This window comes from Segatella copri (genome assembly GCF_009494395.1).
Taxonomy (GTDB): Bacteria; Bacteroidota; Bacteroidia; order Bacteroidales; family Bacteroidaceae; genus Prevotella.
This window is the reverse complement of the sequence record NZ_VZCB01000079.1, coordinates 1-54563: the sequence shown is the minus strand read 5'-3', so window position 1 is coordinate 54563 and position 54563 is coordinate 1. Positions and strand designations below refer to the sequence as shown.

Sequence of the window (54563 nt, the reverse complement as noted above, 5' to 3'; positions counted from 1 at the left end):
GAAGCCCTGGCTGTCCGCATGCCAGATGTAGAAGGCTGCGCCTGGCTTCATGCTGTCGTTGGCATTCTGCAGGGTGTCCGTGAGAAATGCCACGAAGTTCTCGTCTGCCATGTGGTCATTGGCGATTTTCATCTTTCCCTTCGCCTGGTAGTCCACGTTGTATGGTGGGTCAGTTACAAGCAGGTCTGCCTGTTCTCCGTCCATGAGGGCATCGAGGAACTCCTGCTTTGTGCTGTCTCCGCAAATGAGGCGGTGCATGCCGAGCTGGTAGATGTCGCCTGTCCTGCTGGTCGCCTTCTTTGGCGTGTTGCCAGCCACATCGTAGCCATCGTCCTTCGCTTCCTCTTCCTCCTCTGGGTCGGGAATGTCTGGTACGTCGATGGCAGCTGCATCTATCTCCTCTGGCTTCCAATCGTTGATGAGGTCGTCGAAGTTCGTCTCTCCAAAGCTGGAGTTATCCTTCAAGACGATGCGTCGCATCTTATCCATCGGGAAGTCGTGGGGGAGAATCTTGCAGACGGCTGTCTTGTATTTCAGCTTGCGCAGGGCTTCGTATCTCATGTTACCGCCAATGATGACGAATCCTCGCTCATCCTGGGTGTCATAAACGATAAGCTCTCGAAGCTCCAGCATCTCGGGGTCGTCCTGGATGCTCTTCACCAGCTTCTTGAATTTCGGGTCTCGTATGAATCGTGGGTTCTTAGGCAGCCCTTCCACCTGTCCTTGGTTCGGGTGGAGCTGGGTGATGTCCATGTCCCTTCTCTGAATATCTGCTGTTGTCGTGTCCATGCTTTTTGTCTTTCGTTGGTTTAAGCAGTGAAGGCGAGCCCTTCTTCAAGGCTCGCCTCTTCTGTCTGGAATTGTTGTTAAAATGGTGCGGCACCACCGCTGAATGCGGAGAATGGCAGGACGCTCTTTGCTCGCCCCGATGCCTTGGTGCTGCCGTGGAGGACGCTGCCTCCGCTCTTGTGTTCTGAACCGCTACTACTCATGGCTCGTTCTCCTTTGTTTTTGAAATTTAACTTTTATCGAATGTCATTCGTGTAAACAGATCCCACGCCTTGCTGTTGCGTATCGGCTTGCGGATGGTGGCGTACTTGTCGAGGATCCTGCTGAAGTGGTCATCGTAGAAATCGTACAGCTCTGGGTTCTCCTCCATGGTGAACTGCTCGATGTTACCCGGGCTTCGGAGGTTCGCAGATCCGTGCATGATAATCTTGCGCCCTCCCAGGGTCTCGAAGTGTACGGTCTTGGTGTGAACGCCTGCCACCGCTAATTGGAATCGGTCGCCAATGTCCAGCTGCTTGTAAATGTACGGAACCAGGCTCCTTCGCTCGTTGCCCCAAAAATAAACGCTAATGATGAGGTTCAATTCCTCGATGTAGCCCTTATCCATGAGGGTGTGCAGGCTGTCCACGTTGTTCTGGCTAAGCGATAGCGTGCTTATCGTCATTTTCTTGGCGCAGGCTCGCTGGGTCGTTAGGTATGCCTCGATGAAGTCCCCGAATATGAAGGAACCGCTCACGAATGCATCGAAGCGTTCCCCGAATCCCAGGCGCAGCTCCTTCGCCATCTTCTGGGCATTGTCGTACATCACGAAGTCCTCCTTCATCGGTACCACCTTTGGCAGGGTGTACCTTGTCTCCTCCGTCTCGTCCGATGGCAGGAAGTCCACAAGGTTGAGGTCGAGGTCTGGGAGGTCAAAGTTGCCGATATCACCCATGAAATCCGAGAGGTGCTCCTCTCGGACGTCCTTTGTATTGTCTTGCTTCTGTCTCATGCCGCAAATTTAAGAAAAAGTGGTTATAATATAATCACTTCCGGGAGAAAATTAACACAATTTGTGCCTATTTCCGTGAAAAAATGGGGTTTTTCGGTGAAGGCTGCCCTCGGAGGGTTGCGCTCGTGATGCGCATGGGCAGCCCAGCGTAGTCCCAGGCGAGCAGGGCGGCATCTCGCCCCTCCTGGTTGAGCCTGCCCAGCTTCTGTAAAGTTATTTCCTCCAGCTCCTCTTTGGTGATCTTGCGGTCTTTGCCGTGCCAGCACTTGGGTAGCGGTCTCTTGAACTCGTAGGGGATGCCCCAATGCTCCATCATTTGCCCGATGGTTCTGCTGACCTGTTCGTTGCGTCCTTGGTCGACGCCCAGGCTGGCGATGCCCTGCTTTCCCTGCCATCTTTGGATGTGGTAGTTGCCTCGGTTCATCCATCCAGCCTCGATGATGACCTTGAAGTCCCATTTGTCAATTTCTGCGAATTGGCGGTATTTCTCCTTGATGAAGTCGAGGAGGTTCGGGAAGGTGAGCATCTGAACCTGTAGGCTGTGGGTGCTCATGTCGAGCATTGCGATGCCGTTTCTATCGACGTCTGGGTCAATTCCGATGATAATTTGTTCCTTGTGGCTCATTTTCGTGCCTCCTGCTGCGTTTTTGTTTCGTTGCTTGGTATTTCCTCGTCCGAGGTCATTTCGTGCGCTTGTGCGCCCTTATTTTGGCTCTCTTCGCTATCGTATGGGTTTGGTGTTGCTTTCTTCCCCTCGTCCCATAACCATGCTGCGTACATCGCCAGAAATGCGACGATGCCTAAAATCAGCAATGCGTCCATGTTCGTCATTTGTCTTTTTCTCCTTTGTTTCTGTCTGTCTGTTTGTGTTCCGTTCGTTGTGTGTGCTGCCTGCGTCTCCCTATGCGTGTGCGCTTGGGTATGTGTGCGTGCATGTGGGTGTGCGCCTGCTTGCGTGTATGTGGGTACACGCACCCCCTCCCAAACCCTCCCCCTCATTTCGGAGGAGGTGGTGGAGGTATCGGCTAATGGTAGCCGTGCTTGGTGTTCGGGCGGCTCCTTATTCGGTTCCAGCTCCATGGCTTTGCCTTTGGAGCCGTTCTTGGCAGATGCTTCCTGCCGGCATGGAAGCGACGGAGCTTATTCTGTAGCTTCTCCTCCAGGATCTCCTGCTCGATGTCGGTTGTGCAGTAGTAGTATCCTTTATCCTCCAGCTTCTCTGGGCAGTAGTAATCTCGGATATCTTCTTGAATGCGTCCTCTGGTATCCACGTAAATACTGCGCTCTTCCGTTAGGATTCGGCAGCTCTCCAGCTTGGCTATGCAATTTTCGATTCGTTCGGTTTCGATGCCTGTTGCTATTGCAATACGGAGGATAGCTTGTTGTTGCTGTTCCTTGTCAGCTGTCACCTCGATTATGTACTCTTTGTCTCTTCTTTTTTCCATTTCAGCTCCTGTCTTTTGTCCGTGAGGTCATCGCATGGGGTGTTGCCGTTGAATATCGGCTTCCCTGTCTTGCCGCAGACCCAAGTGTTTATACTCTCGTAAGCGTGACCGCAATGTGCGCATGGTGTGCTCTGCAGTCTATGTCCTGTTCCACTCATTGGCGTTGTTATGTGTCTGATGTCTGTTTGCATGCGCTCGTAGCTGTATTCGCTCTCTGGGTACATGCCTTGGAATTTCCATTTTCTTTCTCTCATTGGAGGAACGTCGTGTGACACGGCAATATCGCAGACCTTGCCTGTCTTCCTGTTCGTGACGGCTTGAAGGTGTACTACCTTCGGTCTCCATTCTTGCTTGTGCGGCTGTTCCAGCCATTTTATGAATTCGTCTATGTTGCTCATGTTACTCCTTCGGCTTCTTGCCTTTTTTCATTGGTTCAATCTTTACGTTCACCACCTCGTCTTGGTCGGCTGGCTTCTGTACTGCCTTGAATGGTGTCATGTGGCATGTCTCTTGAACCTGCATGCGCTGCTCGAAAAGGATGTACATCTTGTCGGGGTTCTTCTTGGCGAGGTTCCTGGCTTTGATGGCAGCCATTCCCTTGTTGGCGATATCCTGCTCGATGATGGTGCTTGTCTCATCCTCGTTCATCTCTGCGATGGCGTAGAAGATTCTCGCTTCCTCCTTTGGCTCTGGCTCCATGTCTTGCTCCTTCAGCTTCAAGACTCCCTGCTTCAAGCTGCCGATGATGTCGTCCATTCTCGCTCTGCCCTCCAGCTTCTGTTCGTCACCAGGCTTCCAGACCTTTGGGATTCCTTCCCATCGGGTGATTCTGTCGAACAATGCGTCCACGTCCTGGGTGTAGGTCTCCTTGATGCCTGTGCTCTGGCTCTTCACAAGGTCGTGCATGACGTTGAAGAATTTGTCCTCGCTGTTCAGCAGGGAATTGATGACGGGCTGCACTCCCTTGATGAGCAATCCCCAATCCTCGACGATGTTCTGCATCTCTCCGAACAGGAGGCTCTGTACGCTGTGAATGTGAAGGAATGCGGCTGTAAGATATCCGAGTCGCTGCATGACTCCTGCCTGCTGTGCCACCGCTATCGGGGTGTTGAATATCTGCTGTTCGTCTGGCGTGAGGTTGTTCGCCCAATAATCACGCACCGCTTTTCGTGCTACCATTTTCTGCTGCTGTGCCAGCGGATTCTCCTGTTTGCGTGGCTGGCTGTTCCATCTGTTGCGCTTTTTGTTCTTTCCCATAATTTCTTGTTTTGTTAAGTGTTTTAAATTTATTTTCTTCCTGATACCTCGGACAGGGATGCTGCTCCGTATTGGTTCCAGGCGTTGATCCAGGTGCTGCCCTGGGTGTCCTGCATTCCGCTTGCGGCTTGCTGGAGCTTGTATTTTGTTTCCTCCATGGCTCTGCTATTTGATAAGTTCGAACTCGTAAACAAAAACGAGTGGGTTTCTGTCCCATGTGCCTTTTCCCGCGATTTTGTCAATGAGCAGGGAGTATGGCTTTTTGGCTGTCTCGTAGGTGGCAGATTCATCTGTAATGCTGTAAAAATGCGCCTTGTTTATTCTGCTCTCAAAATCCACGATACCTTCTGCCAGGCAGTCTTCTTCGCAGATGTTCTGCAAAAGTTCAACACGAATGTACGTGATGCGGATGCGGTGCGGCATGAGGTCTGCCTTAACAAACATTTTGTTGTCGCAGCCTTTCTCGTATTTGATGAGCTCCAGCGGCATTCCGTGAATTCCACAAAGGCGGTAGAACTCATCGTCCTCTGCCAGGTCTATGTATCTCTGGGCAATCGCCACCTCTTCTCCTAGCTTGAACTTGGATTTGGCTACCACCTCGTTGCCGTCATTGATGAAGAGCTTGTTTTTGTCCGCTCCTTCCAAGCAGAATCCGCAGTTGCAGTAACGCTTAAACGTTCCATGGTAGCCGATTCTTCTTGTCTGCGTCTTGCGCCCTTCTAATACTGCCTTTGTCAGACCGTATTTGTCGTTGAACATGATTTTTTTCATATTTTAATCGTTTTGTCTCATTATGACATTCGCTCCTCGTGTAACTCTGTAAATTACGGAGGCGTAGATGTGTCGGTGGATGCTTGTCTTTCCACTTGGGCATCCGAATTTGTTGCAAATCTTGCCGTAGAAGGCGAGGTTTTCGCCTTCGCCTTCTATTCTCTCTACGATGATGCTCTGGTGCTTGGTTGCCACAACATCGCCCTTGCGTATCTTCTTTGGCTCAATCATGGCACCTTCCTTCCGTTGATGTATTCAACCTCCAGGGCATCAATGCAGCAGTATTCCTTCGGCTCATCGATGGTGTTTCCATCGAAAACATTCGTACCATGATTGAAATGGCGAATATTTTCTACGGTTATCATCTTCGTTTTGCTTTCGATGACATCGCCTATCTCGATAGCTTCTGTTGCTTTGATTCGGGGATCATGCAGGATTCTCTCTTTGACCGCATTCGCTGTTCGGACAATCATGTCTGCCAATGGCTGGTAGGCTGTGCATGCAAACTCTGGGTTCTGGCAGTAGCCCTGGGCGATTGCAGCAAGAAGTCCCCATTGGCGGTCAATCATTTTTTCTCTGTGCTCTTCTTCGTTCATGCGTTACCTCCTTCCTGATGCTGGTTGGTGTCGAGCTCTTGGTCGAGCTGAACGATGTCTGCTGTCAAGTTGACCCAGTCCTGGTGCGTGCCCTTGCAGTAGTCGATGTGGTCTTTTGCGGCTCTGCAGATGAGTGCTGCCATCTGCTTGTCGTTGCGGCAGGCTGTGAAGAGGAGGTTGAGCAAGTCTTGCTTCGTTCCCTTCCATGAAAGCCCTACCTTTTCGTCCTTTGTCTTCGTCACGCATACGAAAGCCTCCCCGTCCTTGGTTGTAACGTTGGCTGCCTTGTTGCGGAGTTTCTTGGTGCTGATAATCTCTTGCGGATTCTTCATTTTTGTTTTTGCCATGTTGTTCTTGTTTTATGGGTTATGCGTACCATTTCGGTACCTTTTCGTATTCTTCAATCACTTGCTTATACTCTTCTCCGAGCTCGTTTCGGATGATGTCCAGGAGGATTCTGTCTGCATCGCAGTGAGCTTCTTCCTCATCTATGCCATTTCCTTCTAAGTCCTGGCATTCCTTCAGCTTCTGGACGTATTGCTCTGCCTTGCTCATGCTGCACCTCCTTTCGCCTGCATAGTGGTTGGCATGCTGCTTCCTGGCTTTAGCGTCATCGCCTCCCAATCCTTGCCGTTGTATGTTACGGTTCTCTTGGTGATGTTGGCGACAATGTAGCCCTGTCGGTATTGGGTCTCCATGTCGAAGCCTTCTACCAGGCTGCTTGCGATGCTTCCGTCCACGTCCTTGTACTGAACCAGGAAGATGTCTTTCTTGGCAAGGATTGCCTGCACTCTCGCTATCTCCTGGTCTATTTCGGTCTCCAACCGCTTGCTAGCTATGAGAGCGTCCCTGCTTTCCTGCGAGCTTGGTCTTGCTTCCTGGTAGGTCTTCTGTTGCTTGCGCATCTGGGCGACCTTCTCGAAAAATTGTTGATTATTCACGCTCGCCTCCTTTCTATCCTGCGATTGCTCGCTTGTTGAAGTACTCCTTGCGGACGCTGTCCAGCAGCAGCTCGCTCTCGACGATGTTGTCTGCTGTAATGCGTTGGATTGGGATTCCGTCAATCATCAATGCCGTGTATGTTACACCCTTGCTGTCGGTGTAGTCACCGATGCAAATCTTGACCTTCGCCTCGTTGCGGATCTGTTCGTTCTTGTTGTGCTGGCTCGCCTTGCGATATGCCTCCACTGGGTTCCAAATTTTCATCATAGTCCTTTCAGCTCCTCCTTCTGCTTGTTAATTTCCAAATTGAGAACATTCAAAATGTTCATTTTCACTTCCTTTGGCAGGATGATGCTCGTTCCCTGTACGGTGCGCCCTGGCTCCTCCTTCTTCGGCTTGTGGACGATGACTTCCACCTCGCTGCCAAAATCTGCTAATAACTTTCTTGCGTCCTCCATCTTTGGGAGGCTCTCTGCGATCTCGTGGATGCGCTCTAAGTTCTTGTAACTTGCCATTTCTGTTTCTTGTTAAACTTGTTTGTATTTTTGTTCTGTGAGCATGTCCTGCTCTTTTGTGTTCATTGCGTATTCGGCTTGCATCTGGTTTATGATGATTGCCTCCTCGTGAGTCATGTTGTTGGGATTCCATCTGTCGTCCCAATCCTTAACCTCCTGCAGCCAGCGGTCTCTCTTGGCGTATGCCTCGTTGCGCTCCCTGCAGAACACGTTCAACCCTTGCATGATTGCGATGGGGTCAACGCTTCCGTAGAATTTGTCGTAGCTGCCTTTCTTGAATCTGCGGCAGAAAAGCATTATCTCTGCCATGTTCAGAAATCCGTAATCGTCGGTTATGAGCTGGATGATCTGGTCGAGCTGCCTGTCCGTGATTTTGTCCTTTGCTCCGCTGAATTCCGAAAGGTCGGTTATCTGGTATGCCAGCCATTCCTGCGCTGTTCCGAATCCGTATGCTAGGTTGACCGTCCAGAGCGTCGGTGCGTTCTGAAAAAAGCACCTCTCGGGTATGTTCGTCAGCTCTATCTGCTTGTCGATGCAGAAAGTCTGCAGGAGGTCATCCCTCGTTTCCCATCGTTGCAGCGTCGCTGTCAGCAATTTGCCTCCATTTGCTTGCGACACCTGCGTAGCCCTGGATGCGCTCACGCTGTTCTGTCGCCCTCTGTTCGTTGCGATTAATTGTCCGACCGCTTGCGGCTGGTGTTTCTGTCCCATTGTTGTAACCTCCTATTGTTGCTGTTGCCGTTGGTACCTGTGGCTGCGGATTGTCGTAGTAGCCATCGAGCACCTTCGGAAAATTGTTTGGTCTGAATATCCATTCAAAATTGGCGAGCCATCCGTTTCTTCCTCCTCCGTTGAGGAATCCGCTCTCTGCTGCCTTAATCATCACTCGGTATGCAGACGTAATGCCGTATTCTCGAACTCGTGCTTCAAAGAATGCCTTGCGCTGTCCTGCGATTTTTCCTTTGAGCTTCGGGATTGCCTTGTCTTGCATGAGTCTGTTGAACTGCTGGCGCACCTTCTCGAAGTCTATCTTGTCTTGTTTCTTGGCTTGACTTTCTTCGTTCTTCGCCTGTGCCTGCGGCTCTGCTGCAGCGTCAGAACTTGTTTCTGACGTAGAGGCTTTAGCCTCTTTAATATTATTAAACTCTTTATTGTTTATCTCATTCTCTATCCCTATCTCATTCCCTATCTCTATCCCTATAGGTGACGTTCGTTCACGCTCGTTCACGTTCGTGCACGTTCGTGTACGTTCGTGCTCTTCTTTTTTATCCTTTTCTCGTGCCTCCTTTCTCTTCTTTTCTCGCTCCATGGCAATCTGTCGGTTGCGCTCGCATTTCTCTTCGTACTTCTCGTTGTTCCTGTCGATGTTGGCTTGTAGCGTTCTGAACAGGGTACGCATCGACCTGTCGTCGGTTTTGAACTCTTCGCCTCTGTTGGCGTAGGCGAGCAAAGCCATGAAAATCTCCCCAGCCTCTTCCTTCGTGAAGTCCTGCAGCATGTTCTCTGCGTCTTTCGTGTTGATGACGATAGAACTCTTGTCTGTATTCCTGCTCATGTTTCTGATTTTATTGTAATCACTTTCGGGAGTCGCTCTGTGGCGGCTCCCTCGGTGGTTGTTGTTATTGCTCGATAATCACTATGTTCGGTGCAGCCTCTGCAATTCGTACAAGTACTCCGTCCATCTGGCTGTCTCGCTCCTGCACTACGATGTCGTGTGCGTCTGGGCTGACCAAAGTGCAGGAGAGGTCGTTCGGGTTAATCTCCACCTCGACCTCGAATGTGCGCTTCTCGGTTCCCTTGAAGATTGGCATGTTGACCTTGAAGCTCTTTGGCAGGTTGCTTTCTACCGTCTGTGCTCGCATGATCGTCTGGTTGCCTCGCTTGTCGTCGCTCAGCTCCAGCTCCTTATCAATCTTAGCCTTGAAGCTGCGGAGCTCTGTTACCAGCTTCATGGCTTCCTGCTGTGTCTCGAAGTAGGTGCGGAGCTGCTTGATGCGGTCTGCCATGTCGAAGCAGCTCATGTACTCTCCTGTGTTGATGCCGAACTCCTGCATCTCTGTGGAGAGGGTCAGCGTGCCGACAATCTGATCCATGTATGCGCTGTTCTCGTCGGTGTTCAGCGTGATGGTCATTCGGTCTCTGTCCACCAGGACGTGTGCGTCTGCCGACACGATGTCGTCCTTGCGCTTCTCTACCCAGCGTGCTGGTGCGTCGATGGTACCGTGGATGGATACGTACTTTGGCTCCTTAAGTGGGAGGGCTTCTCCGAATCGGATGCAGTATCCTCCATTACTTTCGTTCAATTCTTGGATTCTCTCGATTGCAGCCTTGGTTGCTGCGTTTTGCTCTTCTTTTGTCATTTTTAAATTCTTTTTATGTGAAACTTATGTTACTTGTCGTCGGTTCCTGTCTTGGCAGGATTGAACTTGAAAATGTTAGGCTGCAGCTCATCGTGGCGTGCTGCTCGCTGGTAGACCAGCGTACCCTCCTTGGTGTAGTAGCCGACCTGTCTTGTCTGCTGGTCGATGATCTTGTAGCAAGGCTCCTTTACGTATGTCGATTTGCTCTTGAGCTTGTCGGCTGCGTCCTTGATGGTGAGCTTGTAGCCCTTGATTTCCTCGTTGTACATCTGGACGGCTGCCTTCTTCGCCTCTTCCTGCTCCAGCTTCTTGATGCTGGCATCTGCCAGGGTTTCCTTCAATTTCTCTATCTGATCGCTTGGAATAGGCTTTGTGTAGCCCATGTTCTCGATGCTGTCTGCGTTGTCCTTGATGAATTGCTCACGCTCTGCAAGGTCTTCGTATTCAAGTCCTAGATATTTCTCCATGATGTTGCCTCCTTTCCTGTTGCGTAATTTGTCCATAACTCCGTGAATTGCTTTCCGCTGTAAATTGCCAGCTTCTCTGTCTTGTGTGCAAGCCGAGCCGAGAAGTACGCAGTCGCAGCCGACCAGGCGAAGTTCGAGTTCGCAGCAGCGAGACCGCAAAGCGCACCGATGCTCGAGGTGCCGCCACCAAGCCACAGCTGGAGGTTATGGTCGTCCTTCCATGCTTCGTCCTTGTCCTCCAGCTCTTCTTTCGTCCAGAGGCAAAGGTAAGGGTAGTATCTGTATTCGTCATCGTTGGTGAAGTCTGGCTCCCATCCCTCGTTGAGTGCTGCAGTAATGATGCCCAGCTTGAAGTATGCCGTGGCTTCCTTGTCTTCTGCTATGGCTTCCTGGATTGCCTTGAACTGCTGTACCAGCTTGTGGTCTTCGCCCAGCTCCTTGCAGGCATCCTCGAATGTCTTCACTCTCTCCGTGATAGGACGTTCGTCCTTCTTCTGTTCCTCTTCTGCATCTACGAGCTTGAGGAAACCATCCACCCATGCGGCTTTCTTGCCTGCTGGGATCTCTACTTGAATTACTTCTTTTTCCATGTTGTTACTTCTTTATCAAGTTTAAAACTTTTTTGAATGCTTCGTGATATCCTGTGAGCTCCTTGAACTCTTTGGCTATCATCTTTTCGTCTCCGATGATGAAGGATGCGCCTCCTGTCTTGTCTGCCATGAGAACTAAGCAGTGCAGCTCGTTCTTATCGTGGTATTCGTTGACTGTCTTGTAGACGCCTTCTGCCATTTTCGTGAGCTTGTCGTTCTCTCGTCCTGGCTCTACGATTTTGATTTCTTCTTCTTTTTTTCTGCCATGTTGTAAAATTTAAATGTCAATAAATCCTTTATCGAAGTCCAGCTCCATTCCTGGGCTGGCAGCTCTCGTTGTCTTACCTGTCGCTCTCCGCACCTTGGTGATGAACTCCTTCTCGTTGCTGTTTCCATCTGAAAGGTGGATTAGGAGGATGTCCTTCGTTTTGGTGAGGTCGTGTCGCTTCAAGATTCCTATGGTGTTGTCGATGCTCATGTGGCTGGTGATAACTCTTCTTCGGAGTGCTGCTGGTATGTAGCCTTCGAGGACGTTGTGGTCGAGAATCTCGTCGCTGTAGTTAGCTTCTGCCATGAAGTGGGTGATGTTCGGGAAATCGTAAGGCATTGCGTAGGTGTCCGTGAAGAACAGGATGCGTCCTGTCTCCTGGTGCTCGATGAGGTATCCTACGCATGGTACGTCGTGCTTCACCTTGAATGGCAAAATTCTAAAGCCTCCGTAAATGTAACCGCACCCATCCTTGATGGCGGTGGTTGTGGTTGCTTCCAGGTTCTTGGCTTCAATAACGGAGGGGAGAGCCAGCAGCGGTATTCCTGCCTTCTCGTATTCGGCTGCGTGTCCTGCGTGGTCGTTGTGCTGGTGTGAGATTATGCAAACTTTCACCTTTGCGATGTCCCATCCGAGTGCCTTCTTGACCTCTGCGAGGCTCATGCCTGCCTCGATGATCAGGGCTTCGCTGTCGTTCTGCAAGACGTAGCAGTTTCCCTTGCTGCTGCTTCCGAGGATTGTCATCTTCATCGCTCTTCCCTCCTATGTTTATGGCAATGGGCAGGCTCTGCTGGCTCCTGTCCCTGCGTTTGCGTTGGCAGCAGGAGCAGGTTCTGCTGCTGGCTGCTGTGTATTGCTCATGTCGATGTAGCTTGCGTTAGCTTCGAGTCCCTTCGGAGCTGGTGCGGCTACCTGTTCGTCCTTGACCTCCACCGCTTCTGCATCGATAGCCTGTCTGCCTTGTGCAGCCTCTCGCTCTGCTGTCGCTTCGTCGTAGTGGTTTTGGTCGTCGTCATCGCCTGGGTCAGCGGTGCTGTCGAGGGCAATCTTGCAGGCTCGCTGGATGACGGTCTTCATGCACATCTGGTCGGTGAAGTTGGTATGTGCTCCGCTCTTGCCCTTCATGGCTCCCTGTTCCCATGCCTTCTGAATCTGCGTTCTTGTCATCACCTCGATGTGGCGTGTGCCGTCCTTGTTGATGACCACTGCGTAGGCTGCGAGAATCTTGGTGTTGTCGATGTTGGCAAGGTTCGGCACATGCTTGACCAGCTGCTTCTCTCCGTTCTCGTCGATGGTGTAGACGAACTCGTCTCCTTCGTAGATGACCTGGGCGTTGACCTTCCCGATTTCTGTGTCTCGCTTTGCTCGCATGAGCTTACCCAGGTATCGCTCCTGCCATTCGAGGCGGTTGCCGTACATGATGAAGTAGCAATGCTTCTGTGGGTATTCTCCGTTGATGACCATGTTCAAGAGGGCGTTGCAAATGCTGTCCTTTGTGCAGTAGTCGATTGCCTTCTGGTGTTGCAGGTTCTCTACCGTCTGAAGGTAAAGCCAGGCTAGTTTGATGGCGTTGCCTACGTGGTAGCCCTTTGGCAGGACGACCTCGCCTGTCTCTTGCCAGCCTGTTACTCTTTCCATAATCTGTTGCGTTGTCTCTTCCTGCATGCGCTTTAAAGCGGTTGCGTTCTGTGAGGTGAGCTGCGTCTGCGGCTGCTGTCCTCCCTGTTGAGGTGTTTGTGTCATAATCACTTTTTTTAAAATTGTTACTGAATTATCGTTAGCTCCTTGTCTCGTGAAACGATGAGGATAATCTTCTGGCTTCTTGTCGGCAAGATGTCCGTGATGCTCTCTGCGTTGTCAATGAGCAAAGGTGCGTAGATGTCGTTGAATCGGCAGGCTGCGTTGATGATGTCGATTCCTGCATTTATCTTCTCGCTGGTCGAGAGGTCTCTGTAAGGCGTGCCGTGCATGGTGCATTCGCATGTCGTCTTGATTCCCTCCGTTGTAATGAATGGCTCGAACATCTGGAATTGAACGTTCGTGAAGAGCTTGTTGACCTTTGTCTGCAGGTCTGTAATCTTGGCGATGGTGAACTGCTCGGCTGTGTAGTCCTGCTTCTCCAGGTCTGTTAGCTGCTGGTTCAAGTTCTTCTGTCTGTCCTCCAGCTCCTTGATGCGGTTCTGCTTGTCGGTGATGCGCTGTTCCTTCGCCAGCTCATCTCGGAGCTCGTCTCGGAGTCGGTTCTGCTCAGCCTTGCGTTGTTTGAGGTTGGCTTCCTGCTGCACTCTGGTATCGCTTGTCTCTTCAGCGGTTCTTGCTTCAAGGGCTGCTGTTCTTGTGTTCACGTCCATCTGCAGCTGCTGGTATTCCTCATCGTCCGTGTGATAGACGAGGTTCGGCTGAGCTTCCTGCGCCTTCTTCAGGGCTTCTTCCTGCTCCGTGCGCTGCTGATTCAGCTTTACCTGGTTGTCCTTGGCGGTCTTGATGGTTGCCTCTGCGTCAGCTTTGCGCTTTTTAATTCGGGCTGCCTCTTCGTACATTGCATCGAACTGCTTGCTCTTGTTGTCGTTGAAGTTACCCTCCATCTCTGCCTTCATGCGGTCGATGTCTTCCTGTTGGAGGCGTTGGTGGCAGGTAGGGCAGACCTCCTGGTTGTCGTCCCATGCAAATGTGGTTTGGTCGAGCTTATTCCAGCGGCTCTTGAAGTCTTCGCTTGCGATGGCTATCTTGTTGAGCTGCGCTTCCGCATCCTCGACCGCAGCCTTGGCGTTGCGGATGGATCTGTCTGTCACCTCGAGCTCGTATTTTGCATCGTCGATGGCTTTCTTGTGCTTGCGCTCTTCTGCCGTGTTCTTATCCTGGTAGCTCTGTATGATATCCTGCATGCGCTGCTTGAGCTTGTTTATCTCGGTGCGCTCCTTTGTGCGCTCGTTGAAGTCGGAATCTACGGTGCGGCTTAAGTCAGTGAGCTCCTTGTCGATGTTCTCGATGCCTTTCTCGATTTCCTTGACTCTCTTTCTTGTCAGCTCGAAGTTCGGCTTGTCTTTCTCCAGCTTCTTCAGCTCCTCTGTGTTCTCGTTGATGCGGCTTGGTATTTGCTCGATTTCCTTCTTCAGCTCGGAAATCTTGTATCGGAGCTGCTCTCGATACTTCTGAATGTCCGTTCCTGCCAGGGTCGTAAGTAATGCCTTGAAGTCCTCGTTGTCGCCTGCGATATCTTCGTCGCTGGTGTTGCCGACCATCTTAATCAGCAGCTTGCGCTGGCTCTCTGCTGGAAGGTTCGGGAAGTATGAAGGCATTGTCAGCATCTTGAAAAGCTCCTCCTTGCAGAGGCTGTCAATGAATGCCGCATAGTCCTTTGCGGTGTACTTGTCTTCGTTGACAAAGAACTTGGTGGTGTGTCCCTTCATCACTGCCTCCTCCTGCTTGCGTGGCTTCGTCCAGGTCTCTGTTCTTACCTTTTCGAGCTTGTAGTCTTTTCCGTCTGCTGTCAATTCCAGCACTACGGTATTGTCGAGGTGGTGGATAACCTGTCCGTTCTCGTCTTTCGGGTCAATGCCGAAGACCTGCATTCCTTCGCTGTTCTTGTCGAACAATACCCAGCGTACTGCATCCACGATGGTTGTCTTGCCTGCGTGGTTCGCTCCCATGATCTGGGTGAGCGTTGGGTTGAAGTTGATTGTTCTCTCGCCAAGAACTCCCTTGAAGTTCTTAATGGTGATGGTTTTGAATTCTATTCTCATGTTGCTGTATTAAATGATTTCTATCAAGTGTTTCATTAATTCTTTCGAGCCTGCTGTCATCTCATTGTCATGCTCCAATTTCTCCATGAAACCGAGCTTTGCTGCTGCCAGCTTGAGGAACTTGGCGAATGTCTCGTCCTTCTGTCCTATCTTATAGAGTGCTCTGGTTAAAAGTCTCGGGTCGTTCGTCTTGATAGCCATCGCTACGCTGTCTGTCTTGCCGTCGTCTTCGATGGCTATGAAGAGGCGAGCCTGCTTTGACTTGTCCTGCCCAGCCATCTTGTCGTCCTCCTCGTTGAAGGCTTTTGCTGTCTTAGCCTGTTCGTTTATCCACTCTGAAGCTCCGATGAATCCGAACTCGTTCTTCTCTTCTGTCTCGTTGTTACTAAATAATCCCATAATTTCTTCAATCTAAACGTTAAACTTATGTTATATGGCAATCTGCCAAAATTTCAAAATGTCCAGCCCCTTGTAGAATGGTCGGTTCGTACTCTTGCGGTAGTAAACCTTGATGTGACCCTTCTTGGTGTGGCGGTGCAGGGTGGTGCGGTTGATTTGCAGAATCTCGCAGGTCTTGGCGATGGTGTACCGTCCTGCTGGGTTGATGTTAGGCTGCGTCTCCGTCATCGGATACCTCCTTTCTCTTCTTAGCGTCCAGGGCTTCCATCATCCCTTTGCTTATTGCGATGAACACCGCAAAAACAAAAGCCATGAACCATTCGCCTCGGATGATGGCGGTCGCTGTCTGCGTGATTCCTAGAACCAGGGCTGATATCGCTGCTGCCCACATGATTCCTCTTTCAATCTTTTTCATGTCTTGCCTCCTGTCTTTTTTTGTTAATGTGATTTACTTACTTTCTCGGCAGTCTCGTAAACGCCTGCCTCGACCAGAATGAAACGGACACCGCTGGTGGTGATTCCGTGCTTCTCAGCCAATGCTCGCAGTATGCGGTATGGCTTCATTCCCTGCGCTGTGAGCTTTGGTGCGAGCTCCTTGAACTCTGCGATGATTGCCTCGTTGCGCTCCTTTCTCTTCCTCTCCATTGGAGTCATCAAATCAATCTCTGTCATTTTTTCTCCTTTTTATTTTGTTATTTCAACTTTTTTGTTTACTTTTGTGCGTTGTAACGTTATTGCTAACGTTTTTCGGGTGCAAAGATAAACAATTCTATTGGTATTACCAAGAAAAATGTTGGTTTTCTTTGTTAATAAAACTTAATGCAAACAAAAGTGTTGGTTATGGACGGAAAGTCAGTAAAAGAAAAACTTCGCAGCTTGGGGGTTAATCTTGCCGAGCTTGCTACAAAATTAGGGTATGACAATGATCAGCGTCTTCATTCTCAATTGAAGGCTGCTGACGTTAAGAGTGGATTGCTTGAAGACGTCGCTCGTGCCATAGGCTGCGATGTGTCTCTCTTCTATGGTGGCTCATCCATTCCTGGCTCTAATGACGCCAATGCAGGAGGTGGAACTGCTGTTGCTGGTGTCGGGAACAATGTGAATAATTCAGATGCTCTTCTTCGTGCCTTCGACGAACTTGCGGCTCAGCGTCGTTTAACGGAAAAGGCACAGGCGCAAGTGGACGAGCTTCTATCTCTTGTGAAGGTGTTGTCTAATAAATGAGTTGCTTATGCTGTTTGATGCAGAAATGGCTCTTTATGACCAAATGATAAAGGAAGCGCAGGAAGGTTTGGCTCGCCTTCGTGAGGAAAATCGCAAATTTGATGAGGCGTTCTCGGTTGCGATGGGTTTTCAAAACAAAGGTATTTCGTTTGAAAAAATGAAGGACTTTCCTGCTGCTGTGTCTGCTTATGAACAATGCGTTGCCTATGGGGAGGCTTCTCCTTTGCTCCGTATAAATTCCTACCTCTATTCTATAGAGCGTCTTGCAGTCCTTTATCGGAAATTGAAACGCTATGATGATGAGGTTCGTGTTGTAAAGTTGGGGCTTTCTCATCGGTTTGATGGGTGTTGCTATGACTCTCCTTTCGTTCGCCTGGAGAACAGGCTGGCAAAGGCTGAGCTGCTAAATAAAAAAGGTAAATTATGAAAAAGGTCTTATTTGTGCTGTTTGTCTTTTCCTCGCTTTGGTCTTGCACCTCCAGGAACTCCGAGGAGGCTATTCGCCAGAAGTGGATTGAAAAGCAGATGGCTCGTGAATATAAGGATGCGGAGCTTGATAGCCTTGCGCTTATTGCGACAGGGCAGGATGGTGATCCGTCGTTGGTAAGCCCTCGCTATAATGCGTTGTCTGTCCTTCGTTCTGAACTTCCCGAAAAGAAGGAGGTTTGGGATAAAGTAGAAAAGGCTATCTATGCTGGTGATGTCTATGGCGACGATGAAGATGAGGGTGATGTTTTTGAATGATTAAATGTTTGGGTTATGCAAAGTGTTGAATCTGTCAAGGTCGCCTGTCGGTTCTTCCTGGCTCTTCGTCTGCTGAAGGAGCAGCGTGTGATTCGTGGAAAGAAAACCTTCACCGACCGCTATGGTATTAATCGGTGGAACATGAACAGCTGCGAGAAGGATCCGTCTCGTGATTTGTTCCAGCTGTCCTGGCTCACCTATCTGGTTCGTGATTATGGCGTTTCCGCTCGCTGGCTCCTCCTTGGTGAGGGTGCTTTCCTGGAGCGTGATTGCGTATCTGCGAGTGTTAAAAACGGGGCTTGCGTGCAAAATGCGTGCAGTTCTGGAAGGGCTGTTTTGTAAAGTGTTGAAAAATAAACGATTACGGATTGAGGGTTCACGCCTGGAAAGCGTGTATTCCCCTAAAGGGAATCGGGGGTTCGAATCCCCCTCTTTCCGCTTTTATATATATAATAAGGTATATATGATTATGAAGAAAAATACATCTATTGCGCGTTTCGCAATATTAGTTTTCACAGCAATGTGTTCTCTGCCTATGATGGCACAGGAGGAGAACATGGGATTTCATCAAGCTCTTAAAACGAAATTCATTGAGGGTAACGCTGGCTTTATGTCGCTCGTTGCCATCGCACTCATCGTGGGATTGGCTTTCTGTATCGAGCGAATCATCTATCTCAGTCTTTCTGAAATCAATGCCAAGAAGTTGATGCAGGACATTGACCAGAAGGTGACTGCGGGAGATGTGGAAGGGGCTAAGGACCTCTGTCGCAATACCCGTGGACCTGTGGCTTCTATCTGCTTTCAGGGATTGATGCATATTGATGAGAAGCTGGATGATATTGAGCGCTCCGTGAGCGGTTATGGCACGGTGCAGGCGGCTAATCTCGAGAAGGGATGCTCCTGGATCAAGCTCTTCATTGCCATGGCTCCATCTCTTGGATTCCTGGGAACGGTGATTGGTATGGTGATGGCGTTCGATCAGATTCAGCAGGCGGGAGACATCAGCCCTACCATCGTGGCATCGGGTATGAAGGTAGCGCTGATTACTACTATCTTCGGTATCATCGTAGCCTTGATTCTCATGGTCTTCTATAACTACATCCTTTCGAAGGTGGAGCATCTTACTAGCCAGATGGAGGAATCGGCTGTAACTTTAATGGATATTATTGCCAAGAATAAATAAACGAATAGAGAAATGTTCAAAGTTCAAAGTAACAAGTCATCGGAGAATATCTCTCAGCGCATTTTCTATCTTTTGATAGGCTTGGCGGTGCTAGTATTCGGATTGTTCTTTCTGGTGGGCTATGATATGCCTTTCGTAGAGAACCCAGACTTCAATGCGCCTCTGTTTACGGATGTGCTCATCGTCCTGATGTGGCTATTTCTGCTTGGAGGAGTGGGCTTGGCAGTCTATTCGATGATTAAGGGTTATCGCACAACGAAATCGGAGGCAGTGGTGAATGGAGTGCCCGTGCGCCGCATCTTCCGCATCACATGGCTTTCCCTGCTGGCAATCCTGGTTGTTACCTTCCTGTTGGGAGGTTCCGACCCGATGCTCATCAATGGTGAAAACTATGCCGACTGGATTTGGCTCAAACTCTCTGACATGTTTGTCGTCACATCGCTTCTGATGCTGCTGGCAGGCATCGGTGCCGTCTGCTTTGGCGGAACCCGATATATCAGAAAGAAGAAGTAATTGACTGATAATTGATAAAGATTTTAGGTTCTATAAGACAAAAGCAAAATGCTGATAAGAAGGAAAAGTCATGAAACCCCGGGGTTGAATACCACTTCCACAGCCGACATTTCGTTTATGCTGCTGATATTCTTCCTTGTCACCACATCGATGGATGTGGATAAGGGATTATTGCGCCAACTTCCTTCACCGGAACCTCAGAAAAAGGAACGGCAGGAGTCGGTGGTTGACAAGAATAACCTGATGGCCATTCATCTGACTGCGGGCGATACCTTGCTGGTAAACGACAAGCCGATGAAGGTGGCTCTGCTCAAGGAAGAAACCGTCCGCTTTGTGCATCGCCTGGGGAAGAAGCATCTCATCTCTATCGAGAGCGACCGTGATGCAGATTACAATCTCTATTTTCAGATGCAAAACCAGCTGATGGAGGCTTATGACCAGCTGCGTAATGAAGCAGCTCAGAAGAAATATCATAGAAACTATGCTCTGCTGACCAATGAGCAGAAGGAAAAGATACGTAAAATCAGTCCTCAGCGTATCACGGAGTCGTATGCCAACGCTATGACTCAACAGGATAAGAGCATCGACGCCCATGCTGAGGAGCAGGAGGAGAAAGGAGGTAAACCATGATTCGTTTCTGCAAGAAATCGCACGATGTGCCTGAACTGAATACATCATCTCTGCCAGACCTGATATTCTCCGTACTCTTCTTCTTCATGATTGTTACCCACATGCGTCAGGTGACCCTGAAGGTGGAATGCAGAGTGCCACAGGGCAAGAATCTGACCCGATTGACCAAAAAGTCGGCAGTAAGCCATATCTATATCGGCAAACCAACCAAGGATTTGCAGGGTAAATATGGCAAGGAAACGCAGATTCAGCTGAATGACAAGCTGGCTACTGCCCCGGAGGTGATGGACTATATGGCAGCAGAGAAGAAGCGCATGTCGGCAGAAGACCAGCGGTTGATGACTGTTTCCATCAAGGCAGATAAGGATACCAAGATGGGAGTCATCACAGATGTGAAGCAGGCTTTGAGACAGGCAAAAGCCATCAAAATCAGCTATTCTGCTGTTGAAAAAGGTCAATAATGCGACCTGAAAGGAAAAATAATATTAATTTATTATTTTTTTATTCAGAAAAGTTGCTGTTATTAAAATTTTGTACTATCTTTGCAAGCAAATTAACAGAAGATATGGCAAAACAAATATTAGATTCATTAGACAGGCAGATTTTGAAGTTGATTTCTCAAGATGCCCGTATTCCATTTTTGGAAGTAGCACGCGCTTGCAATGTGAGCGGTGCAGCTATTCATCAGCGTGTAGCTAAACTGTCAAACCTAGGCATTATCAAGGGTTCGCAGTTTATTATAGATCCGGAAAAGATTGGTTATGAAACCTGTGCTTACATGGGATTGTACCTGAAGGAACCTGAGAAGTTCGACCAAGTGGTAGAAGAACTCAAGAAGATTCCTGAGGTGGTAGAATGTCATTATACGACAGGTGGCTTTGATATGTTTATCAAGATTTATGCCATCAACAACCACCATCTCCTGGAAATCATTCATGATAAGTTGCAGCCTCTGGGCTTGTCTCGCAGTGAGACTATCATCTCATTCAATGCGGCTATCAACCGTCAGCTTTCTATGGCAGATATCCAGAGATTTGATGATGTTGTGGAGGAAGAGGCAACAGAAGAAGAATAATTTTTATTGCTTTCTATAGAGTGTGAGGAATGTGAACGATAAGTCGTTTTCATTCCTCATTTCCTTTTCTGCTACTTCCCATTCTTTTGGATTGATGGCTGGAAAGAAAGTATCGGCATGTGACGGTTCCTGGTTTACAAGAGTGAGATAGAGCTTGTCTGCAAGTGGAAGGGCTTGGGAATAAATGCTCTCACCGCCAATGATAAAGCATTCTTTATCTATGACGGTATTATTTCTTTCTGCTTTCTCTTTTCCTTTTTCATTTGTGACAGCAGCCAGCGCTTCCTCCAAAGATGCGTAAACCTCGCAGTTCGGCAGTTCTTTCCTGCTCCTGGAAACTACGATGTTACGGCGGTGGGGGAGTGCACCGTTAGGAAGTGATTCATAGGTCTTTCTGCCCATGATGATGACATGTCCGGTAGTTAACTCGCGAAAGCGGGTCATATCGGATTGAATATGATAGAGCAACCGGTTCTGATAGCCGATTGCTCTATTTGCTTTGGATATGCAGGCGATGATGCTGAGCATAATCTGATACTTATTAATTGTTGTTTATAAATCGTTGATTATTAATTGCTCTTCAGGAATATGGGTACTCTTGATCTTCCATTCTTGTGGATAGAGGTTGTTGGCACGATTTCCGATGTTCTTTTCCCATCCCAGAGGCATTTGGCGGTACGTAACCAGCACATAGCCCTTAGGGGTTTCTGCAGGGAGATTGACTGCCTCCTTGCGCAGGTAGCGGATGGCATCTTCGTACGACAGTTCTACTTGCGGAAAAACCTCTTTGTTGAGCATCACGGAGAGGGCGAGACTCTGGTCGGGAATGATGTCTTTCCCCTTGCTCGTTCCCAGTTTCACGCCGGCATGTATTACCTTCAGATTCCTGGCTGCCTCCTCATAGATGGCTTTCCATCGGCTTGGGATGGCATAGAAGTTGTCCTCTTCGGCTATCGTTTCATAGTCGGAAGACTTCAGCCAGTCTGTAGGAACCAGCTGACTCTTTCCCTTGTTTCCTCTGTTTTTTCCTTTCTCCTTGTTCTTGTCTTTCTTCTTCTTTTTGTCTTCTTTCTCCATTTCCGCTTCACCCTCTTTTCTGAGTGCTGCGAGGAAGATGCCTTCTCCACGGGTCTTGCCAGGGAGGAAACGATAGACTGGGATTTCTGTACCGATGAGATTGCCGGTGATGTTCCAGCTCTCATCAATGCCGGTTAAGGCAATTGGCTCTGCACCCAGTTCCTCACAAATCCAGGCGATGTTCTCCTCGTCTTCGTGGGCATTGAAGGTACAGGTGGAGTAGATGAGGATACCGCCCGGTTTCAGACAGTTCCAGATATCGCTCACGATTTCACGTTGCAGATGCCAGCAGTTGTCCACATTCTGCAGACTCCATTCTTCGATGGCACCATCGTCCTTGCGGAACATACCTTCGCCCGAACACGGCACATCTGTGAGGATGACGTCAAACTGAAGCTTCGACTTCTTGTAATCACGTGGGTAATTGTTGGTGACAATCATGTCGGGATGACCGAACTTCTGGATGTTCTCGGCAAGAATCTGCGAGCGGGTGCGCATCGGTTCGTTGCTGAAGAGCAGACTTCCTTCAGGCAATGCAGCACGAAGAGCAGTTGACTTTCCGCCTGGAGCAGCACAGAGATCGAGCATCATCACGGGTTCGTGAACGAGCTGGCGGATCACCAGGTCCACAAACATGGATGAAGCTTCCTGCACATAATACTTTCCGGCATGGAGCCAAGGGTCAAAGGTGAAGTTGGGACGTGAGGATAAATACCGTCCGGTAGAAGGACACCATGGAATCGGTTCGCCCGGCGCATCTTCTCCCTCCTTGCACTTGAAAGGATTGAGACGGATGCTGGTAGGAGCTTCTCCCTCGGTGATGCCCTGCTTCAGCTGCAGGAACAATTCTTCGCCCATCAACTCTTGTGTATATTTGATGAAATCTTCTGGTAATGTCTTCATTTTATGCGTATATTCTTTAATTTGTTTGCAAAAATAAGAAATTTTTCGTTTCTTTGCAACTAAATTGGCAACGGATGCGTCTAAGAGACAGAAAATTTAATAAATAACAAGGTAAAACAATAAAAATATTGATAGATATGAAGAAAGCGTTATTGACATTGGCGCTCATCATGAGCATCGGAGCTACACAGCTATCTTTGGCATCTTCAGCTCCCAAACACCGTTATCAACCTTCCACACAGCAGGTGGACAAGAAGACTCCTGCATCGGCTGATAAAACGGATGAAGGATTGGAGGCGTATTCTGATACGACCGATACGGATACGGCTGATTATAATGTTTACGATGACAGCAATGATAATGCCCGTGATTATCATTCCAAATACAGTCTGGAGAACTATGATGATCCTTTCGATTTCATCGGTTCGCTATTTGGTGGCGGGGCGTTGTTTGTTATCATCATCTTCTGTATCATCTTCGGTCTGCTGTTTGTCTTTGCTCCGCTGATCATCGTGTTTCTGATTATCAGATATCTGATTCGCCGCCACAACGACCGGATGAAGTTGGCGGAGATGGCGATGGAGAAGGGCATCAATGTTCCGGAAAGCGACCGTCCGATAGACAAGCAGAGTGATGAATATCTGGTGAAGCGGGGATTGAGAAATGCCTTTTTGGGAGCTGGCTTGTTCGCCATGTTCTCATGCTGGTATGTTTCCTTCCTGGCTGGTATCGGAGCCTTGATAGGCATCTATGGATTGGGACAGACCCTGATAGGCTCGCTTCCTGCCATCAAGGACTGGTGGAAAAACCGTCATGGCAATCAGGGCACAGGATATAATGGTACTCCGGTGTAAGAATCAAACAACAATTATTAGTTAATATATATAGTGGAAAAGTTATCCGATATTTCTCTCGTCACGAAGGTGGTGATACTTCACGACCGCAAGTCGTTCGACCTGCTGGTCAAGAAGTATCAATCACCCATTCGTGGGTTCTTCCTACGGCAGACGCTGGGGGATGCGCAGCTGAGTGACGACTTGGCGCAGGATACCTTTGTGAAGGCTTATACGCATCTGGCAAGCTTCAAGGGTACAGCCAACTTCTCCACTTGGCTTTATCGCATCGCCTATAATGTATGGTATGATTATACCCGCAGTCATAAGGAGACGCAAGACATTGATACGCCGGCAGTTTCCCGACAGAATGCGCAGGGAGGAAACAGCGGATTGAAGATGGATTTGATGAAAGCCTTACAGATATTGAGCGATAACGAACGGACATGCATCACGCTGCAGCTGATGGATGGACTCTCTATAGATAAGATTGCAGACGTGACGGGAATGGCACAAGGTACCATCAAGTCGCATCTCTCTCGTGGAAAACAGAAACTTGCAAGTTACTTAAAGCATAATGGTTATGACCGATAAGATAAATGATAAGATAAAAAGTCAGGATATGGAGCCGCTGAACGCCTCAGACGAGCAGTTCTTGCAGGCTTTCTTTGCTGATAATAGGATGGCAGGGATTCCTGATGACGGATTCTCTGACAGGGTGATGCAGGCTTTGCCGGATCTTGAGCAGGAGAAGGCATTGGCTAAGCGTCGTAGACTGGAGCATTTGTGGACGGCCGCCTGTGTGGCTGTCGGCGTGATTGCTGCTGTGGTTTGTCAGGGCTGGGAACAGATTCAGGGCTGGCTCTTCTCTATGAAGATAGATTTCCTGCTGTCCGGCTCCCGTGCTCTTACGCATGTGGCTGAGTCCATCGGTCATTCGCAGAATCTCTTGACTCTGCTGGCAGGCTTCGTTGTCCTCATCATGGTTTGGGGATATAACGAGCTGGCGGATGCCAGGGAATAGGAATATAGCCCTTTGGAGGAAGCTCTACTGCAGATTTGCAAAGCAATTATAGCATAATTTGGAAGTTTTAAACAAAAAGAACGCCTAAAAAGGCAAAAAATAGTAAAATAGAGCATTTGTTTTGAGTTTCAAGTGGTTGTGGCAGTCGTTGGCTTTAGTTGTCAGTGACAAGGAAATGAGAAAAAAGCAGATTGGAGAAACAGAAACGCTTTCAAATCATTACCTCGCAGAAACGCCCTAATAAGCATTTTTAACGGTGGCGGTTCAATCTTCTCCATTCTGCGTAGGTTTTGGTTTTGCCATGCAACTCTCATAGTTTAATTTTGCACCGAACAAAAAAGTAAGAATTATGAGATGCACTTTCAAGACAGTCTTCTATGTAAATGGAAGCAAGGAGAGAAACGGAAATGTCCCTATCATGGGACGAGTGACAATCAACGGAACTATCGCACAGTTCAGTTGCAAGCAGAGCGTTACCAAGGCTATCTGGGATGCCAAGGGCAACAGAGCCATAGGCAAGAGCAAGGAAGCCAAGGAGGTGAATTTATTGACAGCCATTGTCCTGCAACTCTACGGAGGAACAAATACTTTTAGCTAAGAATGGTCGCATCTTTGACGCTTCGGTTATTTGTGGTCGTATTGACTTATTGACGTACAGATTCACTGTCGTATGGAAGTACAGTTGCAATTTGATCAAGAAGTATCCATACAAAAAAATGTGTAAACATATATGCATTGATGTCATACATTCTTCCCAAAACATTGTGTCCATAAAGTCACAGCAAGGTATGTTTTGAGTAACTCAAAACCTTTTGGGTTACTCTCCAAGATTCTTGTCCTAATTTGGAAAATCTGCTTCGAAATCACTCATTTATTAAACATGTCATATAAATTGAGACACCTTAGCCGTAATTTTGCAGCCGAAATAAAAAATAATTGTATTATGACATTAAAAGAATTACTAGACTCGCTTTCGTTTGACGAAATTGCACCATACCTTATAAGGCATTATACATGCGATTATGCGCCAGGAGATTTGGTGCCTTATAAGCAGCATTTCGATTATCTTCGCAGTCTTACGCCAACCAACCGGGAGCTTATAGAAAACAAAAAAGTTCGAATATCCTTGGGCAAGCATAAACTGAACGCTTATCCTTTAGAAGGTGATGATTGGGAGGATAGTTTGGCAAAAGAACTTGTATTGGACAAAGATGTGAAGGCAAGCCATGCTGAAATCGCAGCTTGCTGCTTGTGGCATACATCATTTTGGGGCTACTTGCCCTACCAGCGTGAAGAAACCCTCAAAAAAAATGACTTCAAACACAATATTGAAGAGTATAGAACGTTTTCCATATAAAAAGATTCAAAATATGACTGCATTGGAGAAATATATTTGGATAGTAAGAACACTCTATAACAAAGGAGATAGAGGGTTGTCGCTGAAAGAACTCAACGACAAGTGGATACATGACGAGAACATCAGCAATGGAGAGCCTTTGCCACGGCAAACCTTCGACCGATGGAAAGGAAATATTCTGATGATACTCGGCGTGAACATAGAATGCCGGTTAAAAGGCGGTTACCGGTATTACATCTCCAATCCAGAATGTTTGAGTAAAGGTGGGCTCATCCGTTGGCTACTTGATACATATTCTACAGCAAATACCCTGTCGCAAAGCACTCAGTTGAAAGACAGAATTCTTGTTGAAGAAATACCATCCAACCGTAACTACTTGACAGACATCATAGAGGCGATGAAGAGTAATAAAGTGGTAACGTTGACGTACAAGAGTTTTATACATGGCTCCTCTCATACGTTTTCTGTAGAACCTTACTGCCTAAAGATGTTCCAAAAAAGATGGTATTTATTGGCGAAGAATCTCGTTGATAACAATCTGCGTATCTATGGGCTAGACCGTTTGGAAAATTTTGAGGAAACCCAAGAGCATTTCACGATGCCCAAGAATTTTGATGCAAACACCTATTTTTCCTCATTCTATGGAATAGTAACAGACGAGACCATTCCTATGCAACGCATTGTGGTTCGGGCCAACAAGCAACATCAGCATTATCTTCGTTCTCTACCATTGCATCCTACGCAGAAAGAGATATTCACCTGCAAGGACTACGCAGACTTCGAACTGACATTGCGACCTACCTATGATTTCATCATGGAACTGTTACATTTTGGAAATATGATAGAGGTATTGGAACCACAATCCCTACGACAGACCATGAAAGGTTGGGTAAGTGACTTGTGGGAGTTATATGAAAACGACTAACAAAATCTAGATTATGGAAAGATTTGATATTAACAAAGAGCTCAAAAACTTAGAAGGACTGTCTGTCAGAGCTAAATGCTCTGCATTGGATGACCTATGCTGTACACTAAGAGAAGCCATATCAGATATCAGTAATGCCAAAAATGAGATTTTGGAAGAATACGAGCGTTCTTGCCGAAAGAAATTCATCGATGAGATCAATTCGGAGATTAAAGCAAACTTCGATGGCAGAATACCCTACGTGGACAATTACGGATATCAAGTTAGCTACGATGGGATTACCACGTATATCAACTTCTCATGTATAGAAGGAGAATGGTATATCTATTTTACTATATTGGAAGGTAGCCTGAAGCCTGTAAAAGAACTTGTCAGAAAAATGGGAGGTGATTCCGAATCCCTGGAGCTACGTGTTTCAGAAGAAAACCTTGTTTGGAAATTCCTGTACGCTTTATACTCTACAGATGACTATACCCGAAAAGAAGTTATCTTCAAGTTCGGTGACCAGGCTAATACTGTCAATTCAGAAAACTGGAAAACAATACCATTAGAAACCATGGATTCAAGAACAGATTGGGTTGTAATTCTGACTGATGACGCAGAAGCTTATCTCAATGAAATAAATGCGATAGTTGCAAAAATGAAGCATCCCAAGACTTGCTTTGTGATAGATTTGCATCCATGTGCCAATTACAAGCATTTACAGAAACTATGGGACAATTATATCATGACAGACAAGGAATCTGTAGGAGTACTTCTTAATTTTATACATCATCACTTGGTGAATCCAAGTAGGATAACTTTCTTCATACAAGATTTCAGAGAATACAGCGTTCCATATCCACTTGTGAGAGCTGTCTCTACTGAAATCGGGAAGAAAGTCACAATTGATTCTAACGCAAAAGCTATATATTATGGTCTATGCTTCGAACTGAATTGTGAATTTGCAGATTCTTACATGAATACGTTTAATGAAAATTTAGACGAAATGGGTGAAGATATTGGTTTGCAGTGGTCTATCCAAAACTCTACAGACAATGTTGTAGAGGTTCTATACTTGTACGAACCAAAAGTTTAATTATAAAACATATTAATTATGAACAATTTAACAAAACAACTGGCTAACTTATATGAGCCAAAGTGGAAGGAATTGAAACAGCAGTTGGATGCTAAAGGCATCAAGGTGCAATCACCTTTTATGCTGGGTGTAGCATTGGAACGTAACAACCAAGGAGGTTATGTTGACGAGAGTTGGTGGACTGATGCCGACTTGAAAGTTATGGTATTCGGACAAGAAGCCCTCAATTGGCCCATACCTGTATCGGATGATGGAACTCAAATACAGTCGGACGATTTCGTAGAACTATACCAACGTTTCTATTCTGACAATTATAAAGGGCAATATTTCCTTACTGATTCTGACAATCACTTGGCTAAGAATAAGTTCTTCAGCATGGGATTCAATGGTATCATGTCGGGTATCAAAGACTTCGTTCTCGGCGAACAGTATTCCGACAAGAAAGTAGCATACCTTTGGAACAACATTTCAAAGTTGTCTGTAGGTGGACGCAAGGGTGTTGATTCTGGCATTCATGATTTGGAGATAGAATACTTCCATGTCATCCCTCAGGAGATAGAGATATTGAAGCCTGATGTTCTCATCTTCTTGACTGGTCCTGGCCAAAACACCTATTACAGCTACATCCAAGAGAACTTCAACGTAAAGGGTTCGCCAATTCCTTTGGCAGGAAATGATGTCAATGCAGTGGCAAAACTCGACATTGAAGGCGTCAGCCTTGCTTACAAGACTTACCATCCTACAGCAACCAAGGATGGAGATAGAGGCATCACAGATGCCGAGAAGTGGGAGTATTATCATGCCATTTTAGATGATATGAAGGAGCATCTCGATGATATTTTCAACAATAAATAGATGAATCATTCTAAGATTATATTTCTCGATTTTGATGGTGTTTTGAACACAGAACACCATCAAAGACAATTACTGTATGAAAGGAAAGCGTGGCAAGACAAATATGGAACTTGTTTTGACCCAGAAGCCGTGAAACAACTGCAAACCATAGTAGATATGACCCATGCGGACATCGTAATAGAATCCTCATGGAAATATCTCGGTTTGGAGGCAATGCAAGACATGTGGAAAGACAGACAATTGCCAGGAAAAGTAATAGGTATAACTCCGTCTGCTATCAGTGATAACATTTTGCTCTCGACAGACTTGGATGTGTTAGATTCTTCTATGCTTCATTGTAAAGGGGCGGAAATAGCTTCGTGGCTTCATGAGAATAATATGCAAGAGGTTCCGTATGTCATTATTGATGATGAGTATGTTATATTGGAATCTCAACTTCCTCATTTCATTTTAACCAATCCCTACGATGGTCTTATAGAAGAATTGGCAATGAGAGCCATTGGTATTCTGAATCGGCAATAAAAAGCAAAATAATTTAATCTTAGTCTCGACGTGTCATAATTTGTGGGACACCATAGCCATACCTTTGCACCCAATAGCGTAATTAAATTTTCAAAGATATGACTAATGATAAATCAAACAAAGAGTTGGATAAATCTACTTTGCGTATTACTCCATTCAATATGATACTTCGTCAGATTCTTGTTGTTAATGCTTACGGAGACAAAAGCCTTCGCGATGAAATACTCCTCCAAGATGAACTGTTCTACAACACCGTCAGTCAGTTGAACTTTTCAAAGGATTCAAGCGAAGTGAGACAACTGTTGTCCTATCTTCTCGAATCGACAGGAGAGCCTGATAGTTATCTGGTGGAGGAGATTCTGCTGGACTTTGTGATAGGAAAGGGATGCACAGAATGTTCAAGGACTGTCTGCGAAAACATCTTTGGCAAGCATCCTACGTTTGCCGACATGATGCGCCATCCTTGGTTTGAACACTTGATGAATCATTCTGCACAAACCGAACCCTACAATCCGCTTCCTCCATTTGTTCGCAATGACGCTTTCTACTGGCGTAATTTCCATTTTCCTCTGTTCTACCATCTTCAGGAAGGTAACAGTTTGGCTTTGGAAGTATTGGATTATCTTGCGACAAAAGGCGACATTCCTTCCATGGAACGTGTGTCACTTTACTACTTCGATAAATGTCAATTTTCCAAGGCGTTTCTTTTATTTAAAGCTTTGCATGAGAAAATGCAGACAACCGAATGGTATGATTGGTCGATTAAGCAAGAAATCACTAACAAACTCGCTCATCTATATACCTATGGATTAGGTGTAGAGCAAAATCTCGACAAAGGGGCTCAATACTACAAAGAGCTTGAAAATGGTTACTGCTGGGGAAACAGAGCCCAATACCAGTTGGGAAGAATGGCAGAGAAAAGGCATAACTATATAGAAGCGATGTGGTACTATAGGAAAAATATTGATAGCCGCGAGTATGGCAAGTACAGCTTCTACAGGAGAGATAAGCCGAAAGACTTGTTTCCACTTCGATTGGAGATTGCTTTTAGACAGATGAAGAAGAAGCTCAACCCTATAGTTGACTGTCTGACACTTGCGACTTGCCAAAAATGTAACAACATGGTTCTTCAGTTGAAGGTCATGATGAATGCAATAGTCACAATTGAATGGGGTGATGGTGAAACTGAATCAGTAAAATGGAAAGTGGATGACTGGGGACAGGTAAGACATTCATATCAATCGCCAGGCTATTACTGTATTACAATAAAAACAGACGAGGAGAACGTATTGACGGGATTCCATATTGTTTCTCACAAGGCAATATGCTCAATAGATGTTTCCGGCTGTAAGGGATTGACGCATCTATTGTGTCCAAATCAAATGTTGAAACAAATGTCTTTAAGCAAGACTGAATATCTCTCTGTGCTTGATGTACATGGAAATAGGCTGCAAAGAATCAACCTCAGAAAGAATCCGTTGCTTACAATCGTTGATTGTTCTAACAATCCGTTGCAAAAGATAGAAGCAGTGAAGCATCCTCCATTCAGTTTAATGTGCATAAGAAAAACAAGGCTGGGAACTAAAGCAAAAAGGAGATTTCATGAAATCGTTCGTTTGAATGCAGGTCGATTATTGAGTGAGGGCTTTGTTAACCAATTGACAGAGCCGCTTTTGCCTACGTTGCTGTTTTATATAAAGAACAGCACTTGGGAAGATGTCTTGGCATGCTTGCAACAGAAAAACGAAGATTCAAAGGTAAATAATAACTTCACGGTATTGCACAGAGTCTATGCCTTGCTTAAAGCATATCGTCACGTCACTCCGTGCCCATACAAAAATGGTTTTATGTGGGTGTCAGGAACATGGGTAGTTATTGCACATAAGTTTAAAACCAAAAGGACGGGGCAAATAGTAGAAAGTCAGGCTCCCGAAGAAGAGTTCTATTTGTATGAACGCCCTTGGAGTATGATTCTTGGAACACCAGTAAAAGCATGGGACAATCGCCTGCCTTTCATGATGCTTCCACAACATCAAAATGCCTACTATGCAGCCATGTGTTTATATAATATGGTGGACAATAACACTGAAATGAAGAAACATAAAATTCCTAAGATCGTTTATGGCAAAGAAACTTTCTAAAATCATCTTTCTTGACTTTGATGGTGTTCTGAATACAGAATACCATCAAAGACAATTACAGTTTGAAGGAAAAATATGGCAAGACAGGCACGGTGCAATGAGAGCCATTAACATATTGAATCAACAATAAAACTTTCAAGGAATTTTAATTTAGTTCTAACCTGTCATAAATAATGGGGCACCATAGCCATACCTTTGCACCCAATAGCGTAATTAAATTTTCAAAGATATGGCAAATGATAAGTTAAACAAAGAGTTGGTTTCTCATATGATGGACGATGCTGCATGGAAAGAACTCTCCAAAGACTTTCCATGGACAGAACTGTTGCTTGAGAAGTATATGAACTATGTGGACTGGAAAGAAATTTCAAGAAACTACAATGTAGTGTGGACCCAAAGCCTACTTGAAAAATTCAAGCACAAACTTGACTGGCACGAATTGACATCAAACAGTAGTACACTATTGTTTACAGAAGACAACATAGAGACATTTAAGGATTGTTGGGATTGGGAAGTGCTATCAGACAAGTCTTGTATCGACATGACCCACGAACTTTTAATCAAGTATGCTGACAGATGGAATTGGGCATACATAATAGATCGATATGGTGACGATTCTATTACCTACAATGAGGAATTTCTCGAAAAGTATGGTGAATATATCCCTGCCTCAGAGTTGGGTGGTTCTAAGCTGTGGGACAATATTATCGAACACCGCATAAAAGCGATCAAAAAGAAAATTCTGTCTTAAATTATTATTTTAGGTACCGATACACGACTATTGTCAAAGGAAAGCAATGCATATGGCTTTAGTTTCAAATACTCTAAAGCCACATGCATAGCTTTTTATCTACCATAATGCTACTTTTCCAGCAATCCCCAAATCAATGGTTGCATTTACCACACCAAGAGCTTTGAATACTCTTCGCATAGTAGGTATTGTTATACTATAACCTCTTTCCAAGCGAGAAATCTGCGCTCTTTTCACACCTATACGCTCACCAAGTTGTTCTTGTGTCAAGTTCTGTTCTATGCGAGCCTTCTTGATGGCTTCTCCCAAACGGTATGCATGCAATGCTTCATCCACATCACTTTCAAAAGCATCACGTTTTGGAGTGCCAACTTTCCCAAAGTGCTTGTCGAGCACATCGTCCAATGGGGTAAGATTCATTTGTGCCATACATTCTCAATTTGTTGCAAAGATACAACATTTCTCATTCCCAACTCACCGTTGCTCACCGATACTCACCGATTATCACTGATAAATATCAGGGCTAACTCCTGCTTGGTGTAACTTCGTAAATCCATTGACGTTGTTTTAATGTTGAGTGTCCAGAAAAACAATAAGTAATTCTCATGTAGAGAAATATCTATTAGGGTTATGCTCATAAGTATGATACTTAGCCATCGTAACCATGATACTTAGCTATCGTAACTATCTTGTTTATGTCAGGTGGTAACTAGGGTGAGTAGGAAATCGCTTTTTCTAGGAGTCTATATATATACTATATCTTTCCTATAGTAAACGAACCTATACATAAGGAAAGTCTTAGAAAGTACCCTCCCCTTACTTACCCTCCCCACCCCTGGAAGGGTAGGTCGGGGCGGTATCGTTTATACTATTATGTTGTTTGCAACGTTCTCTAAGTAAGAGTGAGGGTGAACACTTGGCGATGAAGTTGGTGAAGGGCATTTACTCAATGTCTCATGAGGCTGAACATCAGGCTGAATACTGAACTCTGAACACAGAAAATGGGGTAAAAACAGCGTTTAAGGGATGTTTTAAATCCTATATAACCCATTGATACATATTTCTTTATATTCTTTAGCATGCGCTGCTTATAAAAAGAGTGAAACGCTAAAGTTCAGCTTCAGCCAACGTTCTTGAAAGCTGCTGCGAAATTATGAAAAAAGGTTGAGACCGCCTTACTGTTGCTTGCAATGATGGAATTGTAGAATGTTGCTATTCCAAATCAAATTCGAAATCGAAGCCGTTGCCATTGGATTCTTCCTTCTTTGGTTTTGGTTTCGGAGGATTCTTCAGGTTGCCCTTCTCGTCAAACATATTGTATGTAGTGCGAAGTACGATGAACTCGGTGCGGCGGTTCAACTGATTGCAGATTTCCTGATGCTCCTTGCTCTGCTTGAGGATCAACTCCTGGGTGAGTTCGTCGCCCTCCTTGAGCCAAGGATATTTCTCGGTCAGTTTCTTGCGAACCTTCTTTGGTCGCTCCTTGCCATATCCCATTGGGGTAAGGCGCTCCTTCTCGATGCCATGGGCTATCAGGTAATCTACTACAGACTGGGCACGGCGCTGAGACAACCGCTTGTTGTATTCGGCATTTCCCTTGTAATCGCAATGGGCACTCAGCTCGATGGTTACGTTTGGATTCTCCTTCAGCAATCCCACGAGTTTATCAAGTGCCTTGGTGCTGGCTGATGTCAAGGTAGCCTTGTCAAACTCATAGAAGATGTTGTCGATGAGTACGGGGGCAGTGATGGAAGCCAATGGGAACTGGAGTACATACTCCTTGCTCTCCTGAGCCGTATCTACTCTCAATTCCTCCTTATGATTGAGGAATCCCTTGCAGGAAGCCATTACCAGATAATCTACCTTCGTGTTGATAACCATGGAGAAGGAACCATCGCTCTTCACCGGCAATTTCTTGTAGGTTCCGTCATTACCTACCACCATCACTTGGGCTGCTGGCAGTTCATAGCCGTCCATCTCGTAGATCCAACCCTTCATCGTGGTGACAATCTCCGGGTTCTCGAATGAATAGATGTGGTCATAGCCTCGTCCGTCCTTTCTGTTGGATGAGAAGAAACCACGGTTGTGTGGACCCTCGAATGTCATTCCGAAATCATCTGCTTCTGAATTGAGCGGATAACCCGGATGCTCCAACTTGTATCTGCGAGTCTTCTTGTCTACTTTGGCGATAAAAATGTCGAGACCGCCCATGCCTACATGACCATTGCTACTGAAGTAAAGGTCGCCATTGGGACGGAAGGTAGGGAACATCTCGTCGCCCGGTGTGTTGATGGGTTCACCGAGATTCTCTACACCGCCAAGACCGGCAGCCGTAAGACGGATACGCCAAATGTCAAGGCCGCCTACACCTCCCGGCATGTCTGATACGAAATAGAGCCATTCGCCATCGGGACTGATGGCTGGATGGGCATAGCTGCTCAGCGTATCTCTCGTTATTTGCAGTTGGGATGTCTTGCCCCAGGCTGCATCCGAGCGAGAGGAAGTTACTATCTGAGCATAGCGGGGAGAGGACGGGTCGGTGGTGCACTGGGTAAGATACATTTCCTTTCCGTCAGGAGTGAAGCAACAGGCTCCTTCGTCATAGGCGGTATTAAGTCCACCACCAATGGCTTCGGGTTTGCTCCATTTTCCCCTATCGTCTTTTTCTGACAAGAAGATGTCGCCGGCTTTGGTGCCGGTGATTCCACTGAGTTCATCACCTTCTGCCTCATTCCGGGTAGAGGTGAAATAGAGCTGGTCGTATTCATCGCCCAGGAGCATGGGTGAATAGTCGTCTCTTCTGGAGTTGAATACGTCCATCTTCTTTATTTTGTATCGGCTTCCTTCTTTCTTCCAGATGGGAGCCTTCTGTGCAGATTTCAATCCGTTTTTGGCAAGAACATTGTCGGGCATGGAATCTACGATTATTCTGAATTCTTTTTCTGCCTGTTTGTATTCTCCGTTTTTCAAGAGCATACGGGCGTAAGCCAGGCGGTCGTCCAATGATGCCTGGTTGTAACGGATGGCATTGCGATAAGCGGCAATTGCCTTCGGTGTAGAATTGATCTTCTCATAACAGCGAGCCATCTTCAAGGCAATCTTTCCTCGATTGTCTCTTTCCTTGGCTGGAGTTTTGGTATAAGCCTGCTTGAACTGGTCGGCAGCATCGTAGTATTCGCCCAGAGAAAGGAACTTCTCTCCCTTCTTCAGGTTCTTGTCAATGCCGCAGCTTATCAGAAGAAGGCAGCAGAGTGCTGTTATGATTTGATTGAATCTAATATACTTCATATTACCTCTATATTCGGGAATTTACATCTGCGAGAATGGCTGGCGATATTGACAGCCTGATTTCCAGTTGCTGCAACCATAGGCGGTCTTACCCTTGATGATAACGCCCTTTCCGCAGAGCGGACATGGCTTGCCTACCATTGGGTCGGCTGGAGCCTGTGATGTTGAAGCAGGCTGTGCTGCATCTTGAGTCGCTGCATCCTTTTTCTTTGCTTCTGTTTTCTCGGCTTCTGTTTTCTTTGTTTCTGGCTTCTTTGCCGCCGTTTTTTTCTTTGCTGGCTTTTTCTTGAGGTCTTCTTCCGTCATGATGGTTACTCTTCGGCTGCTGTTATCCGATAATACATCGATGACAATCTTGTTGATCTGCTCTTTCAAGCCGTTGATAAATTCTGCAGGGTCGTAGGTCTTGTGTTCGATGTCGCGGAGCTTCTTTTCCCAGATACCTGTCAGCTCACAGCTCTTCAGAAGTTCTTCATGAATGGTGTCGATGAGTTCGATACCTGTTGGAGTTGCCATCAGGTTCTTGCGCTGGCGACGGATGTAGTGGCGTTTGAAGAGGGTCTCGATGATGCCGGCACGGGAGGATGGACGGCCGATGCCGTTCTCCTTCAATGCTGCACGAAGTTCCTCGTCTTCCACGAATTTACCCGCTGTCTCCATCGCACGGAGCAGGGTTGCCTCGGTATAATACTTCGGCGGTGTGGTCCATTTCTCTGTCAGGGTAGGCTGATGCTCACCTGATTCGCCTTTCACGAAAGAGGGGAGGGTTCGCTCTTCTACCACTTCCTTCTTGGCGCCGTTTCCTGAGTCTGCATTTCCGTTGGCGTTATCTGAAGCATCGTCGTCATCGGCATTCTTCGCATCCTTGGCATAGACTACTCGCCAGCCCGGTTCGAGAATCTCCTTGCCGCTCACCTTGAACTCTATCTTTTCCGGTTTTGGACCATCTTCGTTGATTACTTCGCCCAATACGGTGGTGGTAGAGAATTTACAGTCCGGATAGAACACGCTGATGAAGCGCTTGGCGATGAGGTCATAGACATTCGCCTCCATATCGGTGAGTCCGGTTGGTGGAACTCCGGTAGGGATGATGGCGTGGTGGTCGGTTACCTTGCTGTTATCGAAAACCTTCTTGCTCTTAGGCAACTTCTTGCCGGTGGCTGCGAGCTGCTGGATGAGCGGCAGATATTTCTGCTGACTGGCTATCTTTGCCTGGCTCACTCCGTTCAGAATCTGCGGACATTTCGGATAGATATCATCTGTGAGAAACTGGGTATCTACACGAGGATAAGTGGTGTACTTCTTTTCGTAGAGACTCTGGATGAGCTTCAGCGTGATATCGGCAGAGTAGGCAAACTTCTTGTTGCAATCTACCTGCAGCGAGGTGAGGTCGTAGAGATGGGGTGGTGCCTCGTTTCCCTTCTTCTTGCTTACGTCGGTAACGGTGAAGGGTTTGCCGGCGATGGTACTGAATGCTTTCTCTCCTTCTTCCTTGCTGGTAAACTTGCCGCTGGTTGCCGTAAACTGGGTGTCGCGGTAGATGGTGGCGAGTACCCAGTAAGGTTCGGAAACGAAGTTGTCGATTTCCTTCTGGCGGTTTACGATCAGGGCAAGGGTAGGGGTCTGCACCCGACCGATGCTGAGCACCTGTCGGTTCTGACCGTATTTCAATGTATAAAGTCGGGTGGCGTTCATGCCGAGAATCCAGTCGCCGATGGCACGGGAAAGTCCGGCAAGATAGAGCGACTGATATTCCCCCTGGTCTTTCAGTTCCTGGAATCCCTGCTTGATGGCTTCATCGGTCATGGATGAAATCCACAGCCTCTTGACGGGGCATTTTGCCTGTGCCTTCTGCATCACCCATCTCTGGATGAGCTCTCCTTCCTGTCCGGCGTCACCGCAGTTGATGATGCTGTCGGCAGCCTGCATCAGTTTTTCGATGGTGGCAAACTGCTTCTTGATGCCTTCATCGTTGATGAGCTTGATACCGAAACGCTGTGGAATCATCGGCAACGCCGAAAGACTCCAATGCTTCCACATTGGAGTATAATCATCCGGTTCCTTCAGCTCACAAAGATGGCCGAAGGTCCATGTTACTTGGTAACCATTACCTTCCATATAACCGTCGCGTGCCGTGGTAGCCCCGATGATTCGGGCGATGTCCTTAGCCACGCTCGGTTTCTCTGCTATACAAACTATCATTCTTTATTCTAATTTCTCTTTGCAAAGGTACAATAAAATAATGAGATAGCCATCATTTCGGCTTCTTTTTCTCATGGCAGGGAATAAAAAAGCCCCGTAAGGCTTGGGCACAATCTAGAACTTGTGCCTTGCCTTACAGGGCGTATTTTATAAATATCTGCGAAATCTGCGTGAGATTCCTTTGCTGCGGATTTCAAATCCGCAGAGCCTAAAAAGGTTAGGACATTTTTTAACGCCGGATTTCAAATCCGGCGGGACGCCTAGCGGAAAAGATAATCATCTTTCGTAAAAATCCGTGTAATCCGTGCCTAAAAAACAACGAGATTACTCGTACTCCTGCCAGCTCTTAATCTGAAGCTGATCCTGGCTCAATGTGCAGAATGCCTCGATGAAGGCGGAAGCCAGGCGGGCATTGGTGATCAGAGGAATGTTGTGGTCGATGGCACCACGACGGATTCTGTAACCATTGGTGAGCTCACGCTTGGTGTGATTCTTAGGGATGTTGACGATGAGGTCGAACTTGTGGTCGGCAATCATCTGCATCACATTAGGAAGATCCTTGTGCTCCTCATCAGGCCATCCTACAGCAGTAGCCTTCACGTTGTTCTCGTTCAGGAACTTCGCTGTGCCGGCTGTAGCATAGATGGTGTAACCGTTCTTCACCAAAGCCTGGGCAGCATCGAGCAGAGAAGCCTTCTCCTTCGCACCACCACTTGAAAGCATGATGCCCTTGTCCTTTGAAGGAATCTTGTAGCCGGTGGCAATCAATGAGTTGAGCAATGCCTCCTCGAAAGTATCACCCATACAGCCTACCTCGCCGGTAGAACTCATATCTACACCCAAAACAGGGTCGGCGTTCTGCAAACGGGCGAATGAGAACTGTGAAGCCTTCACACCCATGCGGTCGATATCGAAGGCAGACTTGTCTGGCTTCTGATATGGAGCATCGAGCATGATGCGGGTAGCAGTCTCGATAAAGTTGCGCTTCAATACCTTGCTCACGAATGGGAATGAACGGGATGCACGGAGGTTACACTCGATAACCTTCACATCGCGACCCTTAGCCAGATACTGGATATTGAAAGGACCAGAGATGTTGAGCTCCTTGGCAATGGCACGTGAAATCTTCTTGATCTGACGGGCTGTAGCGAAGGAAATCTGCTGGGCAGGGAAGGTCATGGTAGCGTCACCGGAGTGAACACCAGCATACTCTACGTGCTCTGAAATACCATACTCTACAATCTCACCATTCTGAGCCACACCGTCGAACTCGATCTCGTTGGTCTCTGTCATAAACTGAGAGATAACCACTGGGTACTCCTTGGAAACCTCAGAAGCTGCCTCCAGGAAGCGACGCAACTCATCATCATCGTGGCAAACGTTCATGGCTGCACCAGAAAGAACGTAGGATGGACGAACGAGAACAGGATAGCCTACCTCGTCGATGAACTTCTGAACATCCTCCATAGAGGTGAGGGCGCTCCACTTAGGCTGGTCGATGCCGAGCTTATCGAGCATGGCAGAGAACTTACCGCGGTTCTCTGCACGGTCGATGTTGACAGGAGATGTACCCAGAATTGGCACAGACTGGCGATGGAGCTTCATAGCCAGGTTGTTTGGAATCTGACCACCTACAGAAACAATCACACCACGTGGTGACTCCAGGTCGATGACATCGAGTACACGCTCGAATGAAAGCTCATCGAAGTAGAGACGGTCGCACATATCGTAGTCGGTAGATACGGTCTCTGGGTTGTAGTTGATCATGATTGACTTGTAACCCAACTTGCGTGCTGTGTTGATGGCGTTTACTGAACACCAGTCGAACTCTACAGAAGAACCGATGCGGTAAGCACCCGAACCGAGAACGATGACAGACTTCTCGTTCTTGTAGTAGTTGATGTCGTAACCCTCTACAGCGTATGTCATGTAGAGATAGTTAGTAAGGTCAGGATGCTCGCTAGCCACGGTAGGGATGCGCTTCACGGCAGGCAGAATGTTCAGCTTCTTGCGCTGGGCACGAACTGCGAGCACCTCCTTCTCCATATTGGTGTTCTGAGTCTTCAATACGAAGCGGCCAATCTGGAAGTCAGAGAATCCCAATACCTTAGCCTCGCGCAATACCTCGGCTGGAATCTCCTCCAAAGTGTTGTATGTAGAAAGCTTGTGCTTGTAATCTACGATATTCTTCATGCGCTCGATGAACCAAGGGTCAATCTTGGTCAACTCCTCGATGCGCTCGATGGTGTAACCTTCCTCCAAAGCCTGGGCGATGGCGAAGATACGGAGGTCGGTAGGGTTGGAAAGTTCCTCATCCAGGTTGTCGAACTTGGTGTGGTCGTTGCCAACGAAACCGTGCATTCCCTGACCAATCATACGGAGACCCTTCTGGAGCATCTCCTCGAATGAGCGGCCGATAGACATGATTTCGCCTACAGACTTCATGGAAGAACCAATCTTGCGGCTTACACCGGCAAACTTGGTAAGGTCCCAACGAGGAATCTTGCAGATCATATAGTCGAGTGATGGAGCTACATAAGCTGAGTTAGGAGTACCCATCTCGCCAATCTGGTCGAGTGTATAACCGAGGGCAATCTTGGCAGCAACGAAAGCCAAAGGATAACCAGTAGCTTTAGAAGCGAGGGCAGAAGAACGGCTCAATCGAGCGTTGATCTCGATGATACGGTAGTCGTTGGTCTCAGCGTTGAAAGCATACTGGATGTTGCACTCACCCACGATGTTGAGGTGACGGACACACTTCACGGCGATGTCCTGCAACATCTTCACCTGCTCGTCGGTGAGAGAACAGGTTGGAGCCACAACGATAGATTCACCTGTGTGAATACCCAGTGGGTCGAAGTTTTCCATAGAGGCAACGGTGAAGCAACGGTCGTTGGCATCACGGATGCATTCGAACTCAATCTCCTTCCATCCCTTCAGGCTCTCCTCAACGAGCACCTGAGGTGCGAAAGTGAAGGCAGATTCAGCAATCTCCTTGAACTCCTCTTCGGTCTTGCAGACACCAGAACCGAGACCACCCAGCGCATAGGCAGAACGGATCATGATAGGGTAGCCGATGTTGCGTGCCGCAGCCACAGCCTCTTCCATGTTCTCGCAAGCGTGGCTTACTGGAACCTTGAGGTCAACCTTGTTGAGCTCCTTCACGAAGAGGTCGCGGTCTTCAGTGTTCATGATAGCCTCGACAGAGGTACCCAGCACATCCACACCGTACTCCTTGAGCACACCACTGAGGTAGAGTTCTGTACCCACGTTCAAACCTGTCTGACCACCCCAAGCCAGCATAATGCCGTCTGGGCGCTCCTTCTTGATAATTTCAGTTACAAAAAAAGGTGTCACCGGCAAGAAATAAACCTTGTCAGCAATACCTTCACTTGTCTGAATTGTAGCAACATTTGGATTAATGAGGACGGAACTAATACCCTCCTCGCGCAAAGCCTTGAGAGCCTGCGAACCGGAATAGTCAAACTCACCTGCCTGGCCGATTTTCAAAGCACCGGAACCCAGAACGAGGACTTTCTTAAGCTGTTTCTTCATCATTAAATATAACTATAAGTTTGTTCTTTATATGTCTTGTTATTTATGTTTTTAGCAACTAAACTGTATTTGCGTTAGTTCACAAATGGTAGACACTCTATTTCGAGTTGCAAAGTTACGCTATTTATTTGATTATTCCAAATTTTCTGCAAATCTTTACAGTTAAATAACATCAATTATTATTATTTCTTCTCTAGAATGTCGTATTTTTGCAATTATTTTGTTACTTTTGCAGCGGCTTTTAGTCATGTAGAAAAAGAATAAAAAATAGCAAACAAGATAAATATACAACAATGAAAGTCGGATTATTCGTCCCTTGCTATGTAGATGCCTTATACCCTGAAGCGGGTGTGGCTACATACAAGTTGCTCAAGCATTACGGACTGGACGTGGGTTATCCCGAAAAACAGACTTGCTGCGGTCAGCCAATGGCAAACGCTGGTTTTCAGGACAAGTCGGAGAAGGTCATTGAGACATTTGATGAACTGTTCAAGGATTACGATTACATCGTAGCTCCTTCTGCATCATGTGCCGCTTACGTGAAGGTGTATTACCCTAAGATTCTTGAGGGTAAGCACGAGTGTGTTTCCTCTAAAAAGATTATGGACGTTGTGGAGTTCCTTCACGATGTACTGAAGGTTGATCATGTGCCTGGCAAATTCCCGCATGAGGTCAGTGTGCACAACAGTTGCCATGGTGTGCGCGAGCTTGGATTGTCGTCTCCTTCTGAGCGACACATCAAGCCATTCAATAAGATTATCGACCTGTTGAATATGGTGGAAGGTATTACCGTTCACGAACCGGAGCGCAAGGATGAGTGCTGCGGATTCGGTGGTATGTTCTCTATCGAGGAGCCTGCCGTTTCTACCCGTATGGGCGAGGACAAGATCAAGCGTCACATGGCTACGGGTGCCGAATATGTTACCGGACCGGATTCTTCCTGCCTGATGCACATGGCTGGTATTGCCAAGAAGGAGAAGATGCCGATTAAGTTTATCCATGTTGTTCAAATTTTAGCTGCAGGACTATGAGTACAGAACATTCCAAAAGAGCTGCGAAGTTTACGCAGAACGTAGAGAAGACCACCTGGCACGATGCTACCTTCTGGTCTGTTCGTCAGAAGAGAGATAAGATGGCACAGGAACTTCCTGAGTGGGAAGATCTCCGCGAGCATGCGTCTGAAATCAAGATGCACACCATCACCCATCTTGCCGATTACCTCGATATGTTTTCCAAGAACCTGGAGAGCCGTGGGGTGAAGGTGCACTGGGCAAAGGATGCACAGGAGTTCAACGAGATTGTGCTCGGTATCCTGAAGGATCATAACGTGAAGAAGATGGTGAAGTCGAAGTCGATGCTCACCGAGGAGTGCGAGATGAATCCTTATCTGGAGAAGCATGGTATTGACGTGGTGGAGACCGACCTGGGTGAGCGCATCATCCAGCTTCTGGGTCAGAAGCCTAGCCATATCGTGATGCCTGCCATCCACCTGAAGCGTGAGGAAGTGGGACAGATGTTCGAGGAGAAGGGAATCTCCAAGGAAATCGGAAACTACGATCCTACTTACCTGACCCGCTGTGCCCGTCATCATCTCCGCGACCAGTTTATGGAAGCTGGAGCAGGTATGACCGGCTGCAACTTTGGTGTGGCTGCCACCGGCGATTGTGTGGTCTGCACCAACGAGGGTAATGCCGATATGACCACTTCCATGCCTAAGCTCCACATCGTAGCGATGGGTATCGAGAAGCTGGTTCCTGATTATAAGTCATTGGCTGTATTCCAGCGCCTGCTCTGCCGCTGTGGAACAGGTCAGCCTACCACTACCTATACTTCTCATTTCCGTCAGGCTCGTCCGGGTGCTGAGATGCATGTGGTATTGGTGGATAACGGCAGAAGCGACATTCTTGCCGATAAGGACCACTGGCAGACCTTGAAGTGCATGCGCTGTGGAGCCTGCATGAACACCTGTCCGGTTTATCGCCGTTCGGGCGGTTACAGTTACACCTATTTCATTCCGGGTCCTATCGGTGTGAACCTGGGTATGCTGAAGAATCCTCAGAAGTACAGCGACAATGTTTCAGCCTGCACCTTGTGCTTGTCTTGCGACAATGTCTGCCCTTCCAAGGTAGGTCCTGGTTCGCAGATTTATGTATGGCGCCAGAGTCTGGAGAAGTTGGGCAAGGCAGATCCTGTGAAGAGAGCGATGTCGAACGGTATGAAGTATCTCTTCGACCGTCCTGCGCTCTACACCACAGCCTTGAAGTTTGCACCACTCGTTAATCTGGTTCCTGAGTGCTGCACGCACTTCAGCAATTGGAATGCCTGGGGCATCGGTCACGCCATGCCTGAGTTTGCAAAGAAGAGTTTCCATCAGCTTTGGAAAGAAGGAAAGGTGAAGTGATTTAAGTGATTAATGATTAGTTATTAATGATTAACGGCTTTACTGATCATAAAGTTCAAAGTTCAAAGCTCAAAGTTCAAAGTAAATATTTCAAAGTTCAATGAATAAAGAAGTTTTCCTGAACAAGTTGCGTAAGAATACGCACGTTCAATTCGATATGCCTGCCGTAGATGTCAAGGGAATCCAGTATGAGGATACCTTGAAGCAGTTTATTGAGATGACTGAGTCTGTGGGTGGACACGTGATAGAGGCGAAGGAAGGCGAGAGCCTGGATGAGCTTGTGAAGAAGGCTTATCCGGAAGCCAAGGTCTTTGCTTCTCATCTGCCTGAGATTACCATCGCGCAGAAGAATCCTGATACCGTGGCTGAGGCTAACGACCTGAATGGTACCGATGTGGGTATTGTTCGTGGTGAAGTGGGCGTGGCTGAGAACGGTTGCGTCTGGATTCCTCAGACCATGAAGGAGAAAGCGGTGCTTTTCATCTCTGAATATCTTGTGATTTTCCTCGAAAAATCCAAGATTGTGAACAATATGCATGAGGCTTATGCCCGTATTGAGATGGATCCGAAGTATAATTTCGGTACTTTCATCAGTGGTCCTTCCAAGACTGCCGATATTGAGCAGGCATTGGTTATGGGTGCGCAGGCTGCTAGAGGTGTAACAGTTGTGTTAGTATAAAAAAAACAGGTGTTAACTGTTAACCTGTTAACTCTATAGATAAATCCCGAAGTTCCTGATGTGGAATTTCGGGATTTATATTTTCTTATAATCTCCATTCATACGTATCATAAACCACTCCTCTTCCTCCGAAACCTTCCTTCTGGTGGATGAGGTTGGCGTTGAGGTAGTTTCCTCTGTCTTCGGTCGATTTACCGAAGTCGATGAATGGGGCGTTCCATTTCTTCTGGTTGATGATGTAATCGAAGAGCAGGTCCAGGGCTCCCTCTTCCTTCCCCTTTTCTGAAGCACCGATGTATTGGGTGTGTATTACTTGTGGAGTAATGAAGAGGATGGTTCCTGCAATGACTTCCTCGTCCTTGAGAACAGAATAGCCGATGATGTTTTCCGGAAAACGGCTCATCAGGAGCTGCAGTTCCTCGTTGCTGTGTACGGGGCGGGTATGATATTTCTGCTGCAGATTGTTGTTGAGGATGTTCCAGAAGGCAAGTACATCTTCGGGGGTACTTTGTCTGATGATGAGCTGGTTTCTCTTTGCCTTTCTGATTCCTCTTCTTCTCTGTTCAGAGAATCTGAGCTTGTTATGCAGCGGAATGGTGGTGGATATTTCCCTGGTGCTGAGGCTAGCCTTGCCTGTGTGGATAAGGGCATAGAGATCTTCCTCGGATGGAATCTTGTGATAAATCCAAGGGATTGCCTTATAGGTGAGTTTCGAAAAGCCTTCCTGCTTCAGATAGTTTCCGATGGCTTCGAAGGTTTCGCAGGTAAGCGCTGCTGTCATCTTGTTGCAGGTGAGCAGACCGCCATACGTAAGTCCCTGATGGGAAACCAGTTCTTTTAGAGAAATCTCAATGTCAGAATCAGAAACCACCTTATTGCCGGAATCAGAAACCACCTCGTTGGCTGGCAGCAGGGCATAGAGCTTGTCCTTATAATAAATCATCAGGGAATGGTCGTGAAATCGGTCCTGATGATAATCCATATAGTTTCTATCAAACAGGAAGGTTCCCTGTCGGGATTGCTTTACGAATTCATTCCAAGTCTGATGGTTTTCTGGGGTGTATCTTTTGACAGTTATCATTCCTGTAGTGGATTAAATAGGATTCTTGGATTATCTCTTTCGGGAAGAGATGTAATCCAGGAACTCTTCGTATTCATATAGATAATCATCGGCATCGTAAGGCTCTGAGGCGAGTACAAGGCAGACAGCTCCTGGTGAGAAGTTGTCGAGGGTGCGCCAGATTTCCGTATCCAGAAACAAGCCTTGGTCGGGACTGGTCAGATGGTATTGCTTCTTCTCGTGTCCATCGTCCAGATTGACCGTAAAGGAGCCTTTGGCAGCAATGATTACCTGTCGGAGCTGCTTGTGAGCATGTCCACCCCGGTTTTCTCCCTGAGGCACTCCATATATCCAGTAGGCCCGTTTCACCCGGAAGGGAATCTGTTGCTTCTTGTCGTCAATAGATACGAAATCACCGGTAGAAGTTGTTTCCAGGGGTAGATCGATGATTTTTCCGATTTCTTTCATTCGTCTAAGGGAATAATAGATACAGAAAACAGAAGTTTCCCCATTTCCTGTACCTATTATATATTATATGTATTGTTTATTTCTTCATATATGGGTCGGTACCCAATACGGTCTTTGCCAGGCGCTTTGCCTTGTCGCGGAGCTGGTTGAGGTCATCGCCCTTTTCGCCGTAGCAGAGAACGACACCCATGCGGCGACCCACGTGAGCCTCAGGCTTACCGAAGATGCGGATGCGGGTGTGGTCTTCCTTCAGGGCATCGAGCATGTTGTAGTTCAATGGCTCTGTACTTTCCTCAGGAGAGAGGATGACGGCAGAACAGCCTACGTGCTCCAGGTGGATTCCTGCGATAGGCAAGCCCATCACGGCACGGAAGTGGAGCTCAAACTCGCTCAGATTGGTAGTGTGACCGAGAGTAACCATACCTGTATCGTGTGGACGAGGACTCAGCTCAGAGAAGATAACCTCTCCCTGCTTGCTCAGGAAGAACTCTACGCCCCAGAGACCGGCACCGGTCAAAGCCTTGGTCACTTCGCCTGCGATGTGCTCAGCCTTCTTCAAAGCTTCCTCAGGAATCTGGAATGGCTGCCAGCTCTCTCGGTAGTCACCGCCTTTCTGTACATGGCCGATAGGTGGGCAGAAGAGGGTAGGACCATCCTTCTGGGTTACGGTGAGGAGGGTGAACTCAGAATCGAAGTCGATGAATTCTTCGATAATCACTTCCTTCACGTCGCCACGACCTTCCTCCATCGCCTCCTTGTAAGCCTCCTTCAGCTCATCGTCGTTGTGAACATAGCTCTGTCCATGACCGCTTGAACTCATCAGAGGCTTCACTACGCATGGAAAACCAATCTCATCAGCAGCGTTCTTGAACTCCTCGAAGGTCTTTGCGTAGAAATACTTGGCTGTGCGCAGACCCAGTTCCTTGGCAGCCAGGTCGCGGATGGCACGGCGGTTCATGGTGTAGTTCACGGCGCGGGCAGAAGGTACAATCTGAATGCCCTCCTTCTCGAAGTCGAAGAGTCGCTCGGTGCGGATAGCTTCAATCTCAGGCACGATGATGTCTGGGTGATGTTTCTCTACCACTGCGGTCAATGCGTCGCCATCGAGCATTGAGAACACTTCTCGCTCGTCGGCTACCTGCATGGCTGGTGCATTGTCATACTTGTCGCAAGCGATGACGTACTGTCCTGCTCGCTTTGCGGCGATGGTAAACTCTTTGCCCAGTTCGCCTGAGCCCAAAAGCATAATCTTCTTCATTTATATGATGTTTAATGTTTTATGTCCCTAATAATTAATCACTAATCACTAATAATTAATCACTAAGTCCGAACTTCTTTCTGATGAATTCTGCGATAAACTTGGCTGTCTCTTCGATTCCCAGATGGCTGCTGTTGATGCAGAGGTCGTAGCTTTCGCTGTGTCCCCACTTCTTGCCTGTATAGTAATCGTAGTAAGAGGCTCGCTGCTCCTCGTGGCTTTCGATAAACTTGCGAGCGGAGGCTCTGTCGATGTCCTTTCGCTTGCAAACTGCCTTGATGCGGTCGTCGATGTTGGCTGTGATGAAGATATTGATCACATTCTTGTAGTCACGCAGCACATAATCGGCGGTTCTGCCTACGAAAACGCAGTTGCCCTGGTCGGCAGCCTTCTTGATGGCGTCGCTCTGGAATTTATATAAGCCTTCCTGCGAGAAGTCGTTGTGATAAAAGTTGCTGTCGCTCAGGAAAGGCAGATGAGAATGGAAGAGAGACTTGAAGAATCCCTTCTGCTCATCGTTCTGCTCGAAGAATTTCTCGGAGAATCCGCTCTCCTTGGCTGCCAGGTTCAGCAGCTCACGGTCGTAGCATTTGCAACCGAATTCTTTCGCCAGCTTCTCGGCGATGATATGGCCGCCGCTTCCTATCTGGCGACCTACGTTTATGATAATCTTTTCCATTACTTTGAACTCTTTAACTTTGAACTTTGAAATTTGAACATTGAACTTTATGATTAGTAAAGCCGTTAATCACTAATAACTAATAACTAATCACTAACTTTCATGTTTTCTTTATGTTGTCTTTTCAACTTGTTCATGTACCAAACCATCACGACTCCGGCAATGAGGGCTGCCGAGAAGTCGGAGATAGGCATGCTGCACCATACACCGTCAATGCCCCAGAACATCGGCAGAAAAGCCAGAAGCGGCAGGAGAATGAGCAACTGTCTCGACAAGGAGAGGAAGATGCTGATCTTCACCTTTCCGATGCATTGGAAGAAGTTGGTGATAACCATCTGGAAACCGATGACCGGGAAGCAGAACATAACCACTCTGATTGCCTTGATGCCTAGGTCTATCAGTGTTTTATCAGTAGTGAACAGTCTTGCGCAGTAGTAAGGCAGGAACATCGCTATCAGCCAGCCTACCACCATGATGGCGGTGGCAGCAATGATGCTCAGGTTCAAGACGCGCATCAGACGGTCCAGCTTCTGGGCGCCATAGTTGTAGCCGGCAATAGGCTGCATTCCCTGGTTAATACCAAACACGAACATGATGAACACCATCGCAATACCGTTGGCTATTCCATAGGCACCCACGGAGAGGTCGCCTCCGAATTTCACCAGCTGGTTGTTGATGAAGATGACGATGATGCAGGCGCACACGTTCATCAGGAAAGGCGAAATGCCGATGGAAAGGATTTTGTCCACGAGCTTTCTCTTCAGTTTATAGATGCCTTTCTTCATGTGGAGCAGCTCGTTCTTGTTGCTGAAGAGCTTGAACTGCCAGCACAGTGCCATCAGCTGCGAAAGGATGGTGGCGATGGCGGCTCCCTGTATTCCCCATTTGAAGACGAGGATGAAGAGCGCATCCAATATCACGTTCATTACCACCGTGAAGATGGTGGCGTACATCGCCTGCTTCGGCTTGCTCGCCACTCGGAGCAGGGAGTTCATGCCGAAATACATGTGGCTCACTACATTGCCCAGCAGAATGATGACCATATACTCATGCGCATAGGTGAGCGTCTGGTCGCTGGCTCCGAAGAATCTCAGGATAGGGTCGAGGAAGAGCAGACAGATGATGCTCAGTCCGATACCGATGATGAGATTCAGTGAAATCGTGTTACCCAGAATGTTCTGCGCTGTGGCATAATCCTTTTGTCCCAACTTCACGCTGATGGCAGTAGACGCTCCTACGCCCACACCGGCTCCGAAGGCGGCGGTGAGGTTCATGAAGGGGAAGGTGATGGCAAGTCCTGAGATGGCCATGGCTCCCACACCCTGACCGATGAATACACGGTCTACGATGTTGTAGAGCGAGGAGGCGGTCATCGCAATCATCGCTGGCAGGGCGTACTGAACGAGCAGCTTGCCCACCGGCTTTGTACCTAATTCTAATGTCGCTTGTTTATTTTCCATTTATATCTGTTTTTTCCTCATAGGCAATCGCCTGCTGCTTTCAGAAAGCAACTGCGTCGCCTACTTGTCTGCAAAATTACAAAAAATATCTGATACCTTATTATATATATGAAGAAAATCTTGCTTTCTCCACAAAAACTTCTTTTTTCTTTTGGCGTTTTCGTACAATTTCTGTACTTTTGCACTTTAGAATAAACAATAACAATAAACAATGACGACCGGCGAATCATGCCGGATTGACCTATAATGATGAAAAAATATTTAATGCTTTATGCATTCTTAATGACCACCCTTTCGTTGCTGGCTCACGATGACAGGGTTACAAATTTTGAGCAACTGATGCGATTGCCTCGCATCACGGAGACTGATATGGTGTCTTTCCCTGGTGGCAAGTGCATGATGTATCGTCTCTATCTCAAGGATAAGGATCTGATGAATACGCCTTATTCCGTAGAGCGTCCGGAGGAGTTTCTCTCTTCCCGTTCCATAGAGCGCCGCAAGCGTCAGGGGCTTCCCGTCGACGTGACCGACCTGCCCGTAGCTCCTGCCTATCTCAAGGCCGTGAGCGATGCGGGCATTGAGATTGTGGGCAAGAGCAAGTGGAACAATACTCTGCTGGTCCGCATCCACAAGGAGAAGGAACTGCGGAAACTGGAGGGATTGGATTTCATCACCCAGACCCGGAAGGTCTTTGAAGCGCCCGATTCCGTTACCCAGCGTGTACGTTCCTCCGTTAGAAAGGGAAATAACGACTGGACGAGCGATGGCTCCGGCGAATATGGTGCGGCAAAGGATCAGCTGAAAGCCCTGAATGGCGAGAAACTCCATGCCAATGCCTATCGGGGCAAGGGCTTGATGATAGCTGTCTTTGACGGTGGATTCATGAATGTGGATAAGATTCCGGCGCTTCATGGCATTCATCTGGCAGGCATCCGTGATTTCGTGGTGCCTGAATCCAAGAATGTCTTCGCAGAGATGGAGCATGGAACGATGGTCCTCTCTACGATGGCTGCCAATCTGCCTGAAGTTTATATCGGTGTGGCTCCGGATGCGCAGTATCTGCTGGTGCGTTGCGAGGACGAGCGCACGGAGAGTCTTGCCGAGGAGGATTACTGGGCTGAGGCTGCGGAATATGCTGACAGCTGCGGTGTGGATATTATCAATTCCTCCCTGGGTTATCATGGTTTTGATGATGCGAAGATGAATCATCATTATTATGAGCAGGATGGAAATACGGCTCTTATCTCGCGTTCGGCTTCGATGTGTGCCGACAAGGGAATCGTCTGCGTCAACTCTGCCGGAAACGACGGTATGGGCAGTTGGAAGAAGATTAATTTCCCAGCCGATGCAAAGGATATTCTTACCGTAGGAAGCATCAACGAAATGGGTGTGAATGCGGCTTTCAGTGCCGTAGGACCTACGGCTGACGGAAGAATCAAGCCTGATGTGATGGCGTATGGTAGTCCTACTGCGGTAATTACGGGCAGGGGAAGCATCATCAATGATAACGGTACTTCGTTCTCCTCGCCGCTGATTGCGGGCATGGTGGCTTGTCTCTGGCAGGCGCTCCCCCACAAGACAGCCAAGCAGATTATCAAGCTCGTGAAATTGGCTGGCAACAACCAGCAGCATCCCGATAATGTCTTCGGCTACGGTGTTCCTGATTTCTGGAAAGCTTATCAAACGGGGAAAGCGATTAAGTAGGCACGGAGAAAAAGAATAAGGCACGGAGAAGAAAGAATAAGGCACGGATTACACGGATTACACGGAGGCTCGCGCCCTTGTCCTCTGATAAAAAATCCGTGTAATCCGTGTAATCCGTGCCTAAAAAAAAATCCCGTGCCTAAAAAATTACCGTGCCCCAAAAAATAATTCAGTGCCAAAAATATAAGAGTATGAAGCAAAGATTGTCTCTCTATGAATTAAACTCGATAGTCAGCGAAATCATTTCGATGTCCTTGCCCGACAGCTATTGGGTGGAAGCGGAACTCTCTGAGGCTCGCGAGGGCTATGGTGGGCACTGCTATCTGGAGCTCATCGAAAAGGACGAGCGCTCCAATACGCCGATAGCCAAGGCGCACGCCGCCTGCTGGCGAAACCGATGGATGCTCATCAAGCCGAACTTCGAACGCGTCACCGGACAGCGCATCCATGCTGGCATGAAGGTGCTGCTCAAGGTTCATGCCCAGTTTCATGAGAACTACGGCTTCTCATGGATTGTAGACGACATCGACCCCAACTATACGATGGGAGATATGGCGCGCAAGCGGTTGGAAATCATCAATACGCTGAAGGAAGAAGGCGTCTTCGAACTCCAGAAGGAGCTGGTTCTCCCGATGTTCTGCCAGCGCATAGCCGTCATTTCGAGTGCCACGGCTGCCGGATATGGCGATTTCTGCAATCAGCTTGCCGATAATGACTATGGCTTGCAGTTCTCTACCCGTCTCTTTCCTGCCACAATGCAGGGAGAGGGAGTGGAGCAGAGCGTCATCGCCGCCCTTGATAGCATCAATGCCGAATGGGAGGAGTTCGACTGTGTGGTCATCATCCGTGGTGGAGGAGCCACCAGCGATCTTTCCGGTTTCGATACTTTGGCGCTTGCCGAGAATGTGGCGAATTTTCCGCTCCCTATCATCACGGGAATCGGACATGAGAGGGATGAGAGTGTGCTTGATATGATTTCCTTCCAGCGTGTGAAGACGCCTACGGCTGCCGCTGCCTTCCTCATCAATCATCTTACCGAGGTCTATGCCCGGGTGATGAATGCGCAGGAGGCTATCGTGCAGAACGTGAAGCACCGGCTGCAGGTGGAGAAGATGAGACTTGAAAGGTTGAGCAACACCATTCCGGTTCAGTTCTCGCTGGTAAAGACGCGGCAGGGGGCTTATCTCGACCGTCTGATGAGTCGGCTCAGCTCGAATGTCCAGTCGAAAGTATCGAATGCCCAGCGCAAGTTGGAGATTCTCTCGCAGAACATCCAGCCGGTATTGGAACGGAAAATGCTCAACGAGAGCCATCGCCTGCAGCTCCTTCAGCAGCGCATTCAGGCGCAGGATCCCGAGTTGTTGCTGAAACGTGGCTACAGCATCACGCTGAAAGATGGCAAGAGTGTCCGTTCTGCCTCGCAGCTGAAGCCTGGTGACATCATCGAAACGAGGTTCGCCGAGGGCAATGTGAAGTCGGAAGTGCAAAATATCCACTGTTAACTGTTAACCTGTTAACTCCAAACAAAATAAAATTATGGCAAAAGAAGAAATGAAATATGAGCAAGCTGTAAGAGAGCTTGAGCAGATTGTAGAAAGAATGGAGAATGATGAGCTCGATATCGACCAGCTCTCCGAGCAGTTGAAGCGTGCCAAGACCCTGGTGAAACTCTGCAAGGACAAACTCACCAAGACCGATGAGGAAATCAAGAAGCTCCTTAGCGAAGATTGATTTCCCCTCTCACCAGTTTCGGCGGATTTGTAATCCGCTAAAAGGACCGGCGCAAGAATAAAATAGCCCATAAATTTGGTAAAATTATGCCTTAATATGGCAGAAATGAATAAAATGATAACGTTTTCACTAAAAAGATTGCAAAATAGTTGCAGATTAATAGAATATTTTGTACTTTTGCATTCAAAATATTAGTAGAACATTAAAAATATAGATGTTATGAAAGACTTAGATTGGTCTAATTTGTCATTTGGCTATCGCCAGACTGACTACAATGTTCGCTGTTACTATCGCGACGGCAAATGGGGCGAAATAGAAGTTTGCTCTGATGAGTATTTGAAATTGCACATGGCTGCAACCTGCTTGCACTATGGTCAGGAGGCTTTCGAGGGCTTGAAGGCTTATCGTTGCCCAGACGGCAAGGTGCGCGTGTTCCGTATGGACGAGAACGCTAAGCGCTTGCAGAGCACATGTCGCGGCATTCTGATGCCAGAGGTGCCTACAGAAATGTTCGAGGAAATGGTGAAGAAGGTGGTCCGCCTCAACCAGGAGTGGATTCCTACCTATGAGAGCGGTGCTACGCTCTATATCCGTCCGCTGCTCATCGGTACAAGTGCTCAGGTGGGCGTGCATCCTTCTAAGGAGTATTGCTTCCTCATCTTCGTAACTCCAGTGGGTCCATACTTCAAGGGTGGATTCTCTACCAACCCATACGTCATCATCCGCGATTTCGACCGCTCTGCTCCTCTCGGAACAGGTATTTATAAGGTAGGTGGAAACTATGCTGCTTCCCTCAGAGCCAACAATATTGCCCACGAGAAGGGTTATGCCTGCGAGTTCTATCTCGACGCCAAGGAGAAGAAATACATGGATGAGTGTGGAGCTGCCAACTTCTTCGGTATCAAGAACAATACATACGTTACTCCTAAGAGTACCTCTATCCTCCCTTCTATCACCAACAAGAGCTTGATGCAGTTGGCTGAGGATCTCGGTATGAAGGTTGAGCGCCGTCAGATTCCTGAGGATGAGCTGGATTCATTCGAGGAGGCTGGTGCATGCGGTACAGCTGCCGTAATCAGTCCTATCAGTTACATTGATGATTTGGATACTGGCAAGCGCTACAACTTCGGTGAGAAGCCAGGTCCTATCTCTAAGCACCTCTATGATACCCTCCGTGGAATCCAGTATGGTACCATCGAGGACAAGCACGGTTGGACAACCGTAGTTATTGAGTAAAAACCAATAAGAGATAATATTTCGTTCAGAGCACTTTGAGGAGTTTTCGCTTCTTGGAGTGCTTTTTTCTTATAAATAGAGGAGGAGGTTAACAGAGTTAACAGTTAACAGCTGTTTTTTCCTACCTCCCCCTCGCGTACCTTATATAATAATAAATATATATATACTTATTTTTATATGTGTAGGGGTGGGGGTATGCATTTTTGGGGTGTTAACTGTTAACCCTGTTAACCCTGCCCCTCTTTCGTGCTTACTCTATGTTTCCTGATGGTCAACTCATAGAGTTGGGAGGGAAGAAACTATGAGTTAGTATTTTTAACATAAAGCTCTAAAGCAGCCAAAGGAGAATAAGAGAGGTTGGAACGTAAACAGTTGGGAATGAGCAGATTTGCACAAAGTTGCCAAATCGGCATAAAGCAAGCGAGTGAGGAATATTGAAGTAGTTCAGTTACTAAATCGTGAGCCACAGTTACCTATGCAAAGCAGGTAACAATGCGGAAAGGCAACTTTGTGTATCAACGGATTTTATTGCGCTGATTCTCAATGTTTTGCGTATCAAGGAACGCTTACAAAATGATTATATTTGCACACTCAAAATGTAAGCGTTATGAAAATCGAAAAATTCAAGGTGTTGCTCTACCTAAAAAAGAGCGGATTGGACAAGAACGGAAAAGCTCCCATCATGGGACGCATCACGGTGAACAGGACTATGGCGCAGTTCTCCTGCAAGTTGTCTTGCACTCCATCGCTTTGGAATCCTCGTGCCAGCCGATTGGAGGGCAAGAGCAAGGAAGCCGTGGAAACCAACAAGGACATCGAGCAGTTGTTGCTTTCCATCCAAAAGGCTTTCGATGTGCTTGTGGAAAAGAGAACG

The 54563-nt window shown here is 47.4% G+C and carries 68 protein-coding genes, 1 tRNA gene and 1 pseudogene (1 of these 70 running past the window's edge); 29 read left to right on the top strand and 41 right to left on the bottom strand.

Going from position 1 to position 54563, the window contains the following annotated elements:
* From F7D73_RS09925 to F7D73_RS09790, 30 genes are all read right to left on the bottom strand, one after another.
* Positions 1-789, bottom strand: partial view of a DNA modification methylase gene (locus F7D73_RS09925; protein ID WP_153124344.1) — the 5' portion only. The gene continues 621 nt to the left of window position 1, outside the view; 789 of the gene's 1410 nt are visible here — the first part of the coding sequence; it begins with the start codon at positions 787-789; the stop codon falls past the left edge of the window.
* Positions 790-866: 77 nt separating this feature from the next.
* Positions 867-992, bottom strand: a complete 126-nt coding sequence (locus tag F7D73_RS16345) for a hypothetical protein (protein ID WP_262884885.1) — start codon at positions 990-992, stop codon at positions 867-869.
* A 26-nt stretch (positions 993-1018) separates the two neighbouring features.
* The gene (locus F7D73_RS09920) at positions 1019-1621 is read right to left on the bottom strand and encodes a hypothetical protein (protein WP_153124342.1); all 603 of its coding nucleotides are present in this window, start codon (positions 1619-1621) and stop codon (positions 1019-1021) included.
* Positions 1622-1847: 226 nt separating this feature from the next.
* Positions 1848-2405, bottom strand: coding sequence for a hypothetical protein (locus tag F7D73_RS09915; RefSeq protein WP_153124340.1), 558 nt, complete (start codon positions 2403-2405; stop codon positions 1848-1850).
* Entirely contained in the window at positions 2402-2611 is a 210-nt protein-coding gene (locus tag F7D73_RS09910; RefSeq protein ID WP_194256892.1) for a hypothetical protein, read from the bottom strand. Before F7D73_RS09910 ends, F7D73_RS09915 begins: the two co-directional genes overlap by 4 nt.
* Before the next feature lie 194 nt (positions 2612-2805).
* Entirely contained in the window at positions 2806-3225 is a 420-nt protein-coding gene (locus F7D73_RS09905) for a hypothetical protein (RefSeq protein WP_153124337.1), read from the bottom strand.
* The gene (locus F7D73_RS09900; RefSeq protein WP_153124335.1) at positions 3195-3623 is read right to left on the bottom strand and encodes a hypothetical protein; all 429 of its coding nucleotides are present in this window, start codon (positions 3621-3623) and stop codon (positions 3195-3197) included. Before F7D73_RS09900 ends, F7D73_RS09905 begins: the two co-directional genes overlap by 31 nt.
* Position 3624: 1 nt before the next feature.
* Positions 3625-4482 carry a hypothetical protein gene (locus F7D73_RS09895; protein WP_153124333.1) on the bottom strand — a complete coding sequence of 286 codons (858 nt, stop codon included), beginning with the start codon at positions 4480-4482 and terminating at the stop codon, positions 3625-3627.
* A 29-nt stretch (positions 4483-4511) separates the two neighbouring features.
* On the bottom strand, positions 4512-4640 hold the full coding sequence (locus F7D73_RS16340) for a hypothetical protein (RefSeq protein ID WP_262884884.1): 129 nt from the start codon (positions 4638-4640) through the stop codon (positions 4512-4514).
* Positions 4641-4647: 7 nt separating this feature from the next.
* Positions 4648-5253, bottom strand: coding sequence for a hypothetical protein (locus F7D73_RS09890; RefSeq protein WP_153124331.1), 606 nt, complete (start codon positions 5251-5253; stop codon positions 4648-4650).
* A 3-nt stretch (positions 5254-5256) separates the two neighbouring features.
* Complete coding sequence (locus tag F7D73_RS09885; RefSeq protein ID WP_153124329.1) at positions 5257-5484, bottom strand: hypothetical protein; 228 nt, start codon at positions 5482-5484, stop codon at positions 5257-5259.
* On the bottom strand, positions 5481-5849 hold the full coding sequence (locus F7D73_RS09880; RefSeq protein WP_153124327.1) for a hypothetical protein: 369 nt from the start codon (positions 5847-5849) through the stop codon (positions 5481-5483). Before F7D73_RS09880 ends, F7D73_RS09885 begins: the two co-directional genes overlap by 4 nt.
* Complete coding sequence (locus tag F7D73_RS09875; protein ID WP_153124325.1) at positions 5846-6196, bottom strand: hypothetical protein; 351 nt, start codon at positions 6194-6196, stop codon at positions 5846-5848. Before F7D73_RS09875 ends, F7D73_RS09880 begins: the two co-directional genes overlap by 4 nt.
* 19 nt (positions 6197-6215) lie before the next feature.
* Positions 6216-6404, bottom strand: coding sequence for a hypothetical protein (locus F7D73_RS09870; protein WP_153124323.1), 189 nt, complete (start codon positions 6402-6404; stop codon positions 6216-6218).
* Complete coding sequence (locus F7D73_RS09865) at positions 6401-6790, bottom strand: hypothetical protein (RefSeq protein ID WP_153124321.1); 390 nt, start codon at positions 6788-6790, stop codon at positions 6401-6403. The genes F7D73_RS09870 and F7D73_RS09865 overlap by 4 nt, the downstream gene beginning before the upstream one ends.
* A gap of 13 nt (positions 6791-6803) precedes the next feature.
* Positions 6804-7058 (bottom strand): hypothetical protein, encoded by a 255-nt coding sequence (locus F7D73_RS09860; RefSeq protein WP_153124319.1) that lies wholly within the window; start codon positions 7056-7058, stop codon positions 6804-6806.
* Positions 7055-7306: a hypothetical protein gene (locus tag F7D73_RS09855; RefSeq protein ID WP_153124318.1), complete on the bottom strand. Its 252-nt coding sequence runs from the start codon at positions 7304-7306 to the stop codon at positions 7055-7057. Before F7D73_RS09855 ends, F7D73_RS09860 begins: the two co-directional genes overlap by 4 nt.
* A 12-nt stretch (positions 7307-7318) precedes the next feature.
* Positions 7319-7900 carry a DUF6633 family protein gene (locus F7D73_RS09850; RefSeq protein ID WP_153124316.1) on the bottom strand — a complete coding sequence of 194 codons (582 nt, stop codon included), beginning with the start codon at positions 7898-7900 and terminating at the stop codon, positions 7319-7321.
* Positions 7860-8861: a DUF6291 domain-containing protein gene (locus F7D73_RS09845; protein WP_153124314.1), complete on the bottom strand. Its 1002-nt coding sequence runs from the start codon at positions 8859-8861 to the stop codon at positions 7860-7862. The genes F7D73_RS09850 and F7D73_RS09845 overlap by 41 nt, the downstream gene beginning before the upstream one ends.
* Positions 8862-8925: 64 nt before the next feature.
* Positions 8926-9666 carry a hypothetical protein gene (locus F7D73_RS09840; protein WP_153124312.1) on the bottom strand — a complete coding sequence of 247 codons (741 nt, stop codon included), beginning with the start codon at positions 9664-9666 and terminating at the stop codon, positions 8926-8928.
* 29 nt (positions 9667-9695) lie between these two features.
* The gene (locus F7D73_RS09835; protein WP_153124310.1) at positions 9696-10133 is read right to left on the bottom strand and encodes a hypothetical protein; all 438 of its coding nucleotides are present in this window, start codon (positions 10131-10133) and stop codon (positions 9696-9698) included.
* Positions 10118-10723, bottom strand: coding sequence for a hypothetical protein (locus F7D73_RS09830; protein ID WP_153124308.1), 606 nt, complete (start codon positions 10721-10723; stop codon positions 10118-10120). Before F7D73_RS09830 ends, F7D73_RS09835 begins: the two co-directional genes overlap by 16 nt.
* A gap of 4 nt (positions 10724-10727) precedes the next feature.
* Positions 10728-10922: a hypothetical protein gene (locus F7D73_RS09825; RefSeq protein ID WP_153124306.1), complete on the bottom strand. Its 195-nt coding sequence runs from the start codon at positions 10920-10922 to the stop codon at positions 10728-10730.
* A 78-nt stretch (positions 10923-11000) separates the two neighbouring features.
* Complete coding sequence (locus F7D73_RS09820) at positions 11001-11741, bottom strand: MBL fold metallo-hydrolase (protein ID WP_153081931.1); 741 nt, start codon at positions 11739-11741, stop codon at positions 11001-11003.
* Positions 11742-11759: 18 nt separating this feature from the next.
* Entirely contained in the window at positions 11760-12734 is a 975-nt protein-coding gene (locus F7D73_RS09815; protein WP_153124304.1) for a RecT family recombinase, read from the bottom strand.
* 20 nt (positions 12735-12754) lie between these two features.
* Complete coding sequence (locus tag F7D73_RS09810; protein WP_153124302.1) at positions 12755-14734, bottom strand: AAA family ATPase; 1980 nt, start codon at positions 14732-14734, stop codon at positions 12755-12757.
* A 9-nt stretch (positions 14735-14743) separates the two neighbouring features.
* The gene (locus tag F7D73_RS09805) at positions 14744-15133 is read right to left on the bottom strand and encodes a hypothetical protein (RefSeq protein ID WP_153124300.1); all 390 of its coding nucleotides are present in this window, start codon (positions 15131-15133) and stop codon (positions 14744-14746) included.
* A gap of 30 nt (positions 15134-15163) precedes the next feature.
* A complete protein-coding gene (locus F7D73_RS09800) occupies positions 15164-15361 on the bottom strand; it encodes a DNA-binding protein (protein WP_153081935.1) in 198 nt (65 codons plus the stop codon).
* On the bottom strand, positions 15342-15548 hold the full coding sequence (locus F7D73_RS09795) for a hypothetical protein (RefSeq protein ID WP_153124299.1): 207 nt from the start codon (positions 15546-15548) through the stop codon (positions 15342-15344). Before F7D73_RS09795 ends, F7D73_RS09800 begins: the two co-directional genes overlap by 20 nt.
* A 23-nt stretch (positions 15549-15571) precedes the next feature.
* Positions 15572-15805: a hypothetical protein gene (locus tag F7D73_RS09790; protein WP_153081937.1), complete on the bottom strand. Its 234-nt coding sequence runs from the start codon at positions 15803-15805 to the stop codon at positions 15572-15574.
* Between the two features lie 204 nt (positions 15806-16009).
* Here F7D73_RS09790 and F7D73_RS09785 point away from each other — a divergent pair, with 204 nt between their 5' ends.
* The 10 genes from F7D73_RS09785 (at position 16010) to F7D73_RS09740 (ending at position 20502) form a co-directional block, all read left to right on the top strand.
* Positions 16010-16357, top strand: a complete 348-nt coding sequence (locus F7D73_RS09785; protein ID WP_153124297.1) for a hypothetical protein — start codon at positions 16010-16012, stop codon at positions 16355-16357.
* A 7-nt stretch (positions 16358-16364) separates the two neighbouring features.
* Positions 16365-16784 (top strand): hypothetical protein, encoded by a 420-nt coding sequence (locus tag F7D73_RS09780; RefSeq protein WP_153124296.1) that lies wholly within the window; start codon positions 16365-16367, stop codon positions 16782-16784.
* The gene (locus tag F7D73_RS09775) at positions 16781-17101 is read left to right on the top strand and encodes a hypothetical protein (RefSeq protein WP_153124294.1); all 321 of its coding nucleotides are present in this window, start codon (positions 16781-16783) and stop codon (positions 17099-17101) included. Before F7D73_RS09780 ends, F7D73_RS09775 begins: the two co-directional genes overlap by 4 nt.
* Positions 17102-17116: 15 nt before the next feature.
* A complete protein-coding gene (locus F7D73_RS09770) occupies positions 17117-17443 on the top strand; it encodes a hypothetical protein (RefSeq protein ID WP_194256891.1) in 327 nt (108 codons plus the stop codon).
* A tRNA-Ser gene (locus tag F7D73_RS09765) sits at positions 17426-17539 on the top strand. The genes F7D73_RS09770 and F7D73_RS09765 overlap by 18 nt, the downstream gene beginning before the upstream one ends.
* A gap of 82 nt (positions 17540-17621) precedes the next feature.
* Positions 17622-18284, top strand: a complete 663-nt coding sequence (locus F7D73_RS09760; protein WP_194256902.1) for a MotA/TolQ/ExbB proton channel family protein — start codon at positions 17622-17624, stop codon at positions 18282-18284.
* Between the two features lie 12 nt (positions 18285-18296).
* Positions 18297-18797, top strand: a complete 501-nt coding sequence (locus F7D73_RS09755) for a hypothetical protein (protein WP_153124290.1) — start codon at positions 18297-18299, stop codon at positions 18795-18797.
* Between the two features lie 48 nt (positions 18798-18845).
* Positions 18846-19427 (top strand): ExbD/TolR family protein, encoded by a 582-nt coding sequence (locus tag F7D73_RS09750; RefSeq protein WP_153124288.1) that lies wholly within the window; start codon positions 18846-18848, stop codon positions 19425-19427.
* The gene (locus tag F7D73_RS09745; RefSeq protein ID WP_153124286.1) at positions 19424-19888 is read left to right on the top strand and encodes an ExbD/TolR family protein; all 465 of its coding nucleotides are present in this window, start codon (positions 19424-19426) and stop codon (positions 19886-19888) included. Before F7D73_RS09750 ends, F7D73_RS09745 begins: the two co-directional genes overlap by 4 nt.
* A gap of 104 nt (positions 19889-19992) precedes the next feature.
* A complete protein-coding gene (locus F7D73_RS09740) occupies positions 19993-20502 on the top strand; it encodes an Lrp/AsnC family transcriptional regulator (protein ID WP_153124283.1) in 510 nt (169 codons plus the stop codon).
* A 3-nt stretch (positions 20503-20505) separates the two neighbouring features.
* On the opposite strand, the gene F7D73_RS09735 is transcribed toward F7D73_RS09740, so the two are convergent.
* Positions 20506-21030, bottom strand: a complete 525-nt coding sequence (locus tag F7D73_RS09735) for a dihydrofolate reductase (protein WP_153124281.1) — start codon at positions 21028-21030, stop codon at positions 20506-20508.
* Positions 21031-21054: 24 nt separating this feature from the next.
* A complete protein-coding gene (locus tag F7D73_RS09730; protein ID WP_153124279.1) occupies positions 21055-22482 on the bottom strand; it encodes a methyltransferase RsmF C-terminal domain-like protein in 1428 nt (475 codons plus the stop codon).
* A gap of 137 nt (positions 22483-22619) precedes the next feature.
* Here F7D73_RS09730 and F7D73_RS09725 point away from each other — a divergent pair, with 137 nt between their 5' ends.
* The 11 genes and pseudogenes from F7D73_RS09725 to F7D73_RS09675 all read left to right on the top strand — a co-directional run bounded on the left by F7D73_RS09725 (position 22620) and on the right by F7D73_RS09675 (position 31968).
* The gene (locus F7D73_RS09725) at positions 22620-23336 is read left to right on the top strand and encodes a DUF6249 domain-containing protein (protein ID WP_153124277.1); all 717 of its coding nucleotides are present in this window, start codon (positions 22620-22622) and stop codon (positions 23334-23336) included.
* A 33-nt stretch (positions 23337-23369) separates the two neighbouring features.
* Positions 23370-23909 carry an RNA polymerase sigma factor gene (locus F7D73_RS09720; protein WP_295420322.1) on the top strand — a complete coding sequence of 180 codons (540 nt, stop codon included), beginning with the start codon at positions 23370-23372 and terminating at the stop codon, positions 23907-23909.
* A complete protein-coding gene (locus tag F7D73_RS09715; RefSeq protein WP_194256890.1) occupies positions 23899-24339 on the top strand; it encodes a DUF5056 domain-containing protein in 441 nt (146 codons plus the stop codon). The genes F7D73_RS09720 and F7D73_RS09715 overlap by 11 nt, the downstream gene beginning before the upstream one ends.
* Positions 24340-24688: 349 nt before the next feature.
* A pseudogene (locus F7D73_RS09710) lies at positions 24689-24886 on the top strand (Arm DNA-binding domain-containing protein); the annotation flags it as partial.
* A 396-nt stretch (positions 24887-25282) separates the two neighbouring features.
* Positions 25283-25696, top strand: a complete 414-nt coding sequence (locus F7D73_RS09705) for a hypothetical protein (protein WP_153124274.1) — start codon at positions 25283-25285, stop codon at positions 25694-25696.
* Between the two features lie 13 nt (positions 25697-25709).
* Complete coding sequence (locus F7D73_RS09700) at positions 25710-26621, top strand: helix-turn-helix transcriptional regulator (protein WP_153124272.1); 912 nt, start codon at positions 25710-25712, stop codon at positions 26619-26621.
* Positions 26622-26634: 13 nt separating this feature from the next.
* Complete coding sequence (locus F7D73_RS09695) at positions 26635-27699, top strand: hypothetical protein (RefSeq protein WP_153124269.1); 1065 nt, start codon at positions 26635-26637, stop codon at positions 27697-27699.
* A gap of 18 nt (positions 27700-27717) precedes the next feature.
* The gene (locus tag F7D73_RS09690) at positions 27718-28554 is read left to right on the top strand and encodes a hypothetical protein (RefSeq protein WP_153124267.1); all 837 of its coding nucleotides are present in this window, start codon (positions 27718-27720) and stop codon (positions 28552-28554) included.
* Positions 28555-29076, top strand: a complete 522-nt coding sequence (locus tag F7D73_RS09685) for an HAD domain-containing protein (protein WP_119229034.1) — start codon at positions 28555-28557, stop codon at positions 29074-29076.
* Between the two features lie 98 nt (positions 29077-29174).
* Complete coding sequence (locus F7D73_RS09680) at positions 29175-31217, top strand: hypothetical protein (protein WP_153124265.1); 2043 nt, start codon at positions 29175-29177, stop codon at positions 31215-31217.
* 229 nt (positions 31218-31446) lie between these two features.
* On the top strand, positions 31447-31968 hold the full coding sequence (locus F7D73_RS09675; RefSeq protein WP_153124263.1) for a hypothetical protein: 522 nt from the start codon (positions 31447-31449) through the stop codon (positions 31966-31968).
* Between the two features lie 99 nt (positions 31969-32067).
* Here the strand turns inward: F7D73_RS09675 and F7D73_RS09670 are convergent, their stop codons facing one another.
* The 4 genes from F7D73_RS09670 to carB form a co-directional block, all read right to left on the bottom strand.
* Complete coding sequence (locus F7D73_RS09670) at positions 32068-32397, bottom strand: helix-turn-helix transcriptional regulator (protein ID WP_153124261.1); 330 nt, start codon at positions 32395-32397, stop codon at positions 32068-32070.
* A gap of 783 nt (positions 32398-33180) precedes the next feature.
* Positions 33181-35256 carry an OmpA family protein gene (locus F7D73_RS09665; RefSeq protein ID WP_153124259.1) on the bottom strand — a complete coding sequence of 692 codons (2076 nt, stop codon included), beginning with the start codon at positions 35254-35256 and terminating at the stop codon, positions 33181-33183.
* Between the two features lie 21 nt (positions 35257-35277).
* On the bottom strand, positions 35278-37458 hold the full coding sequence (locus F7D73_RS09660; RefSeq protein ID WP_153124257.1) for a DNA topoisomerase 3: 2181 nt from the start codon (positions 37456-37458) through the stop codon (positions 35278-35280).
* A 324-nt stretch (positions 37459-37782) separates the two neighbouring features.
* Positions 37783-41013 (bottom strand): carbamoyl-phosphate synthase (glutamine-hydrolyzing) large subunit, encoded by a 3231-nt coding sequence (gene carB, locus F7D73_RS09655; protein WP_153124692.1) that lies wholly within the window; start codon positions 41011-41013, stop codon positions 37783-37785.
* A 293-nt stretch (positions 41014-41306) separates the two neighbouring features.
* On the opposite strand from carB, the gene F7D73_RS09650 reads away from it, so the two are divergent.
* The 3 genes from F7D73_RS09650 to F7D73_RS09640 all read left to right on the top strand — a co-directional run bounded on the left by F7D73_RS09650 (position 41307) and on the right by F7D73_RS09640 (position 44093).
* Positions 41307-42044: a (Fe-S)-binding protein gene (locus F7D73_RS09650; protein ID WP_153124254.1), complete on the top strand. Its 738-nt coding sequence runs from the start codon at positions 41307-41309 to the stop codon at positions 42042-42044.
* A complete protein-coding gene (locus tag F7D73_RS09645; protein ID WP_153124252.1) occupies positions 42041-43414 on the top strand; it encodes a lactate utilization protein B in 1374 nt (457 codons plus the stop codon). The genes F7D73_RS09650 and F7D73_RS09645 overlap by 4 nt, the downstream gene beginning before the upstream one ends.
* A 100-nt stretch (positions 43415-43514) precedes the next feature.
* Entirely contained in the window at positions 43515-44093 is a 579-nt protein-coding gene (locus tag F7D73_RS09640) for a LutC/YkgG family protein (RefSeq protein ID WP_153124250.1), read from the top strand.
* A gap of 85 nt (positions 44094-44178) precedes the next feature.
* Here F7D73_RS09640 and F7D73_RS09635 read toward each other — a convergent pair whose 3' ends face one another.
* The 5 genes from F7D73_RS09635 to F7D73_RS09615 form a co-directional block, all read right to left on the bottom strand.
* The gene (locus F7D73_RS09635) at positions 44179-45174 is read right to left on the bottom strand and encodes a GNAT family N-acetyltransferase (protein WP_153124248.1); all 996 of its coding nucleotides are present in this window, start codon (positions 45172-45174) and stop codon (positions 44179-44181) included.
* A gap of 30 nt (positions 45175-45204) precedes the next feature.
* The gene (locus F7D73_RS09630) at positions 45205-45621 is read right to left on the bottom strand and encodes a sugar 3,4-ketoisomerase (RefSeq protein WP_153124246.1); all 417 of its coding nucleotides are present in this window, start codon (positions 45619-45621) and stop codon (positions 45205-45207) included.
* 76 nt (positions 45622-45697) lie between these two features.
* The gene (purT, locus tag F7D73_RS09625) at positions 45698-46879 is read right to left on the bottom strand and encodes a formate-dependent phosphoribosylglycinamide formyltransferase (RefSeq protein WP_153124244.1); all 1182 of its coding nucleotides are present in this window, start codon (positions 46877-46879) and stop codon (positions 45698-45700) included.
* 55 nt (positions 46880-46934) lie between these two features.
* Complete coding sequence (locus F7D73_RS09620) at positions 46935-47558, bottom strand: AAA family ATPase (protein ID WP_153124241.1); 624 nt, start codon at positions 47556-47558, stop codon at positions 46935-46937.
* Between the two features lie 86 nt (positions 47559-47644).
* A complete protein-coding gene (locus tag F7D73_RS09615; protein WP_153124240.1) occupies positions 47645-49018 on the bottom strand; it encodes an MATE family efflux transporter in 1374 nt (457 codons plus the stop codon).
* A gap of 246 nt (positions 49019-49264) precedes the next feature.
* Between F7D73_RS09615 and F7D73_RS09610 the strand changes: the two genes are divergently transcribed.
* The 5 genes from F7D73_RS09610 to F7D73_RS09590 all read left to right on the top strand — a co-directional run.
* On the top strand, positions 49265-50722 hold the full coding sequence (locus F7D73_RS09610) for a S8 family peptidase (protein ID WP_437182312.1): 1458 nt from the start codon (positions 49265-49267) through the stop codon (positions 50720-50722).
* A 191-nt stretch (positions 50723-50913) separates the two neighbouring features.
* A complete protein-coding gene (xseA, locus tag F7D73_RS09605) occupies positions 50914-52224 on the top strand; it encodes an exodeoxyribonuclease VII large subunit (protein WP_153124236.1) in 1311 nt (436 codons plus the stop codon).
* A gap of 34 nt (positions 52225-52258) precedes the next feature.
* Positions 52259-52453, top strand: coding sequence for an exodeoxyribonuclease VII small subunit (gene xseB, locus F7D73_RS09600; RefSeq protein WP_089544660.1), 195 nt, complete (start codon positions 52259-52261; stop codon positions 52451-52453).
* A gap of 219 nt (positions 52454-52672) precedes the next feature.
* Positions 52673-53689, top strand: a complete 1017-nt coding sequence (locus tag F7D73_RS09595) for a branched-chain amino acid aminotransferase (RefSeq protein ID WP_153124234.1) — start codon at positions 52673-52675, stop codon at positions 53687-53689.
* A 607-nt stretch (positions 53690-54296) separates the two neighbouring features.
* On the top strand, positions 54297-54563 hold a 267-nt coding region (locus F7D73_RS09590; protein WP_262884882.1), incomplete at its 3' end, for an Arm DNA-binding domain-containing protein.

Bases quoted from the DNA above. Each gene is read 5' to 3' on its own strand.
- F7D73_RS16345 (WP_262884885.1), bottom strand. From the start codon at position 992: ATGAGTAGTAGCGGTTCAGAACACAAGAGCGGAGGCAGCGTCCTCCAC.
- F7D73_RS09915 (WP_153124340.1), bottom strand. From the start codon at position 2,405: ATGAGCCACAAGGAACAAATTATCATCGGAATTGACCCAGACGTCGAT.
- F7D73_RS09910 (WP_194256892.1), bottom strand. From the start codon at position 2,611: ATGACGAACATGGACGCATTGCTGATTTTAGGCATCGTCGCATTTCTG.
- F7D73_RS09905 (WP_153124337.1), bottom strand. From the start codon at position 3,225: ATGGAAAAAAGAAGAGACAAAGAGTACATAATCGAGGTGACAGCTGAC.
- F7D73_RS09900 (WP_153124335.1), bottom strand. From the start codon at position 3,623: ATGAGCAACATAGACGAATTCATAAAATGGCTGGAACAGCCGCACAAG.
- F7D73_RS09895 (WP_153124333.1), bottom strand. From the start codon at position 4,482: ATGGGAAAGAACAAAAAGCGCAACAGATGGAACAGCCAGCCACGCAAA.
- F7D73_RS16340 (WP_262884884.1), bottom strand. From the start codon at position 4,640: ATGGAGGAAACAAAATACAAGCTCCAGCAAGCCGCAAGCGGAATGCAG.
- F7D73_RS09890 (WP_153124331.1), bottom strand. From the start codon at position 5,253: ATGAAAAAAATCATGTTCAACGACAAATACGGTCTGACAAAGGCAGTA.
- F7D73_RS09885 (WP_153124329.1), bottom strand. From the start codon at position 5,484: ATGATTGAGCCAAAGAAGATACGCAAGGGCGATGTTGTGGCAACCAAG.
- F7D73_RS09880 (WP_153124327.1), bottom strand. From the start codon at position 5,849: ATGAACGAAGAAGAGCACAGAGAAAAAATGATTGACCGCCAATGGGGA.
- F7D73_RS09875 (WP_153124325.1), bottom strand. From the start codon at position 6,196: ATGGCAAAAACAAAAATGAAGAATCCGCAAGAGATTATCAGCACCAAG.
- F7D73_RS09870 (WP_153124323.1), bottom strand. From the start codon at position 6,404: ATGAGCAAGGCAGAGCAATACGTCCAGAAGCTGAAGGAATGCCAGGAC.
- F7D73_RS09860 (WP_153124319.1), bottom strand. From the start codon at position 7,058: ATGATGAAAATTTGGAACCCAGTGGAGGCATATCGCAAGGCGAGCCAG.
- F7D73_RS09855 (WP_153124318.1), bottom strand. From the start codon at position 7,306: ATGGCAAGTTACAAGAACTTAGAGCGCATCCACGAGATCGCAGAGAGC.
- F7D73_RS09845 (WP_153124314.1), bottom strand. From the start codon at position 8,861: ATGAGCAGGAATACAGACAAGAGTTCTATCGTCATCAACACGAAAGAC.
- F7D73_RS09840 (WP_153124312.1), bottom strand. From the start codon at position 9,666: ATGACAAAAGAAGAGCAAAACGCAGCAACCAAGGCTGCAATCGAGAGA.
- F7D73_RS09835 (WP_153124310.1), bottom strand. From the start codon at position 10,133: ATGGAGAAATATCTAGGACTTGAATACGAAGACCTTGCAGAGCGTGAG.
- F7D73_RS09830 (WP_153124308.1), bottom strand. From the start codon at position 10,723: ATGGAAAAAGAAGTAATTCAAGTAGAGATCCCAGCAGGCAAGAAAGCC.
- F7D73_RS09825 (WP_153124306.1), bottom strand. From the start codon at position 10,922: ATGGCAGAAGGCGTCTACAAGACAGTCAACGAATACCACGATAAGAAC.
- F7D73_RS09820 (WP_153081931.1), bottom strand. From the start codon at position 11,741: ATGAAGATGACAATCCTCGGAAGCAGCAGCAAGGGAAACTGCTACGTC.
- F7D73_RS09815 (WP_153124304.1), bottom strand. From the start codon at position 12,734: ATGACACAAACACCTCAACAGGGAGGACAGCAGCCGCAGACGCAGCTC.
- F7D73_RS09810 (WP_153124302.1), bottom strand. From the start codon at position 14,734: ATGAGAATAGAATTCAAAACCATCACCATTAAGAACTTCAAGGGAGTT.
- F7D73_RS09805 (WP_153124300.1), bottom strand. From the start codon at position 15,133: ATGGGATTATTTAGTAACAACGAGACAGAAGAGAAGAACGAGTTCGGA.
- F7D73_RS09800 (WP_153081935.1), bottom strand. From the start codon at position 15,361: ATGACGGAGACGCAGCCTAACATCAACCCAGCAGGACGGTACACCATC.
- F7D73_RS09795 (WP_153124299.1), bottom strand. From the start codon at position 15,548: ATGAAAAAGATTGAAAGAGGAATCATGTGGGCAGCAGCGATATCAGCC.
- F7D73_RS09790 (WP_153081937.1), bottom strand. From the start codon at position 15,805: ATGACAGAGATTGATTTGATGACTCCAATGGAGAGGAAGAGAAAGGAG.
- F7D73_RS09780 (WP_153124296.1), top strand. From the start codon at position 16,365: ATGCTGTTTGATGCAGAAATGGCTCTTTATGACCAAATGATAAAGGAA.
- F7D73_RS09775 (WP_153124294.1), top strand. From the start codon at position 16,781: ATGAAAAAGGTCTTATTTGTGCTGTTTGTCTTTTCCTCGCTTTGGTCT.
- F7D73_RS09770 (WP_194256891.1), top strand. From the start codon at position 17,117: ATGCAAAGTGTTGAATCTGTCAAGGTCGCCTGTCGGTTCTTCCTGGCT.
- F7D73_RS09760 (WP_194256902.1), top strand. From the start codon at position 17,622: ATGTGTTCTCTGCCTATGATGGCACAGGAGGAGAACATGGGATTTCAT.
- F7D73_RS09755 (WP_153124290.1), top strand. From the start codon at position 18,297: ATGTTCAAAGTTCAAAGTAACAAGTCATCGGAGAATATCTCTCAGCGC.
- F7D73_RS09750 (WP_153124288.1), top strand. From the start codon at position 18,846: ATGCTGATAAGAAGGAAAAGTCATGAAACCCCGGGGTTGAATACCACT.
- F7D73_RS09745 (WP_153124286.1), top strand. From the start codon at position 19,424: ATGATTCGTTTCTGCAAGAAATCGCACGATGTGCCTGAACTGAATACA.
- F7D73_RS09740 (WP_153124283.1), top strand. From the start codon at position 19,993: ATGGCAAAACAAATATTAGATTCATTAGACAGGCAGATTTTGAAGTTG.
- F7D73_RS09735 (WP_153124281.1), bottom strand. From the start codon at position 21,030: ATGCTCAGCATCATCGCCTGCATATCCAAAGCAAATAGAGCAATCGGC.
- F7D73_RS09730 (WP_153124279.1), bottom strand. From the start codon at position 22,482: ATGAAGACATTACCAGAAGATTTCATCAAATATACACAAGAGTTGATG.
- F7D73_RS09725 (WP_153124277.1), top strand. From the start codon at position 22,620: ATGAAGAAAGCGTTATTGACATTGGCGCTCATCATGAGCATCGGAGCT.
- F7D73_RS09715 (WP_194256890.1), top strand. From the start codon at position 23,899: ATGACCGATAAGATAAATGATAAGATAAAAAGTCAGGATATGGAGCCG.
- F7D73_RS09705 (WP_153124274.1), top strand. From the start codon at position 25,283: ATGACATTAAAAGAATTACTAGACTCGCTTTCGTTTGACGAAATTGCA.
- F7D73_RS09700 (WP_153124272.1), top strand. From the start codon at position 25,710: ATGACTGCATTGGAGAAATATATTTGGATAGTAAGAACACTCTATAAC.
- F7D73_RS09695 (WP_153124269.1), top strand. From the start codon at position 26,635: ATGGAAAGATTTGATATTAACAAAGAGCTCAAAAACTTAGAAGGACTG.
- F7D73_RS09690 (WP_153124267.1), top strand. From the start codon at position 27,718: ATGAACAATTTAACAAAACAACTGGCTAACTTATATGAGCCAAAGTGG.
- F7D73_RS09685 (WP_119229034.1), top strand. From the start codon at position 28,555: ATGAATCATTCTAAGATTATATTTCTCGATTTTGATGGTGTTTTGAAC.
- F7D73_RS09680 (WP_153124265.1), top strand. From the start codon at position 29,175: ATGACTAATGATAAATCAAACAAAGAGTTGGATAAATCTACTTTGCGT.
- F7D73_RS09675 (WP_153124263.1), top strand. From the start codon at position 31,447: ATGGCAAATGATAAGTTAAACAAAGAGTTGGTTTCTCATATGATGGAC.
- F7D73_RS09670 (WP_153124261.1), bottom strand. From the start codon at position 32,397: ATGGCACAAATGAATCTTACCCCATTGGACGATGTGCTCGACAAGCAC.
- F7D73_RS09665 (WP_153124259.1), bottom strand. From the start codon at position 35,256: ATGAAGTATATTAGATTCAATCAAATCATAACAGCACTCTGCTGCCTT.
- F7D73_RS09660 (WP_153124257.1), bottom strand. From the start codon at position 37,458: ATGATAGTTTGTATAGCAGAGAAACCGAGCGTGGCTAAGGACATCGCC.
- carB (WP_153124692.1), bottom strand. From the start codon at position 41,013: ATGAAGAAACAGCTTAAGAAAGTCCTCGTTCTGGGTTCCGGTGCTTTG.
- F7D73_RS09650 (WP_153124254.1), top strand. From the start codon at position 41,307: ATGAAAGTCGGATTATTCGTCCCTTGCTATGTAGATGCCTTATACCCT.
- F7D73_RS09645 (WP_153124252.1), top strand. From the start codon at position 42,041: ATGAGTACAGAACATTCCAAAAGAGCTGCGAAGTTTACGCAGAACGTA.
- F7D73_RS09640 (WP_153124250.1), top strand. From the start codon at position 43,515: ATGAATAAAGAAGTTTTCCTGAACAAGTTGCGTAAGAATACGCACGTT.
- F7D73_RS09635 (WP_153124248.1), bottom strand. From the start codon at position 45,174: ATGATAACTGTCAAAAGATACACCCCAGAAAACCATCAGACTTGGAAT.
- F7D73_RS09630 (WP_153124246.1), bottom strand. From the start codon at position 45,621: ATGAAAGAAATCGGAAAAATCATCGATCTACCCCTGGAAACAACTTCT.
- purT (WP_153124244.1), bottom strand. From the start codon at position 46,879: ATGAAGAAGATTATGCTTTTGGGCTCAGGCGAACTGGGCAAAGAGTTT.
- F7D73_RS09620 (WP_153124241.1), bottom strand. From the start codon at position 47,558: ATGGAAAAGATTATCATAAACGTAGGTCGCCAGATAGGAAGCGGCGGC.
- F7D73_RS09615 (WP_153124240.1), bottom strand. From the start codon at position 49,018: ATGGAAAATAAACAAGCGACATTAGAATTAGGTACAAAGCCGGTGGGC.
- F7D73_RS09610 (WP_437182312.1), top strand. From the start codon at position 49,265: ATGATGAAAAAATATTTAATGCTTTATGCATTCTTAATGACCACCCTT.
- xseA (WP_153124236.1), top strand. From the start codon at position 50,914: ATGAAGCAAAGATTGTCTCTCTATGAATTAAACTCGATAGTCAGCGAA.
- xseB (WP_089544660.1), top strand. From the start codon at position 52,259: ATGGCAAAAGAAGAAATGAAATATGAGCAAGCTGTAAGAGAGCTTGAG.
- F7D73_RS09595 (WP_153124234.1), top strand. From the start codon at position 52,673: ATGAAAGACTTAGATTGGTCTAATTTGTCATTTGGCTATCGCCAGACT.